Origin of the sequence: Actinoplanes derwentensis (genome assembly GCF_900104725.1) — a bacterium.
Lineage (GTDB): Bacteria > Actinomycetota > Actinomycetes > Mycobacteriales > Micromonosporaceae > Actinoplanes > Actinoplanes derwentensis.
Window position 1 is genome coordinate 4,350,172 of record NZ_LT629758.1, and the last position, 57,671, is coordinate 4,407,842.

Annotated in this window: 44 protein-coding genes and 1 pseudogene (2 of these 45 only partly in view); 31 read left to right on the forward strand and 14 right to left on the reverse strand. The window is 70.0% G+C overall.

The features are described 5' to 3' along the window. The 3 genes and pseudogenes from BLU81_RS19275 to BLU81_RS51575 form a co-directional block, all read right to left on the reverse strand. On the reverse strand, window positions 1-467 hold the 5' portion of the coding sequence (locus BLU81_RS19275) for a carbonic anhydrase (RefSeq protein ID WP_092545950.1). The gene continues 166 nt to the left of window position 1, outside the view; 467 of the gene's 633 nt are visible here — the first part of the coding sequence; it begins with the start codon at window positions 465-467; its stop codon lies off the left edge, out of view. Between the two features lie 11 nt (window positions 468-478). Then, window positions 479-910, reverse strand: coding sequence for a methyl-accepting chemotaxis protein (locus BLU81_RS52090; protein WP_373873364.1), 432 nt, complete (start codon window positions 908-910; stop codon window positions 479-481). A 75-nt stretch (window positions 911-985) separates the two neighbouring features. Further along, window positions 986-2,044 (reverse strand): annotated as a pseudogene (locus BLU81_RS51575) (GAF domain-containing protein); the annotation flags it as partial. Between the two features lie 211 nt (window positions 2,045-2,255). On the opposite strand from BLU81_RS51575, the gene BLU81_RS19285 reads away from it, so the two are divergent. Then, entirely contained in the window at window positions 2,256-3,473 is a 1,218-nt protein-coding gene (locus BLU81_RS19285) for an oxygenase MpaB family protein (RefSeq protein ID WP_092545952.1), read from the forward strand. On the opposite strand, the gene BLU81_RS19290 is transcribed toward BLU81_RS19285, so the two are convergent. Next, window positions 3,470-4,585 carry a TetR/AcrR family transcriptional regulator gene (locus BLU81_RS19290; RefSeq protein WP_092545953.1) on the reverse strand — a complete coding sequence of 372 codons (1,116 nt, stop codon included), beginning with the start codon at window positions 4,583-4,585 and terminating at the stop codon, window positions 3,470-3,472. The genes BLU81_RS19285 and BLU81_RS19290 overlap by 4 nt on opposite strands. 137 nt (window positions 4,586-4,722) lie before the next feature. Between BLU81_RS19290 and BLU81_RS19295 the strand changes: the two genes are divergently transcribed. Next, window positions 4,723-6,213: a multicopper oxidase family protein gene (locus tag BLU81_RS19295; protein ID WP_197686293.1), complete on the forward strand. Its 1,491-nt coding sequence runs from the start codon at window positions 4,723-4,725 to the stop codon at window positions 6,211-6,213. A 687-nt stretch (window positions 6,214-6,900) separates the two neighbouring features. Here the strand turns inward: BLU81_RS19295 and BLU81_RS19305 are convergent. From BLU81_RS19305 to BLU81_RS19315, 3 genes are all read right to left on the reverse strand, one after another. Next, window positions 6,901-8,028: an aromatic ring-hydroxylating oxygenase subunit alpha gene (locus tag BLU81_RS19305; protein ID WP_092545955.1), complete on the reverse strand. Its 1,128-nt coding sequence runs from the start codon at window positions 8,026-8,028 to the stop codon at window positions 6,901-6,903. A 10-nt stretch (window positions 8,029-8,038) separates the two neighbouring features. After that, a complete protein-coding gene (locus BLU81_RS19310) occupies window positions 8,039-10,528 on the reverse strand; it encodes a GcvT family protein (RefSeq protein ID WP_092545956.1) in 2,490 nt (829 codons plus the stop codon). Between the two features lie 119 nt (window positions 10,529-10,647). Then, window positions 10,648-11,424: an IclR family transcriptional regulator gene (locus tag BLU81_RS19315; RefSeq protein WP_092545957.1), complete on the reverse strand. Its 777-nt coding sequence runs from the start codon at window positions 11,422-11,424 to the stop codon at window positions 10,648-10,650. Window positions 11,425-11,571: 147 nt separating this feature from the next. On the opposite strand from BLU81_RS19315, the gene BLU81_RS19320 reads away from it, so the two are divergent. The 17 genes from BLU81_RS19320 to BLU81_RS19400 all read left to right on the forward strand — a co-directional run bounded on the left by BLU81_RS19320 (window position 11,572) and on the right by BLU81_RS19400 (window position 30,886). Beyond that, the gene (locus BLU81_RS19320) at window positions 11,572-12,714 is read left to right on the forward strand and encodes an NAD(P)/FAD-dependent oxidoreductase (RefSeq protein ID WP_092545958.1); all 1,143 of its coding nucleotides are present in this window, start codon (window positions 11,572-11,574) and stop codon (window positions 12,712-12,714) included. Further along, window positions 12,714-13,055, forward strand: coding sequence for a bifunctional 3-phenylpropionate/cinnamic acid dioxygenase ferredoxin subunit (locus BLU81_RS19325; protein ID WP_092545959.1), 342 nt, complete (start codon window positions 12,714-12,716; stop codon window positions 13,053-13,055). Before BLU81_RS19320 ends, BLU81_RS19325 begins: the two co-directional genes overlap by 1 nt. Beyond that, a complete protein-coding gene (gene betA / locus BLU81_RS19330; protein ID WP_092545960.1) occupies window positions 13,052-14,710 on the forward strand; it encodes a choline dehydrogenase in 1,659 nt (552 codons plus the stop codon). The genes BLU81_RS19325 and betA overlap by 4 nt, the downstream gene beginning before the upstream one ends. Then, complete coding sequence (locus BLU81_RS19335; protein ID WP_092545961.1) at window positions 14,707-16,113, forward strand: aldehyde dehydrogenase family protein; 1,407 nt, start codon at window positions 14,707-14,709, stop codon at window positions 16,111-16,113. The genes betA and BLU81_RS19335 overlap by 4 nt, the downstream gene beginning before the upstream one ends. A gap of 24 nt (window positions 16,114-16,137) precedes the next feature. Further along, the gene (locus BLU81_RS19340; RefSeq protein ID WP_231954648.1) at window positions 16,138-17,157 is read left to right on the forward strand and encodes a quaternary amine ABC transporter ATP-binding protein; all 1,020 of its coding nucleotides are present in this window, start codon (window positions 16,138-16,140) and stop codon (window positions 17,155-17,157) included. Beyond that, window positions 17,154-19,064 (forward strand): ABC transporter permease subunit, encoded by a 1,911-nt coding sequence (locus BLU81_RS19345; RefSeq protein ID WP_092545963.1) that lies wholly within the window; start codon window positions 17,154-17,156, stop codon window positions 19,062-19,064. Before BLU81_RS19340 ends, BLU81_RS19345 begins: the two co-directional genes overlap by 4 nt. After that, the gene (locus BLU81_RS19350) at window positions 19,064-20,026 is read left to right on the forward strand and encodes an ABC transporter substrate-binding protein (protein ID WP_092545964.1); all 963 of its coding nucleotides are present in this window, start codon (window positions 19,064-19,066) and stop codon (window positions 20,024-20,026) included. The genes BLU81_RS19345 and BLU81_RS19350 overlap by 1 nt, the downstream gene beginning before the upstream one ends. Then, window positions 20,014-21,258 (forward strand): sarcosine oxidase subunit beta family protein, encoded by a 1,245-nt coding sequence (locus BLU81_RS19355; RefSeq protein WP_231954649.1) that lies wholly within the window; start codon window positions 20,014-20,016, stop codon window positions 21,256-21,258. Before BLU81_RS19350 ends, BLU81_RS19355 begins: the two co-directional genes overlap by 13 nt. Before the next feature lie 21 nt (window positions 21,259-21,279). Continuing rightward, window positions 21,280-21,522: a sarcosine oxidase subunit delta gene (locus tag BLU81_RS19360; RefSeq protein WP_092545966.1), complete on the forward strand. Its 243-nt coding sequence runs from the start codon at window positions 21,280-21,282 to the stop codon at window positions 21,520-21,522. Then, complete coding sequence (locus tag BLU81_RS19365; RefSeq protein WP_092545967.1) at window positions 21,519-24,254, forward strand: 2Fe-2S iron-sulfur cluster-binding protein; 2,736 nt, start codon at window positions 21,519-21,521, stop codon at window positions 24,252-24,254. The genes BLU81_RS19360 and BLU81_RS19365 overlap by 4 nt, the downstream gene beginning before the upstream one ends. Next, window positions 24,247-24,804, forward strand: a complete 558-nt coding sequence (locus BLU81_RS19370; RefSeq protein WP_092545968.1) for a sarcosine oxidase subunit gamma — start codon at window positions 24,247-24,249, stop codon at window positions 24,802-24,804. Before BLU81_RS19365 ends, BLU81_RS19370 begins: the two co-directional genes overlap by 8 nt. Window positions 24,805-25,070: 266 nt before the next feature. Beyond that, complete coding sequence (locus tag BLU81_RS19375; RefSeq protein ID WP_231954650.1) at window positions 25,071-27,500, forward strand: sensor histidine kinase; 2,430 nt, start codon at window positions 25,071-25,073, stop codon at window positions 27,498-27,500. 47 nt (window positions 27,501-27,547) lie between these two features. Continuing rightward, a complete protein-coding gene (locus BLU81_RS19380; RefSeq protein ID WP_092557322.1) occupies window positions 27,548-27,973 on the forward strand; it encodes a roadblock/LC7 domain-containing protein in 426 nt (141 codons plus the stop codon). A gap of 86 nt (window positions 27,974-28,059) precedes the next feature. Further along, the gene (locus BLU81_RS19385) at window positions 28,060-28,389 is read left to right on the forward strand and encodes a DUF742 domain-containing protein (protein WP_307833826.1); all 330 of its coding nucleotides are present in this window, start codon (window positions 28,060-28,062) and stop codon (window positions 28,387-28,389) included. Continuing rightward, window positions 28,373-28,972, forward strand: coding sequence for a GTP-binding protein (locus BLU81_RS19390; protein ID WP_092545971.1), 600 nt, complete (start codon window positions 28,373-28,375; stop codon window positions 28,970-28,972). The genes BLU81_RS19385 and BLU81_RS19390 overlap by 17 nt, the downstream gene beginning before the upstream one ends. Next, the gene (locus tag BLU81_RS19395) at window positions 28,966-29,925 is read left to right on the forward strand and encodes a glycine betaine ABC transporter substrate-binding protein (RefSeq protein WP_092545972.1); all 960 of its coding nucleotides are present in this window, start codon (window positions 28,966-28,968) and stop codon (window positions 29,923-29,925) included. The genes BLU81_RS19390 and BLU81_RS19395 overlap by 7 nt, the downstream gene beginning before the upstream one ends. Before the next feature lie 133 nt (window positions 29,926-30,058). After that, complete coding sequence (locus BLU81_RS19400) at window positions 30,059-30,886, forward strand: glycosyltransferase family 2 protein (RefSeq protein WP_092545973.1); 828 nt, start codon at window positions 30,059-30,061, stop codon at window positions 30,884-30,886. Here BLU81_RS19400 and BLU81_RS19405 read toward each other — a convergent pair. Beyond that, entirely contained in the window at window positions 30,795-32,882 is a 2,088-nt protein-coding gene (locus BLU81_RS19405; RefSeq protein WP_231954651.1) for a hypothetical protein, read from the reverse strand. The genes BLU81_RS19400 and BLU81_RS19405 overlap by 92 nt on opposite strands. A 229-nt stretch (window positions 32,883-33,111) precedes the next feature. Here BLU81_RS19405 and BLU81_RS19410 point away from each other — a divergent pair, with 229 nt between their 5' ends. Continuing rightward, window positions 33,112-34,212, forward strand: a complete 1,101-nt coding sequence (locus BLU81_RS19410) for a glycosyltransferase family 4 protein (RefSeq protein WP_092545975.1) — start codon at window positions 33,112-33,114, stop codon at window positions 34,210-34,212. Window positions 34,213-34,218: 6 nt separating this feature from the next. Here BLU81_RS19410 and BLU81_RS19415 read toward each other — a convergent pair whose 3' ends face one another. Continuing rightward, on the reverse strand, window positions 34,219-35,226 hold the full coding sequence (locus tag BLU81_RS19415; RefSeq protein WP_092557324.1) for a metallophosphoesterase family protein: 1,008 nt from the start codon (window positions 35,224-35,226) through the stop codon (window positions 34,219-34,221). Next, on the reverse strand, window positions 35,223-39,107 hold the full coding sequence (locus BLU81_RS19420) for a hypothetical protein (protein ID WP_231954652.1): 3,885 nt from the start codon (window positions 39,105-39,107) through the stop codon (window positions 35,223-35,225). Before BLU81_RS19420 ends, BLU81_RS19415 begins: the two co-directional genes overlap by 4 nt. A 167-nt stretch (window positions 39,108-39,274) precedes the next feature. On the opposite strand from BLU81_RS19420, the gene BLU81_RS19430 reads away from it, so the two are divergent. The 8 genes from BLU81_RS19430 to BLU81_RS19465 all read left to right on the forward strand — a co-directional run bounded on the left by BLU81_RS19430 (window position 39,275) and on the right by BLU81_RS19465 (window position 48,850). Continuing rightward, window positions 39,275-39,793, forward strand: a complete 519-nt coding sequence (locus BLU81_RS19430) for a hypothetical protein (RefSeq protein ID WP_092545976.1) — start codon at window positions 39,275-39,277, stop codon at window positions 39,791-39,793. Window positions 39,794-39,898: 105 nt separating this feature from the next. After that, a complete protein-coding gene (locus BLU81_RS19435; RefSeq protein WP_092545977.1) occupies window positions 39,899-41,725 on the forward strand; it encodes a hybrid sensor histidine kinase/response regulator in 1,827 nt (608 codons plus the stop codon). Beyond that, the gene (locus tag BLU81_RS19440) at window positions 41,722-42,600 is read left to right on the forward strand and encodes a sensor histidine kinase (RefSeq protein ID WP_092545978.1); all 879 of its coding nucleotides are present in this window, start codon (window positions 41,722-41,724) and stop codon (window positions 42,598-42,600) included. The genes BLU81_RS19435 and BLU81_RS19440 overlap by 4 nt, the downstream gene beginning before the upstream one ends. Window positions 42,601-42,718: 118 nt before the next feature. Then, the gene (locus BLU81_RS19445) at window positions 42,719-45,460 is read left to right on the forward strand and encodes a fibronectin type III domain-containing protein (protein ID WP_231954653.1); all 2,742 of its coding nucleotides are present in this window, start codon (window positions 42,719-42,721) and stop codon (window positions 45,458-45,460) included. A gap of 133 nt (window positions 45,461-45,593) precedes the next feature. Beyond that, window positions 45,594-46,451 carry a glycosyltransferase family 2 protein gene (locus BLU81_RS19450; protein ID WP_092545980.1) on the forward strand — a complete coding sequence of 286 codons (858 nt, stop codon included), beginning with the start codon at window positions 45,594-45,596 and terminating at the stop codon, window positions 46,449-46,451. Further along, on the forward strand, window positions 46,448-47,608 hold the full coding sequence (locus BLU81_RS19455) for a glycosyltransferase family 4 protein (RefSeq protein WP_092545981.1): 1,161 nt from the start codon (window positions 46,448-46,450) through the stop codon (window positions 47,606-47,608). Before BLU81_RS19450 ends, BLU81_RS19455 begins: the two co-directional genes overlap by 4 nt. 45 nt (window positions 47,609-47,653) lie before the next feature. Further along, a complete protein-coding gene (locus BLU81_RS19460) occupies window positions 47,654-48,067 on the forward strand; it encodes a glycosyltransferase (RefSeq protein WP_092545982.1) in 414 nt (137 codons plus the stop codon). 99 nt (window positions 48,068-48,166) lie between these two features. Next, the gene (locus BLU81_RS19465) at window positions 48,167-48,850 is read left to right on the forward strand and encodes a response regulator transcription factor (protein ID WP_092545983.1); all 684 of its coding nucleotides are present in this window, start codon (window positions 48,167-48,169) and stop codon (window positions 48,848-48,850) included. A gap of 32 nt (window positions 48,851-48,882) precedes the next feature. On the opposite strand, the gene BLU81_RS19470 is transcribed toward BLU81_RS19465, so the two are convergent. Continuing rightward, window positions 48,883-50,457 carry a dTMP kinase gene (locus BLU81_RS19470; RefSeq protein WP_092545984.1) on the reverse strand — a complete coding sequence of 525 codons (1,575 nt, stop codon included), beginning with the start codon at window positions 50,455-50,457 and terminating at the stop codon, window positions 48,883-48,885. A gap of 103 nt (window positions 50,458-50,560) precedes the next feature. Here BLU81_RS19470 and BLU81_RS19475 point away from each other — a divergent pair, with 103 nt between their 5' ends. Further along, window positions 50,561-51,826: a lipopolysaccharide biosynthesis protein gene (locus tag BLU81_RS19475; RefSeq protein WP_197686295.1), complete on the forward strand. Its 1,266-nt coding sequence runs from the start codon at window positions 50,561-50,563 to the stop codon at window positions 51,824-51,826. Continuing rightward, entirely contained in the window at window positions 51,823-53,133 is a 1,311-nt protein-coding gene (locus BLU81_RS19480; protein WP_092545985.1) for a response regulator, read from the forward strand. Before BLU81_RS19475 ends, BLU81_RS19480 begins: the two co-directional genes overlap by 4 nt. Window positions 53,134-53,137: 4 nt before the next feature. Here BLU81_RS19480 and BLU81_RS19485 read toward each other — a convergent pair whose 3' ends face one another. The 3 genes from BLU81_RS19485 to BLU81_RS19495 form a co-directional block, all read right to left on the reverse strand. Continuing rightward, window positions 53,138-53,680, reverse strand: coding sequence for a hypothetical protein (locus BLU81_RS19485; RefSeq protein ID WP_157751681.1), 543 nt, complete (start codon window positions 53,678-53,680; stop codon window positions 53,138-53,140). A 119-nt stretch (window positions 53,681-53,799) separates the two neighbouring features. Next, a complete protein-coding gene (locus tag BLU81_RS19490) occupies window positions 53,800-56,064 on the reverse strand; it encodes a putative bifunctional diguanylate cyclase/phosphodiesterase (RefSeq protein ID WP_231954654.1) in 2,265 nt (754 codons plus the stop codon). A 74-nt stretch (window positions 56,065-56,138) separates the two neighbouring features. Beyond that, window positions 56,139-56,936, reverse strand: a complete 798-nt coding sequence (locus tag BLU81_RS19495; protein ID WP_331717483.1) for an IclR family transcriptional regulator domain-containing protein — start codon at window positions 56,934-56,936, stop codon at window positions 56,139-56,141. 83 nt (window positions 56,937-57,019) lie between these two features. Between BLU81_RS19495 and BLU81_RS19500 the strand changes: the two genes are divergently transcribed. Further along, window positions 57,020-57,671, forward strand: the 5' portion of a protein-coding gene (locus tag BLU81_RS19500; RefSeq protein WP_092545988.1) for an ABC transporter substrate-binding protein. The gene runs 308 nt beyond the window's last position; the window shows 652 of its 960 coding nt (coding positions 1-652); its start codon is at window positions 57,020-57,022; its stop codon lies beyond the right edge, outside the window.

Consider the following 57,671-nt stretch of genomic DNA (forward strand, 5'->3'; position numbering starts at 1 on the left):
GTCTCGGCCAGGGTTTCGGCGCCGGCGATGCGGGCCCGGACGACGTCGGGGGCGATGTGCTCGACGATCTCCCGGATGGAGCCGGGCGGCACCTTACCCTCGTCGACCATGGCGATGGAGGCGGCTACCGCGCCGCAGCTGTCGTGGCCGAGGACCACGATGAGCGGCACGCCGAGGACTTCGACCGCGTATTCGATCGAACCGAGCACCGAGCCGTCGACCACGTGACCGGCGGTCCGGACCACGAACAGGTCACCCAGGCCCTGGTCGAAGAGGATCTCCGCCGGGACCCGGGAGTCAGCGCAGCCGAACACGATCGCGGAGGGGGCCTGCGAACCGATCAGTTCGGCCCGGCGGTGCGGGCCCCGGCGCAGGTCTGCGGAGGTCATGCCGGCGATGAACCGCGCGTTGCCTTCGCGGAGGACGGCCCAGGACGTGCTGGCGGCGGAACCGTTGATGTTCGACATATCTCTCCCGATCAGCTGATGATCGCGCCGGTGACTGCGACCTGCTCTTTGAGGACCACGTTGATGAGGCCCTGGGTTTCGTTGATCTTCTCGACGGCATGGTGGATCTGGGCCAGGGAGGCGACGACCGCGTCGACCCGCGACTGGATGGTGCTGACCCGCTCGCTGACTTCGGCGGTGGCGCGTTCGGTTTCGCCGGACAGTTCCTTGACCTCGCCGGCGACCACGGCGAAGCCCTTTCCGGCCTCGCCCGCGCGGGCCGCCTCGATGGTGGCGTTGAGGGCGAGCAGGTTGGTCTGGGCGGCGATCGACTGGATCGCCTTGACCACCTGGTTGATCTCCGCGCTCGCCTGGCCGAGCGCGGCCACCTGTTCGTTGGCCTCGACGGTCAGACGTTCGCCGGTCTGCGCGACGGCCGACGCGTCGGCGACGTTGCGCTCCACCTCACCGATGGATTCGAGGAGGGTGCGTCCTGCGGTGTTGAGTTGAGCCGCTGCGGTGAAGCGTTCGAGTGCCTGGCCGACAAGGAACGCGGTGTTGCGTAGTGCCGCCTCCCGGCCGGGGTACATGATCAGGGTCCGGGTGGCGAAGAAGTCCATCGTGCCGACGATCTGTCCAGCGACACGTATCGGCAGGCAGACGCCGGACTTAACCCCGGCGGCCTGTGCGGCTGGTCTCCGTACACAGTCGGTCAGTTCGCCGAGGTCTTCGACGAAGACCAGGTCGCCGCGCGCCCAGGCACGACCGGACAGACCGACGCCTTTGGCGAACGAGGCGGACATGGTGACGCGGCGGAACTCGGCGCCGGCGTCGCCGGATTCGAGGGCGAACCGGAGCACGTTGTCCTGTTCGTCCAGGGACCAGAACGATCCGTACTGCCAGTCGAAGTCGGCACGGATCGTCTCCAGCGCGGACCGCAGCGCGGCGTCGCGGCTCTTGGCCTCGGTCATCTGCCGGATCACGGTGGAGACGGCTTCGACGTCCTGTTCGGCCTTCTCCTGCTGGACGGCCTCGTGCAGGCGCACCAGGGCGGCCGACACCAGGACACCGACGGCGCGCAGGACGCCGAGCCGGCTCTCGGTCGGTTCCAGCTCCTCGAGGGAGAAGAAGTCCATCGTGCCGACGACCTGGTTCTTCTCGACGACCGGGAAACAGACGCCGCTCTTGACTCCGGCCTGCGTGGCCGAGGGTGCCCGTACACAATCGGTCAGGTCCGCAAGGTTCTTGACGAAGACCAGGTCCCGGCTGCGCCAGGCGCGACCGGACAGACCGACTCCTTCAGCGAACGAGGCCTCCAGGGTGACCCGGCGGAACTGGTCGGTGACGGTGCCGCTCTCCTGGGCGAACCGGAGCACTTTCGCGCCGGCGTCGAGCTGCCAGTAGGAGCCGTAGGCCCAGTGGAAACGGTCCCGGACCTGGGCGAGCGCGGTGCCGATGGCCTCCTCGGGCGACTTGCACGTCTCCATGGCGCGCACGATCGCGGTGACCGCTTCGACGTCCTCCCGAGCCTCGATCAACTGAGCGTTGAGCTGCTCTGACTCTCGCTTCCTACTGCCGAACACGCTGCTCCTTCTCATCGAGCAGCGGGGGGGTTGCCGCTCGTCTTGACCGCAGAAGTCGGCACGGCGCCCGTCGAGTTGAGGAAACCGGCGTGATGAAAACGCGCACCTTGCCGACCGCGACGACGGCCGCTATGTTAATGGAAAATCACACATCGATGAACGTGGAAATCTCCTCGCAACGCCGGAAAGAGCACTGGAAAGAGCCGACCGGGAAGCAGGTAAGCGAATGCCGAATCTCAGTAGGAGAAGCGTTCTGACCCTCGGTGCCGCGCTGGGGCTGGCGGGCGTGGCCGCCGACCCGGGGCGGGCGTGGGCGTGGTCGTCGGCCGGTTCGATAGCCGGCACCGACACGATCACCGACCCGTGGCAGGTCTGGGACGACGCCACCGACCCGCTGCTCGTCGCGATGCTGCGCGACGGGCAGATCCCGGCCGTCAACACCGCCTTCGACGGGTGGGTCGACAACGGTGATCCGCTGCCGTCCGGGGTGCCGGCCGCGCTCACCTCCTGGCTCCAGCAGCACAATCGGCTTCCGTCGTGGGCCGACCAGACCAAACTGAACCGGGCCGCCCAGTTCAACAAGCGCATGAGTCTCTACCTCTTCCTTCTGTACGGGCTGGGCAGCGGCATCATGAGCACCGTGATCCCGCGGGAGGCCCGCAACGTCTACTGGTCCGAGGGCGGCGCCGTGATGAAGTCACGCGCGGCCAAGACCTTCACCTATGGTTACGACCTGAGCGCCCTGGACGCCTTCCAGCCGACCGGGCACTTCGTGGTCACGTCCAACAAGACCCGCCTGACCCACGCGGCCGTGCGGCATCTGCTGCCCCAGTCGGCGCACTGGCGGGCGGTCACCGACGACCAGGACTTCATCCCGATCAGCAACGGCGACATCCTGATCACGTTCCACAGCCTGGGGACGTTCGTGCACGGCAAGCTGAAGTCCTGGGGCATCCGGATGTCGGCCGCCGAGGAGGAGGCGTTCCTGCACATGTGGCAGGTCGCGCTGCACCTGCTCGGGGTGCGCGACGACTTCATCCCGGCGACGTGGTCGGCCGCGCGGGAACAGTCCGCGTACGCGCTGACGCCGCTGCTCGCGCCCACCCCCGAGGGCATCGACCTGGCCGGTGTCCTGCTGAACCTGACGTCCGCGGTCGATCTGGGCGTGACCCGGGGGTTCCAGCGCGAGTTCGCCCGCTACCTGCTCGGCGACCAGGTCGGCGACTGGCTGCGACTGCCGCGCGACCTGGCGTCCCGGACGGTGATCGAGGTGGGCTGGCCGGCCTACGTCGCCTTCCGGGAGGGGCTGTCCCCGATCATCCCGACCACGTTCTCGCTGTTCGACCGGTTCATCCGCGGCCTGGCGATGCTGTTCCTGAACAACGGGACCTCGGCGACGTACACCCCGATCACCATCCCCACCGGTAACCGCGCCGGGACCTAGAAGTTCAAGGCGCCGACCGCCAAGGCGGTCACGGTGTCGCGGTGGCCAGGGGTGTCCTGCCAGCGCAGGGCTCGCCCGGCTTCCACCACCACCCCGAAATTCGCGTGTACGAGCAACCGCGCCTGGCGGGGGTCAAGTTCTGGGCGGGCCGCCCGGAGCTGCTGTTCCCAGACCGCGATGTACTCCCGCTGGGCCAGGATCAGCGGGCGCCGCAGACCGGCCGGCAGGCCACGGATCTCCGCTTCGGCGACACTGTTCAGCGCGTTGTGCTCGAAGCTGTAGGCGACGTACGCCGCGGTCAGCGTGGTGAGGGACGGATGCCGGTCGACGGCCTGGGACAACAGGCCCGCCGCCTGCAGACACGCGGCCACCAGGATGTCGATCTTGCCAGGGTAGTGCCGGTAGAGCGCCGACGGGGCCAGCCCCACCGCCTGCGCGATCTGGCCGTTGGTGACGGTGGCGAACCCGTCCCGGGCGAACAGCGGGATCGCCGCCGCCAGGATCTCAGCCCGCCGGGTCCGCGGCACCGGCGGGGCGGGCAACTCCACCAGGGCGGCACTGCCGTCCGCCGACGACGGATCGGTGGCCGCCACCCGCAGCGCCGACGCCAGCAGCATCTCCTCCAGACGGCGCTGGGCGATCGAGGTGTGGTGCATGGTGACCGAGCCGATCACGCCGAGCGCCGCCACCGCGCGCAGTCGCTCGCCGGGCGGCTGCAGCGTCGCGGCGACCCGGGACACCACCTGGTCGAACTTGGCCCGCAGCCGGCGCCGGTCGTCGCGTTCCAGGTAACGGGCCTCCCAGCGGTAGAGTCCACCGGACGCGCGATGGGCGACGGTGACCCGGGTCAGGGCGGCGAGCACACCGGCGGGCCCAGGGTCGGCGGTCGCCGCGACGAGACGGTCCACCATGACGTCGGCACAGCCGGCGAACAGCGCGTACTTGTTCGGGAAGTGCCGGTACAGCGCGGCGGCGCTGATGCCCACCGCGGCGGCGATCTCCTCCATCGAGGCCGCGTGGTAACCACGCTCGCTGAACACCTGGCCGGCCGCCTCGACGATGAGCTGCTTACGGTTGTGTGGTCGGGTGGCCGCGGTCGGCCCGGCAGTCATGCCGCCCAGTCAATCACAAGGTTTCCGGCGACCCGCCGACCGTGATCGACATCGCTCTCAGCGAATATTCAGATACATAAGCTTTAGATAGCTTTCCCTCAGCGAACTGCCATGGTCCACATTGAATCTCATCGACCATGACAGCTACCCGCAACAAACGGCTGAGCCGACGGCACGTGCTCGCCGGAGTGTTCGGTGCCGGCGCCATCGCGGCGCTGGCCCGGATCGGCAGCGGCACCTCCTTCGCCGAGGAGACCGCGACACCCCTGGTCGCCGCCACCGGCACCCTGCCGATCCCCGAGCAGTTGGTCGCCACCGAACAGGACGGTGTCTCGGTCTTCACCCTGGCCGCCGGCACCGGCACCAACACCACCCTGATCAGCGGTAAGGAGATCGAGATCGCCGGCTACAACGGCACCTTCCTCGGCCCCACCATGATCGTCAGCGACGGCGAGAAGGTCCGCTGGGACATCACCAACAACCTCGGCGACGAGACCACCGTGCACTGGCACGGCCTGCACATCGCCCCGTCGGCTGACGGCGGCCCGCAGAACATCATCGAGGACGGCGCCACCTGGTCCCCGGAGACCACCATCAACCAGGGTGAGGCCTGCACCCTCTGGTACCACCCGCACGGCCTCGGCACCACCGCCGAGCAGGTCACCCTCGGCCTCGCCGGGATGCTGATCGTCGACGACGGCTCCGCCGAGAACGCCGCCCTGCCGAACGACTACGGCGCCGACGACATCCCGATCATCATGCAGTCGGCCGCGATCACCAGCGCCGGGGCGTTCGCCACCACCAACAACAACTTCACCGCCGCAACGTCCACACTGAAGTTCCTGGTCAACGGGCACAGTGCGACAGACTCAACCCCCACCCTCACCATTTCGTACGGCCGGGCAAGGCTCCGTCTGCTCAACGCGTCGCTCACCGACAGCATCACACTGGCCCGCTCCGACGGCGGCACCCTCACGCAGGTGGCAAGCGACGCCGGCCTGCTATCCGTACCCCTCTCGGTGTCGACCTTGCGGTTGAGCCCCGGCGAACGAGCCGAGATCGTCGTCGACCTGACCGCCGCCGACACCGCCGTCACCTTGCGGGCCACGGTCCGCAACACCACCAACGGCACCCGCTACACCGTGTCGATGCTGGAGGTGACCAGCACCGCGACGACCGTGGCCGACACCCTGCCGACCGTCCTGAACACGATCCCCGCCCTCGACACGACGGGCGCGACCACCCGAACCTTCACCCTCAGCAACAGCGGCGCGTCCATGCTGATCAACGGCATCGCCGGCACCACGATGGACATCATGGACGCCAATGCGGTGATGACCACCCTTGGCGCCGTCGAACAGTGGACGATCACCAACAGCAGCACGAACATCTACCACAACTTCCACCTGCACGACGTGCCGTTCCAGGTGGTCTCGGTAGCCGGAGCGGCCCCCACCGGCGCCAACCTGGGCTGGCGCGACACCATCGAGATCGTCCCCGGAACCACGGTGGTGATCAGGATGCAGTTCACCGACTACGCCGACAACGAGTACATGTACATGCTGCACTGCCACAACATCATCCACGAGGACGACGGCATGATGCTGGGCCTGATGGTCATGTCCTGACCCCGGACAGACCGGCGGGGCGGTGCGGCGATCTTCCTGCCCCGCCCCGCCGCACTCCTCGTCGAGGCCGGCCCGCCGCCCCGAGACGTCGACGTCCTCGTCGTCGGGGACGCGGACGACGACGAACTGGCGGAGATAGCGACGAAGGCCGAGCGGCTGCTGGGCCGCGAAGTCAACATGCACCGTCTCTCCGCGGCGGCGTGGAACTCCACCACCACCGAGGATCCGTTCGTCATCTCAGTCCGAAGCCGCCCCCGCTTCCCGCTCGGAAATCCGGCGATCCGGTCATGAGGTGGCAACAGGGCCGCGCGACCATCGACGCGATGATCGCGCGGCGAGCTGGAACGTATCCCCTCCTCGACCAGTTGAGCCCTCTTCAACGGCGCCCGCCCCGCCAGCGCGCGGTCTCCCCTGCGGGTCCGCCAACCGGGGCAGCCTGTCGACGAGCCGGGTCAGGAAGTGGGGTTCTCGTACCCCCGCGGCGGCGTCGGTGCTGATCAGTTTCGGCCACTGAACCTGCTGGGCCTCGGCCACGACCGACTCCCCCGGTGGCGGGCTCCCGGCCCGCCGGAGGTAGCGCGTGAGCCACTCGGCGGGCAGCAGTGACTCGATCTTGTCGAGGGCCTCAGTGGCTGACTGTTCGGTCCCGTCGATCAGGCAGCACCCGCGCACCATGGTTGTGGAAGGTCAGGGCGGGGTGATGCCGAGGCGGGTGAGGACCCAGTCGTGGAAGGCGCCGATGTGGTGTTCGGAGGGGACCAGGACTCCGCCTCGGGCGTAGGCGCGGGAGTTCATCGCGGGCTGGCAGCGTTCGCACGCGTCGAAGTCCTGCACGTTGACGCGGTGGAACAGTTCGACCGAGCGGGACACGTCGCGGCCCGAGGTGACCACCTCGTTGGTGTAGAGCCAGTCGCATTCGACGATGGTGCGGTCGGCGGCGACCGGGTACATCCGGTGCAGGATGATGTGGTCGGGCACCAGGTTGACGAAGACCTGCGGTTTGATGGTGATCGCGTAATAGCGCCGGTCCTGGTCCTCGCTGAGGCCGGGGAGGGTGTCGAAACCAACGGATCCGTCGACGGTGAAGCCCTGGATCTCGGTGCCGAACTCGGCGCCGTGGCCGACGTAGTACTGGGCGGCATAACCGTCGGCGAACTCCGGCAGCACCTCGGTCAGCTCGGGATGGATCGTCGCGCAGTGGTAGCACTCCATGAAGTTCTCGACGATCAACTTCCAGTTCGCCTTCACGTCGTACGTGATCCGCCGGCCCACCTGGAGCGTGTCGATCTCGTACGAGTCGATCGCCGCGAGGGTGCCGAGTCGTTCGGTGACCGCGCCCATCACGTCGTCCTCGAACGATGGCGGCTCGTCGGCCAGGCACACCCACACGTAGCCGATCCATTCACGCAGATGCACATTGACGAGCCCGTACTCAACACGATCAACATCAGGCATCTTGGTCAAGTTTGGCGCCGCGATGAGCTTGCCGTCCAGACCATAGGTCCAGGCGTGGTACGGACATTGGAAAGCCCGTTTGGTCTCGCCGCTCTCCTCGGTGCACAGTTTCGCGCCCCGATGCCGGCAGATGTTCAGGAACGCCCGGAGCGAGCCGCCCTTGCCGCGGACGATGAGGACGCTCTCCCGGCCGACCTCGACCGACTTGAAGCTTCCGGGGTTCGGCAGCTCTGACGCGCGCACCGCGCAGAACCACATGTTCTCGAAGATCCGCGACTGTTCGAGGGCGAAGACCGCGGGATCGGTGTAGTAGTGGCCGGGCAGAGTGGGGATGAGGCTCGCGGGGAGGCTGGTGGTCACGACAGCACCTCTATCGGCGGATTCGTTCCATCTTGGGGTCGAACAGCGGCTCCGCCGCGACGGTGGCCGGCAGCCGGGTACCGAAGTACTCGACGGCGACCGGGGTACCGGGCACGGCGAGCGAGGCGGGCAGCCAGGCGTAGGCGACGGTGCGCCCGATGGTGTAGCCGTAAGCGGCACTGGTCACGTAGCCGACCGGTTTCCCGTCGGCGAACACCGGCTCCTTGCCCAGCACCACGTGGGCGGGATCGTCCAGGGTGAGGCAGGTGAGCATCCGCGCGGCCGGCGAGGAAGCGGACGGCAAGGAAGCGGACGGCAAGGACGACAGCGCGCTACGACCGATGAAGTCGCCCTTGTCCATCCGCACGGCGAACCCCAGACCAGCTGAGTACGGGTCGTGTTCGGTCGTCATGTCAGTGCCCCAGGCGCGGTAGCCCTTCTCCAGCCGCAGACTGTTGAAGGCGCTGCGCCCGGCCGCGATGATCCCGTGTTCCTGGCCGGCTTCCCAGAGCGTGTCCCACAGTTTCAATCCCAGGTCGGCTGAGGTGTAGAGCTCCCACCCCAGTTCTCCGACGTAGGACAGCCGCATCGCGGTGACCGGTACCTGGCCGATGAAGGCCCGTTGGGCGCGGAAGTACTTGAGGCCCTCGTGTGAGAAGTCGGAGCTGGTCAGCGGCTGGAGCACGTCGCGGGCGAGCGGTCCCCACAGGCCGATGCAGCAGGTCCCGCCGGTGATGTCGCGGATCTGCACCGTGTCGGGGGCGTGCTGCCGCATCCAGTCCTCGTCGAGCGGCCCGTTGGCGCCGACCTGGAAGAGCTGCGGCCCCAGACGTGCGACGGTGAGGTCGCTGCGGATACCGCCGTCAAAACCGAGCATCAATGTGTACGTCACCGAGCCGACCGACTTGTCGACATTGTTGGTCGTCAAGTATTGAAGAAACTCCAGTACACCCGGTCCACTCAACTCAAGTCGTTTGAGCGGAGTCATGTCATACATGGCGACACGTTGCCGGGTGATCGCGGCTTCCACGGCGACGATCGGCGACCAGTACCGCGCCGACCACTCGTCCCGAACAGGAGGCGCGAGCAGGCCGGATTCAAGCAGGGACGGGTCGGCGGGGGTGGCTGCGGACTGGTTCGCGGAGTACCAGTGCGGCCGTTCCCAGCCTGCCCCTTCCAGGAACTCCGCGCCCAGCGCGAGCTGCCGGGGGTGGAAGGGGCTGGTTCGTAGCGGGCGGGGCCAGTCCATCGGCTGCAGCGGGTGGATGATGTCGTACACCTCGACGAAGTTCTGTTTTCCCCGCTCCTCGATGTAGGAAGGGGCCAGCTGCACCTCCTCGAAGCGGTGCAGGTCGGCCTCGTGCAGGTCGATGCGGGGCTGGCCCTCGATCAGCCACTCGGCCACGGCTCGGGCCACGCCTGCCGAATGGGTCACCCAGACCGCTTCGGCTACCCAGAAGCCGGCCAGTTCGCGGTGCTCGCCGAGTAGTGGGGCACCGTCGGGGGTGAACGAGAAGATGCCGTTCATCCCCTCCTCGACCTCGGTGGAAGACAGGTCGGGAAGCAGGGCGACGCTCTCCTGCCAGGCGGGGGCGAAATCCTCCTCGGTGAACGGAAGGACGCTCGGCATGACCGGGGCTTCAGCCGGGGACAGGAAGGAGGAGACCGGCATCGGGCGGTGGCCGTAGTAGCCGATGCCCAAGCGGTCGCCGTGTTCCCGGTAGTACAGGTCCTGGTCCTGGTGCCGCAGGATGGGCCGGCTCGCCTCCAGGACCGGATCGTTGAGTCCGGCCATGGCGGGGACGGGACCGGTTTTCGCGTACTGATGGGCCAGGGGTTGAAGTGGCAGTGCCAAGCCGACCATCCGGCCGATCTCGGGTCCCCAGAAACCGGCGGCGCAGACCACCACGTCGGCCGCGATGAATCCACGGTCGGTCTCGACGCCGGTGACCCGGCCGTCGGCCTGACCAATTCCGGTCACGGTGTGCTCGCCCAGGAAGCGGGCGCCGCGCTCGATCGCCCGGCGGGCCTGGGCCTCCACCGCCCGGGTCGCCTTGGCCAGGCCGTCGGTGGGCACGTGGAACCCGCCGATGATCTTGTCTGAAGCGAGCATCGGGTGCAGGGCCACGCACTGTTCGGCGCTGAGCAGCGAACCCTGGACGCCCCATGAGGTGGCCAGGCCGTGTTTGCGTTTCAGGTCGTGCCAGCGGGCCTCGGTGGTGGCCACTTCGAGGCCGCCGACCTGCTGGAAACACCACTGGCCGTCGAGGGTGAGGCCGCTGAGTTTCCGGACCGTGTACGTGGCCAGCTCGGTCATGGTCTTCGACGTGTTCGTCTGGAAGACCAGGCCGGGGGCGTGGGAGCTGGAGCCGCCGGGGGTGAACAGCGGCCCCTGGTCGACCACGGTGACGTCGGTCCAGCCGCGTTCGGTCAGTTCGTCGGCCAGAGCGCTGCCGACTACTCCGGCGCCGATGATTACAACACGTGGGGATGTGGCCATTGAGTGTCCTTGCGTTTCACGAAGCGCAACTCGACCTGGAATACGCAACAGCTTCAACGACTGAAGCGACCCCCGTCAAGACACTCAGATTTCGGGGAGGTGAAGCTTCCTCCGGGTTTCTAACCGACCCAGCCCATCCGGTTGCTCACCTCGTCGGCGGCGGCCAGAACCTGCTTGGCAACCTCTGGGAAAGCGGCTCTGATCAGGCGATACGCCGGGCCGGAGACACTGAGGGCGGCTACCACCGAGCCGTCAGCGCCGCGGATCGGCGCGGCGATCGCGTTGAGGCCCACCTCGTACTCCTCGGCGGTGAACGCCCAGCCCGTGGACCGGGCCCGGTCCAGTTCGGCGGCCAGTTCGGCCGCGCCGGTGACGGTGGCGACGGTGAAGCGTTCCAGCGGCTGGCCGAGCACCGACTCGCGGACCGCGGCCGGGGCGAACGCGAGCAGGACCTTGCCGCTGGACGTGGCGTGCAGCGGGGTCTGTTTGCCGATCCAGTCGTGGCTGGCCACCGAGGCGGCGCCCCGGCTCTGCGAGACGTTGACGGCGCGGTCGCTGTCCAGGATCGCGATGTTGACGGTCTCGCCGAGTTCGGCGGCGAGTTGTTCGCACGCGGCGTGGCCCTGCCGGCTGACGTCGAGCTGGGCGGCGACCGAGCCGGCGAGCCGGACGATCCCGAGGCCGAGACGGTACGTGCCGCGGTCCTGCGCCTGTTCGACGAAACCACGGTTCTCCAGGGCTGCGAGCAGGCGAAACGCGGTGGATTTGTGCACACCGAGCTCCTTGCCGATCTCGGTCACTCCGGCGGCGCGCCGGTGGGCCAGGATCTCCAGGATGCTCAGGGCACGGTCGACGGACTGCACGAGGGCCGGACCGGGCTCGCGTTCGTTGCTCATGGCGCAACGATAGGGCAGGAAATTTCCGGGAGGTTGCAAGACGTGACCGCTCGTTGACGGAGTCTTGACTATCGATCAAATCCCCGGGCAGTCTGTTGCGGATCTCGGGAGCTGTTTCGTTTTGCACAACGAATGGCGGTTTGCTGCGTGCGGAAAGTCGTGATTGTCGGGGCCGCCCTGGCGGGGCTGAGCGCCGCGCGCGCTCTGCGCCGGCAGTCCTTCCCCGGCGAGATCGTGGTCGTCGGATCCGAACGGCACCAACCGTACGATCGCCCGCCGCTCTCCAAGGATTTTCTGACCGGCGCCGTCACGGCCGCCGACATCGCTCTCGGTGGTGACGACGACTTCGGTGCACAGTGGCGGCTCGGCGTCACAGCCGTCCGCCTCGATCCGGCCGACCGCAGTGTCCACCTCGACGACGGCGACCGGATCCGGGCCGACGCGGTGGTCATCGCCACCGGCGCACGGGCCCGGGAGCTGGGCAATCCCGGCGGCCTGGCGGGAGTCCACACACTGCGCACACTGGACGACGCGGTCGCCCTGCGCGACGAACTGATGCCCGGCGCCCGGCTGGTAGTGATCGGTGCCGGTTTCATCGGCGCGGAGGTCGCCTCCAGCGCCCGGTCGCTGGGCCTGGACGTCACCGTCGTCGAGACCCTGCCGACGCCGCTGGCCGGACCGCTCGGCCCGGAGATGGGCGGCATCTGCGCACAGCTGCACGGCGACCACGGGGTGCGGCTGCTGACCGGGGTGCCGGTGAGCGCGCTGTCCGGAACGGATCGGGTCGAGGCGGTCGAGTTGGCCGACGGGACCCGGTTGCCGGCCGACGTGGTGGTGGCCGGGATCGGCGCGCTGCCCAACGTGGAGTGGCTGGCGGGTTCCGGCCTGACCATCGCCGGTGGCGTCGTGACCGATTCCGCCGGGGCGACGAACCTGCCCGGTGTATTCGCGACCGGCGACTGCGCGGTGGCCGCCGGCGGGCGCCGCTCCGAGCACTGGACCCACGCCGTGGAGCATCCCGCCATCGCGGTGGCCACGCTGCTCGGCGGCACCGCGCCGGCTCTGAAGGCGCCGTATTTCTGGTCCGATCAGTACGGCGTACGCCTCCAGTTCGCCGGGCACCACGAGCCGGGCGACAGTGTCCGGGTCGTCGAGGGTGACCCGGCGGACCGCAGCTTCCTGGCCCTGTACGAGCGGGACGGCCACCCGGTCGCCGTGCTCGGCATGAACCAGCCGAAACAGTTCACCCGGTGGCGGCGCCAGTTGCGCGCCGCGCCTCAGGAGGCTTGATGTCGCAGCCCGTCTGCCCACTCAGTTCGATACCGCCCGGTGAGGCGTACCGGTGGGAGGTGGATCCGCCGGTGGCGATCTTCCACACCGAGGACGGTGAGGTCTTCGCGATCGACGACACCTGCACCCACCAGGACGCGTCACTGGCCGACGGCTGGCTGGAGGGCTGCGAGGTGGAGTGCCCGTTGCACGCGTCCAAATTCGATCTGCGCACCGGGCGGGTGGACGCGCCCCCGGCGAAGAGACCGGTCCGGGTCCACCGGGTCGAGGTGACCGGCGGCATGGTGCACGTCGAACTCTCCCGGGAAGCGCCCAATCTGCCACCGGGGGTGAAGCCATGACTCGGTACGACTTCGTGATCGTCGGTGGCGGATCGGCCGGATCGGCGCTGGCCAACCGGCTGTCGGCCGACCCCTCGAACAAGGTCCTCGTCCTGGAGGCGGGCCGCCCGGACTATCCGTGGGACGTGTTCGTGCACATGCCGGCGGCGCTGCCGTTCCCGATCGGCAGCCGGTTCTACGACTGGAAGTACGAGTCGGAACCCGAGCCGCACATGAACGATCGCCGCATCTATCACGCTCGCGGCAAGGTTCTCGGTGGCTCCAGCAGCATCAACGGGATGATCTTCCAGCGGGGCAATCCCCTGGACTACGAGCGCTGGGCCGCCGACCCGGGCATGGAGTCGTGGGACTACGCGCACTGCCTGCCGTACTTCAACAAGATGGAGAACTGCCTGGCCGCCGACCCGGACGACCCGTTCCGCGGGCATGACGGGCCGCTGGTGCTGGAACGCGGGCCGGGCACGAATCCGCTGTTCGGGGCGATGCTGGAAGCCAGCCGGCAGGCCGGTTACCCGGCCACCGGCGACGTCAACGGGGAACGGCAGGAAGGCTTCGCCCTCTTCGATCGCAACATCAGCCGGGGTCGCCGTCTCTCCGCGGCGGGCGCTTACCTGCACCCGGCGATGAGCAGGCCCAACGTGACGGTACGGACCAGGGCGCTGGTGTCCCGCGTGCTGTTCCAGGGCGATCGCGCGGTCGGGGTCGAATACTTCAAAGGCAACAGCAGGACCCCACTCCGGGCGTACGCCGACGAAGTGATCCTTTGCGGTGGGGCCGTCAACACGCCGCAACTGTTGCAGTTGTCCGGGGTGGGCAACACCGCCGAACTGGCGGCCCTCGGCATCGACCCGGTGCACCACCTGCCGGGGGTCGGCGAGAACATGCAGGACCATCTCGAGGTCTACATCCAGTACAAATGCACCCAGCCGGTGTCGGTGCAGCCGTACCTGAAGTGGCGGTACCGGCCGTGGATCGGCGCGCAGTGGCTGTTCCTGCGCAGTGGGCCGGGCGCGACCAACCACTTCGAAGCAGGTGGTTTCGTCCGCAGCAACGACACCGTCGCCTACCCGAACCTGATGTTCCACTTCCTGCCGATCGCGGTCCGCTACGACGGTTCGGCACCGGCCGGCGGCCACGGTTATCAGGTGCACGTCGGGCCGATGTACTCCGACGCCCGTGGCTCGGTGAAGATCGTCAGCCGGGATCCGCGCGAACATCCGGCGCTGCGTTTCAACTATCTCTCCACCGACCAGGACCGCCGCGAGTGGGTGGAGGCGGTGCGGGTGGCCCGGAACATCCTCAACCAGCAGGCCCTGGAGCCGTTCAACGGTGGGGAGACGTCGCCGGGGGCGGCGGTGCAGTCCGACGAGGAGATCCTCGACTGGGTGAGGCGCGAGGGGGAGACCGCCCTGCACCCGTCGTGTACGGCCAGGATGGGGATCGACGAGATGTCGGTGGTCGAGCCGGAGAGCATGCGGGTGCACGGGCTACGTGGGCTGCGGGCCGTCGACGCGTCGGTGATGCCGTACGTCACCAACGGCAACATCTACGCCCCGGTGATGATGGTCGCCGAGAAGGCCGCCGACCTGATCCTCGGCAACACTCCCCTGGATCCGATCAAGATCCCGTTCTTCCGGCAGGACAGTGACGCATGAGGAAAATCCACTGCCCGGCCGACGGAAGCCTGGTCGCCACGGTTCCCGAACACACTCGCGCGGACACGATCGCCGCGATCGGCGTCGCCCGTCAGGCCTTCGACGACGGCCCGTGGCCGCGCACTCCGGCGGTCGAACGAGGTGCGCTGTTGCAGCGGGTCGCCGAGTTGATCACACGGGACAAGGATGAGCTGGCCCGCGCCGAGTCGCTGGACACCGGAAAACGACTCGTCGAAGCTGAATACGACATCGCGGATGTCTCGGCTTGCTTTCGTTACTACGGCGGGCTCGCGGCCACCGACGCCGGGCGGGTGATCGACACCGGGCGCACCGACGCGATCAGCCGGGTCGAACACGAGCCGATCGGCGTCTGCGGCCTGATCACCCCATGGAACTATCCGCTGCTCCAGACGTCCTGGAAGGTCGCTCCGGCCCTGGCCGCCGGCAACACCTTCGTGCTGAAGCCCAGCGAACTGACCCCGTCCACCGCGATCCGGCTGATGGCGCTGCTGGCCGAGGCCGGACTGCCGGACGGGGTGGCGAACCTGGTGCTGGGCGCCGGCGCCGAGGTCGGCGCGCCGCTGGCCGAGCACCCGGACGTGGACATGGTGTCGTTCACCGGCAGCCTGCGCACCGGGCGGCTGCTGATGGCCGCCGCCGCGGCCACGATCAAACGGGTCGCGCTGGAACTCGGTGGCAAGAACCCGAACGTGGTGTTCGCCGACGCCGACTTCGACACTGCCGTCGACATGGCACTGACCGCGGTGTTCCTGCACTCCGGCCAGGTCTGTTCGGCCGGAGCGCGGCTGATCGTCGAGGAGTCGATCCACGACCGGTTCGTGGACGCGGTCGTCGAGCGGGCGCAACGGATCCGCCTCGGTGGGCCGTTCGACGAGCAGGCCGAGACCGGGCCGCTGATCTCCGCGGAGCATCTGGCCAAGGTCGAGGACTACGTGGCCGCCGGGATCGCCGAGGGGGCGGTGCTGCGCTGCGGGGGGAAGCGACTCGACGGGCCGGGGTTCTTCTACCCGCCGACGATCCTGGACGGCTGCCGCTCCGGGATGACGGTGGTGCGGGACGAGTCGTTCGGGCCGGTGCTGACCGTGGAGACGTTCAGCGGCGAGGACGAGGCGGTCCGGATCGCCAACGACACCGAGTACGGGCTGGCCGGGGCGGTGTGGACACGTGACGCCGGGAAGGCCCAGCGGGTCGCGCGGCGACTGCGGCACGGCACCGTGTGGATCAACGACTTCCACCCGTACGTCCCGCAGGCCGAATGGGGCGGTTTCAAGCAGTCCGGCAACGGTCGCGAACTGGGTCCCACCGGCCTGAACGAGTACCGCGAGAGCAAGCACGTCTGGCAGAACATCGACCCCCGCCCCCAGAACTGGTTCCGGTCTTAAGAAGTCCCTGACAAAGGAGTCATCGTGACCACCGAGGCAGTCATCTCGGTCCGGGACCTGTGGAAGGTGTTCGGGCACAAAGCGGAGCAGGTTCCACGATCGGCCGAACTGTCCGCGCTGTCCCGGCGCGAACTGATGGACCGGACCGGCTGCACCGCCGCGGTACGCGACGTGTCGTTCGACGTCGCCCCCGGCGAGGTCTTCGTGGTGATGGGGCTGTCCGGGTCCGGCAAGTCGACACTGGTCCGCTGCCTGACCCGGCTGATCGAACCGACGTCGGGCCAGGTGGTGTTCGAGGGTGAGGACATCCTCGGCGCCGACAAGAAGCGGCTGCGGGAGCTGCGGCGGCACAAGTTCTCGATGGTGTTCCAGAACTTCGGGCTGCTGCCGTACCGGCAGGTCCTCGACAACGTCTCCTACGGTCTGGAGATCCGCGGTGCCGGGCGGGCCGAACGCAACCGGCGGGCCATGGAGGTCATCTCCCTGGTCGGCCTGGACGGCTACGAGCGCAGCTACCCCGATCAGCTGTCCGGCGGCATGCAGCAGCGGGTCGGCCTGGCGCGGGCGCTGGCCGGCGATCCGGACGTGCTCTACTTCGACGAGCCGTTCTCGGCGCTGGACCCGCTGATCCGCCGGGACATGCAGAACGAGGTCATCCGGCTGCACCGCGAGGTCGGCAAGACGATGGTCTTCATCACCCACGACCTGTCCGAGGCGCTGAAACTCGGCGACCGGATCCTGATCATGCGGGACGGAAGACAGGTCCAGTGCGGCACCGGCGCCGAACTGGTCGGCGCCCCGGCCGACGACTACGTGCGGGACTTCGTCAGTGACGTACCGAAGGCGAATGTCCTGACCCTGCGCTGGATCATGCGGGACCGGCGCGACGGCGACACCCTGGACGGACCCGAACTGAGCCCCGACGTCGTCGTCCGGGACGCGGTCCGGCCGGTGCTGGCCGCCGGGAAACCGGTGAAGGTGGTCGAGAACGGCACGCTCGTCGGTGTCGTGACCACGGAGGAGATCCTCGGGGTCACCGCGTGATCGCCAGAAGACCACTGCTGGTCGCCGCGCTGCTGGCGGTCTGGGTGGTCGCCTGGATCCCGCTGCACGGCCTGCACACGCTCAGCCTCTCCCCCGCTGACCTGACCCCGCTGCACCGGTGGCTCAACGACGTCAACGACACGGTCGGCGCCAACCGGAACAGCAGCCCGGTCTTCCTCTACTTCTTCAACGAGATCCGCGCCGCGATCGACACGTTCGTCACGTTCCTGCAGGCGCTGATCGCCCAGCCGGCGTTCGGCCGGCCGGTTCCGGTACTGGGCTGGCTCGGTGTGGTGGCGATCGTCGCCTTCGTCTCCTGGGTGGTCGCGAACTGGCGGGTGGCGCTGCTGGCCGCCGGTGGTTTCGTCTTCTTCGGACTGCAGGGCCTGTGGACCGAGGCCATGGACACCCTCGCACTGACCCTGGCGGCGGTGCTGATCGCGCTGGCCGTCGGCATCCCGCTGGGCATCTGGGCGGGCGTCTCGGACCGCTTTCACCGGCTGATCACTCCGGTACTGGACTTCATGCAGACGATGCCGACCTTCGTCTACCTGGCCCCGCTGACGCTGCTGTTCCTGATCGGCCCGGCATCGGCGACGATCGCCACGCTGATCTACGCGATGCCACCGGCGATCCGGATCACCGCGCACGGCATCCGCTCGGTGCCCCGCTCGGCGATCGAGTCGACCGAATCGCTCGGCGCCACGCCACGCCAGGTACTCACCGGTGTGCTGCTGCCGCTGTCGAAACGCACCATCGTGCTGGGTGTCAACCAGACCATCATGGCCGCGCTCTCGATGGTCACCATCGCGGCGCTGATCGACGCCCCGGGACTCGGCAAGACCGTCATCAAAGCCTTGCAGACCCTTGACGTCGGTACGGCGTTCAACGCCGGTCTCGCGATCGTGGTGCTGGCCATCGTGCTGGACCGGGTCACCACCGCGGCCAGCGAACGCGACAGCCGCTCAGCCCTCAACAAGCCGCTGCTGGCCGGGTTCGCGATCGTGACCGCCGTCTGCGTCTACCTGTCGCACACCTACTACTGGGCCGCCGAGTTCCCGGATGAGTCCAACATCGGGCGGGCCCTGTCCAAAGGTGCCGACGAGGTGACGTTCTGGGCGCAGACCGAGCTGTCCACCGCCACCGAATGGGTCAAGGACCTGGTGACGTACGCCCTACTCAATCCCTTGCAGTCGCTGCTCGTCGAATCGCCGTGGTGGCTGGTCGGCGCGGTCGTGGTCACGCTGGCCGCCCTGCTCGGCACCGTGCGGACCGCGGTCACCACGGCCGTCTGCGTGGCCGCGCTGATCGGCACCGGACTGTGGCAGGACAGCATGACCACTCTGGCCATGACTCTCGTCGCGACGCTGCTGGTGATGGTGCTCGGTGTCCTGGTCGGGGTGTGGATGGGCCGTAACCGGCTGGCCGACCGGATCATCCGCCCGATCCTGGACGCCGGGCAGACGATGCCGTCGTTCGTCTACCTGGTGCCGTTCCTGGCACTCTTCTCCGCCACCCGGTTCACCGCGATCGTCGCGGCGATCGTCTTCGCCGCCCCGGTCGCGATCAAGCTGGTGGCCGACGGCATCCGGGCCATCCCGGCCGCCACCGTCGAGGCCGCCACCGCCGCCGGGTCCAGTACCTGGCAGTTGATCACCAAGGTCCAGCTGCCGATGGCCCGGCAGTCGCTGACCCTGGCCGCCAACCAGGGTCTCATCTACGTGCTGGCCATGGTCGTGGTCGGTGGCCTGGTCGGAGCCGGTGCCCTCGGTTACGACGTGGTCGCCGGGTTCTCCCAGGGCCAGCTCTACGGCAAGGGCCTCGCGGCCGGCGCCGCCATCGTGTTGCTCGGCATCATGCTCGACCGGATCGCCCGAGCGTCGTCCCCCTCGAAAGGTGAACTCTGATGAGAATGCTGCGCCTAGCGGCGACCGCTACGATCACGGCTCTGGCCCTGACCGCGTGCGGTGGAGAGAAGATCGGCGATACCGGGGCCGCGGGCGGGTCCTCGTCCGCCGCGACCGACTGCGGCACGTTCAACCTGGCGATCAACCCCTGGGTCGGGTACGAGGCGACCGCCGCCGTCATCGCGTACGTCGCCGAGAAGGACCTCGGCTGCAAGGTGACCAAGAAGGATCTCAAGGAGGAGATCGCCTGGCAGGGCTTCGGCACCGGCGAGGTGAACGCGGTCGTGGAGAACTGGGGTCACGACGACCTCAAGAAGAAGTACATCGACGAGCAGAAGACCGCGGTGTCCGCCGGATCCACCGGGAACAAGGGGATCATCGGCTGGTACGTACCGCCGTGGATGGCCGAGAAGTACCCGGACATCACCGACTGGAACAACCTCAACAAGTACGCGGCCGAGTTCAAGACCTCCGAGTCCGGTGACAAGGGCCAGCTGCTCGACGGCGACCCGTCGTTCGTCACCAACGACGAGGCCCTGGTCAAGAATCTGAAGCTGAACTACAAGGTGGTGTACGCCGGTAGCGAGACCGCGCTGATCACCGCGTTCCGGCAGGCCGAGGCGAAGAAGACGCCGCTGATCGGCTACTTCTACGAGCCGCAGTGGTTCCTGGCCGAGGTGCCGCTGAAGAAGATCAGCCTGCCCGCGTACACCGAGGGTTGTGACGCCGACGCCGCGAAGATCGCCTGCGACTACCCGGAGTACGACCTCGACAAGATCGTCAGCAAGAAGTTCGCCGACGCCAACGGCCCGGCGTACAAGCTGGTGAAGAACTTCAACTGGACCAACGACGACCAGAACGTGGTCGCCAAGTACATCTCCGAGGACAAGATGTCCGCCGCCGACGCGGCCAAGAAGTGGGTCGAGGCGAACCCCGACAAGGTCAAGGCGTGGCTGGCGTAATGAACCACCCCGCGCCCGGCGGTGATCTGCCCGAGCACCCGGATCGCCTGTGGCGCAACCCCGAGCCCAAAGCCGCCTACGACGTGATCGTCGTAGGCGGCGGCGGGCACGGGCTCGCCACCGCCTACTACCTGGCCAAGAACCACGGCATCACCAACGTGGCGGTGCTGGAGAAGGGCTGGCTCGCGGGCGGCAACATGGCCCGCAACACCACGATCATCCGGTCCAACTACCTGTGGGACGAGAGCGCCGGAATCTACGAGCACTCCCTGAAACTGTGGGAGAACCTCGAACAGGAGCTGGAGTACCCGCTGTTGTTCAGCCAGCGCGGCGTGCTCAACCTGGCGCACAGTTCTCAGGACGTCCGCGAGGGTGTCCGCCGGGTGCACGCCAACCGGCTCAACGGGGTCGATGCCGAATGGCTCGACCCGGCGCAGGTGCGAGAGGTCTGCCCGATCGTGAACATCTCACCGGACGTGCGCTATCCGGTGATGGGCGCGACCTACCAGCCGCGCGCAGGGATCGCCAAACACGACTACGTCGCCTGGGGGTACGCGCGGGCCGCGGACGCCCTCGGTGTCGACCTGATCCAGCACTGCGAGGTGACCGGGCTGCAGGTCGTCGGCGGCCGGGTGACCGGGGTGCACACCACCCGCGGCACCATCGGGGCCGGGCGGGTCGCGCTCAGCGCCGCCGGGCACACGTCGGTGGTCGCCGCGATGGCCGGGATCCGGCTGCCGTTGCAGAGCCACCCGTTGCAGGCGCTCGTCTCCGAGCTGCTGGAACCGGTCCACCCGACGGTCGTCATGTCGAACGCCGTGCACGTCTACGTCAGCCAGGCGCACAAGGGTGAGCTGGTGATGGGGGCCGGTATCGACACGTGGAACGGGTACGGGCAGCGCGGCGCGTTCCACATCATCGAACGTCAGATGTCCGCGGCCCTGGAGCTGTTCCCGGTGTTCGCCCGTGCGCACGTGCTGCGTACCTGGGGCGGCATCGTGGACACCACTCCGGACGCGTCCCCGATCGTCGGGGTGTCCGGCGTCGAGAACCTCTACCTCAACTGCGGGTGGGGCACCGGCGGGTTCAAGGCCACCCCCGGGGTGGGCTGGTGTTACGCCCACACGGTGGCGACCGGCGAGCCGCATCCGCTGAACGCCCCGTTCAGCCTGGACCGGTTCGTCACCGGCGCGCTGGTCGACGAACACGGCGCCGCCGCCGTAGCCCACTGAGTTCTTCGGTAAGGAAACGCCATGATGCTCATCCCCTGCCCCTGGTGCGGGCCCCGCGACGAGTCCGAGTTCCACTACGGCGGGCAGGCGGGGGTGGCCTATCCGGCCGACCCTGACGCGCTGTCCGATGAACAGTGGGCGCATTACCTGTTCTTCCGGGACAACCCGAAGGGGCCGTTCCGGGAGCGGTGGAGTCACAGTGCGGGCTGCCGCCGCTGGTTCAACCTGACCCGGGACACCGTGACGAACGAGGTGACCGCATGACGCTGCGGTTCACTTTCGACGGGCGGGAATACCAGGGGAACGAGGGTGACACCCTCGCGTCGGCACTGCTGGCCAACGGGGTGCACGTGGTGTCGTCCGGGATCCGGACCGGCCGGCCGCGGGGGATCTTCGCGGCCGGTGTCGAGGAGCCGAACGCGATCGTGCAGATCGAGGAGCCGTTCCCGGAGCCGATGCTGACGGCCACCACCGTGGAACTGTTCGACGGCCTGGTGGTGCGCGGGTTGCGGGGGCAGGGGCGGCTCGCCGACCGGCCCGACCCGGCCCGGTACGGGGCGATCCACGCGCACTGCGACGTGCTGGTGATCGGGGCCGGCCCGGCCGGGCTGGCCGCCGCCGCGACGGCCGCCACGTCGGGGGCCCGGGTGATCCTGGTGGACGATCAGCCGCAGCCGGGTGGGAGCCTGCTCGGCACCGGTGAGCTGCTGGACTGGGTGGCGGCCACGGCCGAGAGCCTGCGGGCGGCGACCGAGGTGCGGGTGTTGTCGCGGACCACCGCGTTCGGCTACTACGACGACAATCACGTGATCGCGGTCGAGCGGTGCACCGCTCATCTCGGGGCGGCGGCACCGGCGGACGAGATCCGGGAGCGGATCTGGCGGATCCGGGCCGGGCGGGTGGTGCTGGCGACCGGTGCGCACGAGCGGTCGATCGCGTTCGCCGACAACGACCGGCCCGGGGTGATGCTGGCCGGGGCGGCGCGCACGTACGTCAACCGGTACGGGGTGTCGCCCGGCCGCCGGGCCGTGGTGCTGACCACCAACGACAGCGCGTACGCGGCGGCTCTCGATCTGCACGCAGCCGGGGTGGAGATCGCCGCGATCGCCGATCTGCGCGGCGGGACCGGATCGGAGTGGGCGCGGCGCTGCGCCGAGCGCGGTATCGAGGTGCTGGCCGGCTGGGCGGTGGCCGGGGTGACCGGTGCGGACCGGGTCTCGGCGGTCACGTTGCGTGCTCTCGACGGCGACCAGCCGGCCCGTGAGGAAGACGCGGATCTGCTGCTCGTGTCGGGTGGCTGGAATCCGGTCGGGGCACTGTTCTCCCAGGCCGGGGGCCGTCTCGCCTACGATGCGACGCTTGCTGCCTTCCGTCCGGACGGCGGCTGCCGGCAGGCGGTGGACCTTGCGGGCGCGATAGTCGGAACGTACACGATCAGTGGTTGTCTGCTTGAAGGTGCGCAAGCCGGTGGCGGTGCCGGGCTGATCCCGCTGCCCGTGGTCGAGGAACCCGAAGCGGCTCCGCCGGTCGCGGTCTGGACTCTGCCGGGGGATGCCGCCGTCAGTTTCGTGGATCTGCAACGGGACGTCACCGTCGCTGACATCGCCCGCGCCACCGGGACCGGGATGCGGTCCGCCGAGCATGTGAAGCGCTACACCACCGCGGGCACCGCGCACGATCAGGGCAAGACGTCCGGGACCCTGACCAGCGGTGTCGTCGCCGGGCTGCTCGGGGTGGAGGTCGGCGCGCTGGGTACCACTACGTTCCGTCCGCCGTACGCCCCGGTGTCGTTCGCGGCTCTGGCCGGCCGGGATCGGGGCATGCGGTTCGATCCGGTGCGGGTGACCGCCCTGCACGGCTGGCACGAGAGCAACGGTGCGCTGTTCGAGAACGTCGGCCAGTGGAAACGCCCCTGGTACTACCCGCTCGGCGGCGAGGACATGGGCACCGCGGTGCTGCGCGAGTGCCGGGCCGCTCGCGAGGGCGTGGCGATGATGGACGCCTCCACGCTCGGCAAGATCGACGTCCGGGGGCCGGACGCCGGCGTGTTCCTGGACCGGCTCTACACCAACATGATCAGTACGTTGAAACCCGGCGCGATCCGGTACGGGGTGATGTGCCGGCCGGACGGCATGGTCCTCGACGACGGGACCGTCATCCGGCTGACCGACGAGAGGTTCCTGGTCACCACGACCACCGGCAACGCCGCGCTGATCCTGGACTGGATGGAGGAGTGGCTGCAGACCGAGTGGCCCTCGTTGCGGGTGCGCTGCACGTCGGTGACCGAGCAGTGGGCGACGGTCGCGCTGGTCGGGCCGAGGTCGCGGGAGATCCTGGCAGGGCTCGCCCCGGAACTGGACGTCACCAGGGACGGATTTCCGTTCATGACGTGGCGCGACACCACGGTCGCCGGGATCGAGGCGCGGGTGTGCCGGATCAGCTTCTCCGGCGAGCTGGCTTACGAGATCAACGTGAGCTGGTGGGACGCACTCGCGCTCTGGACACGACTGGCCGGGCTCGGGGTCACGCCGTACGGCACCGAGACGATGCACGTGCTGCGTGCCGAGAAGGGTTATCCGATCATCGGTCAGGACACCGACGGCACGGTCACCCCGCACGACCTGGGACTGGGCTGGGCGGTCTCGAAGAAGAAAGCCGATTTCATCGGCCGCAGATCCTTCGCGCGTACGGATAACAACCGCCCGGACCGGAAACAGCTCGTGGGTCTTCTGCCGGACGACGGGGTGCTGCTTCCGGAGGGTTCGCATCTGCTGCCGGACCCGGAACTTCCGGAACCGCCGGTCACCGCGCTCGGACACGTGACGTCGTCTTACCACAGCGCAGCGTTGGGCCGGACGTTCGCTCTCGCCCTGATCAGTAACGGTCGTGAGCTGCACGGACAGACGTTGTGGGCCACGCTCGACGACCGTCTGGTGCCGGTGACGGTCACCGGCTCCGTACTCTACGACCCGGAAGGCGCACGGCGAGATGGCTGATCAGACCCCCCGCTCCTCCCCTCTGGCCGGCTTCGCGCTCCCGTCGGCCGATGCCGGCGTCACCCTGGCCGAGGTTCCGTTCCTGACCCAGCTCAGCCTGCGGGCCGACCAGGCCGGCGGCCTTCCGCTACCCACCGCGGCCGGTACCAGCACGGTCGACGGTGAGGCGACGTTCGTGTGGCTCGGGCCGGACGAATGGCTGGTCATCGGCCCGCCCGGCGCTCAGCGGCGGCTGACCGAACGGCTGGAAACGGTCAGCGGTTGTTCGGTGGTGGACGTCTCGGCGCAGCGCACCACTCTGGAACTGAGCGGGCCCGGCGCTCGCGAGTTGCTGGCGCTCGGCTGCTCGCTGGATCTGCATCCCCGGGTCTTCGAGGTGGGCCGGTGCGCGCAGACGACACTCGCGCACGCGCCGGTGATCCTGCTCCGGCGGGAACCCTCCGTGATCGATACGGATCCGGTGTTCTGGGTTCTGGTGCGGGCGTCGTTCGCGGCGCACCTTGCATCGTGGGTACTCGATGCTCGAGGCGATCTCACAGGCGGTTACTGAGAACGCTCCCAAATAACCGCCCGTAATCGGGCCAATGCATAAAGAGGTTGCACTGCCGTAAATTTCGGCCCCCGGTGTTGACCATCAAGGGCTGAGCGAAGAAGCTGTTGCGGCGATCCCGGAAGATCAGTTCATTTCCCGGGATCGCCGCATCGCTTTGCGCCATTCTCCACCTTGTTAATAAGAAACTTGCCGGTTCACCCGTTGTGAATCGACCCACCGGCCGTGACCATGCCTGGCCGATGGTCGACAGAGGAGCTGATCGCTTGTCCGTCCAGGTTCAGGGCGCCGAGCATTCCGAGCAGTCCACGCCGGTCGGCGGGGCTTTGCCGGTCCCCGGCGCCCCCGGGGGCGGAATGTCGGCACGGACCCGCCGGTCGTCCGGCGGCACGATCCGCCGGCGGGTGGTCCGGACACTCGCCCTCCCGGTCGCCACCACTCTGGTTCTACTCGCCATCGTCGCGGTCGGCGAGGTGGACAACTACCGGACCGCCTCGGCCACCGCCCGCGCCGTCACCATCGACCTCGCGGTCGCCGAACTGGTGCAGGACCTGCAGACCGAGCGTGGTCTGACCGCCGGTCTGCTCGGCGGCAACGAGGCCTACCGCACCGAGGTACTGCCCGCCCGCGACGCCGTCGACCTGCGCCGCGACCAGTTGGAGAACCTGATCACCGACGGCGAGGAGGTCGATGACCGGGTCTCCGCCGCGGTGCAGCAGCTGGACGGCCTGGCCGGCGTCCGGGCCGGCACCGACACCGGTTCCGGCCAGCGGGCCGCCACCTTCGCCTTCTACAGCGCCCGCATCGCCGACCTGGGCAACCTCGACTTCGAGTTGGACAGTAACGGCGACGAGGAACTGCGCCGTGGCGCGGCCACGCTGGAAGCGCTCGGCGACATGAAGGAGGCCGCCTCCCAGGAGCGGGCCTTCCTCAACGGTGTCTTCTCCGCCGGCGGTTTCAAGCAGGGCGAATTCCTGCAATTCGTCACCATGCGATCCACCAAGGACGCGGCTCTCACCGCCTACTACCGCTACGCCAACGACCTCGAGCGCGGCTCGATGCAATACCTCCTGGACACCGGCGCGGCCCGCGAGGCGGCGTTCTTCGAGAATGTCGCGCTTCAATCCGGTGACGGCCGGTCGCTGCAGGTCAACCCGCAGTCCTGGTGGTCCGCGCTGACCACCGTGCTGGACGACACGCTGCAGCTCGAACACCACGTCGGTTCGGTCATCTCGGCGCGCGCCACGTACCTGGAGGACGAGGCCTCGGTCCGGATGACCGTGCTGCTCGGTGCGGTGCTGATCTGTCTGGTCGGCTCGATCTATCTGGCCACCGTCGCGTCGCAGTCGGTGGCCCGGCCGCTGACCGTGCTGGCCAACGAGGCCAACCGGCTGGCCAGCACCCAGCTGCCGGACGCGGTCCAGAAGGCCAGCACCGGTGACGGCACCACACCGCCGCCCCCGGTGCTCGTGCCCCGCGGCGCGAGTGTCGAGGTCCGTCTGGTGGCCGACGCCTTCGACCGGGTGCAGGCCACCGCGTACGCCCTGGCCACCGAGCAGGCCACGCTGCGGCGGACCACCGCCGAGTCGATGGCCAACCTCGGCCGCCGCAACCAGAACCTGCTCCGCCGCCAGCTCGGCTTCATCACCAAGCTGGAGCGCGAGGAGTCCAACCCGACCGGTCTGGCGAACCTCTTCGAACTCGACCACCTGGCCACCCGCATGCGGCGGAACGCGGAGAGCCTCCTGGTCCTGGTCGGCGCGGCCAGCCCGCGGCAGCTCTCCGAACCGCTGATGGTCTCCGACGTGATCCGCGCGGCCGTCTCCGAGGTCGAGGAGTACCGCCGGGTCACCCTGCGCCGGGTGGACGAGGCGCTGGTCAACGGCTCCACGGTCAGCGGTATCGCGCACATGCTGGCCGAGCTGATCGAGAACGGCCTGTCCTTCTCCCCGCCTGATCAGGACGTGGAGATCCACGGGCGGCGGATCGGCGGCACCTACCTGATCGCCATCACCGACCAGGGTGTCGGCATGACGGCCGCCGACATGCAGCGGGCCAACGAGCGGCTGCGCGGCGAGGGTGACTTCATCACCGCTCCGGCCCGGTTCCTCGGCCACTACGTGGTCGGCCGCCTGGCCCAGCAGATGGGCATCGAGGTGCAGCTCACGCCGTCGCCGGTGACCGGTGTGACGGCCCGGATCACGCTGCCCGCGGAGATTTTGACCGACCAGCAGAGTGTCGGCTCGCGGCCACAGCCCCCGGCGGCCCGCCCGGCTGCGCGGGCGGTCGAACCGGCCGCGCAGGCCGCACCCGCCGCCCCGGCCGCGCCGTTGCGGATCCCGCCGGCCGAAGTCGGTCAGGCCCAGCCGGTGACCGCCGGTGTCGTCACCGCGGACCGGCCACTACACTCCACCGCCATCGAGTACGTGGTGGTCAAGGACGACAACGCGGCGGCCATGACCGCGGTGCTGGACTTCGGGCCGCCCGGTGACGACGCGCCCCGGACCGCGAACGGCCTGAAGAAGCGGACACCCCGCGCTCAGCGGGCCACGACCCGACCACCGACGGTGTCGAACAACGCGCCGGCCGAGCGGCCGGCGCCGGTCAGTGGCTCGGCGGAGTCGGTGCGGGACCGGCTCAACGCGCTGCGTGGCGGTATTCAGCGCGGTAGTTCTGAAACAGCGGGGTCCCAGTGACAGCCATCCCGAAGTGGCCCCTTGGCAGCAACCTGGAAAGAAGAATGATGAGCGTTGACACGTCGTCGGATCGGCACCAATTCAATTGGCTGCTCGGTAACTTCGTCCACCAGACGGACGGCGTGCGTGACGCCGTGGCGGTGTCCTCCGACGGGTTGCTGATCGCCAGCTCGGACGGGCTGAACCGGGCCGAGGCGGACCAGTTGGCCGCCATCGTCTCCAGCCTGGCCAGCCTGGCCCGCAGCGCCTCCCGGCGGTACGACTTCGACGGCCTCAAGCTCATCATGATCGAGATGCACCGGGGGTTCCTGCTGGTCTCGGTGATAGCCGGCGGCAGCTGCCTCGGCGTGGTGGCCGGCAGCGACTGCGATCTGGGCCTGGTCGGCTACGAGATCTCGCTACTCACCGAGCGCTTCGGTGATCTGCTCACTCCGGCCCTGATCGCAGAGTCCCGGCAACACCTCCCGCGATGAGCAGCCCGTCGTGGGGCGCCGAACCCGGCTCTGTTCCGTACGCCGGGTCACACCGGCCGTCGGGTGGAGGATTGCACTCCGGTGACATGGACGAGGATCCGGTGATCCGGCCGTTCATGCTCACCAACGGGCGCACGCAGCCACTGCACGACAACCTGCGGATCGAGACCCTGCTGCACGCGGCTCCGGCCGCGTTGTCGGCACCACTACGCTTCGAGTCCCGGCGCATCGTCGAGCTCGCGCAGTCGCCGATGTCGGTCGCGGACCTGTCGGTGGCGCTGCGCGCGCCGCTCGGTGTGGTCCGCGTCATCGTGGCCGACCTGATCACCCAGGGCTACCTCAGCGTGCAAGACCAGCCCGAGGAGCTCTCCACCAGTTTGATCGAAAGGATCAGGGACCGTGTCCGGGCGCTCTAGGGAGCCGTCGGCAGCGCACCCCATCGCTGTCAAGATCGTCATCAGCGGCGGTTTCGGCGTCGGCAAGACCACCTTCGTGGGTGCCATCTCCGAGATCGAGCCGCTCGTCACCGAGGCCGAGATGACCGAGAGGTCGATCGGTATCGACGACACCTCCGCGGTGTCCGGCAAGACCACCACGACCGTGGCCCTCGACTTCGGCCGCATCACCCTCGACGAATCGCTGCTGCTGTACCTGTTCGGCACGCCCGGGCAGGACCGGTTCGCGTTCCTCTGGGACGACCTGGTCACCGGCGCCCTCGGAGCGATCGTGCTGGTCGACACGCGGCGGATCGAGGATTCCTTCCCCGCGATCGACTACTTCGAGGAGCACGAGATCCCGTTCATCATCGGCGTCAACCGGTTCAACGGCGCTCAGCGGTTCATCCTCGAGGAGGTCCGCGACGCGCTCGGGGTCAGCCCCGCGGTGCCGTTGATGGAGTGCGACGCCCGCGACCGCGAGTCGGTCAAGAGTGTCCTGGTGGCGCTCACCGAGGAGGTCCTCGCCAAGCGGGCGAACCGGGAGCGGGCGGCGGCATGGTGATCCGCCGGTTCGCCCAGGCCCTGACCGCGTTCGGTCTGGCCGTGGTGGCCGGCTGCGCCACCACCCAGGCCGCCGTCACCCCACCGCCGGGGGTGCCCAGCCCGCCCTCCTGCGGGACGGTGAACCTCGCGGTCAACCCGTGGTCCGGGTCGGCCGCGAACGCCGCCGTCGTCAGCTACCTCCTCAAGGAGGAGCTGCGGTGCAAGGTGAACAGCTACGAGCTGAGCGAGACCGCCTCGTGGGCCGGCTTCGTCGACGGCAGCATCGACGTGATCCTGGAGAACTGGGGTCACGACGATCTGAAGAAGAAGTACATCGACGGGCAGAAGGTGGCCGTCGAGCTGGGCCTCACCGGCAACAAGGGCGTCATCGGCTGGTACGTGCCGCAGTGGATGGCCGACGAGAACCCGGACATCCTCGACTGGCGCAACCTGAACGAGTACGCCGACACGTTCAAGACCACGGCGACCGGCGGGAAGGGGCAGTTCCTGGCCGCCGACCCGTCGTTCGTCACCAAGGACGCCCAGCTGATCGAGAACCTCAAGCTCGACTACACCCTGGTGTACGCGGGCAGCGAGGACAAGCTGATCGCCGCGTTCCGGCGGGCGCAACGGCAGAAGACCCCGCTGCTCGGCTACTTCTACGAGCCGCAGTGGCTGCTGTCGGACATCAAGCTGGCGCACATCCCGTTGCCCCGGTACAAGCCCGGCTGCGACGCCGACGCGGACGCCGTGACCTGCGACTACCAGCCGTACGACCTCGACAAGATCGCCCGTAAGGCGTTCGTCGACTCGGGCAGCCCGGGGGCCGTCTTCCTCAAGAACTGGACCTGGACCAACAACGACCAGAACCAGGTCGCCCGGGACATGACCCAGGGCAAGATGACCGCCGACGAGGCGGCCAAGAAATGGGCCGACGCCAACCGCGACGTCTGGGAGAAATGGCTGCCCTGACGCCCCGCACCGCACGATGAGCAGACCTGGTCAACGGGTCTGCTCATCTGCTTTTCCGGGTGTCCCGGCAGGCTTGTCGTAAGCCTGAATCGCGCCAGAGCCTGGCTTGAGGTAGCGGCCCGAATGTTTGGGCATGACCGCAGCCCCCGCCCTCCGCCCCCTCGCCGCCGTCGCCCCCACGGCGCCCGCCCGCACCGCCCCGGCCGCTACGCCGAACCTGTGGGCGCCGGCCACCCCGAGCATCGAGCTCACCGTCGTCATCCCGTTCTACAACTGCGGCCCGGTCATCGCCCGGACCATCCGCGAGGTCTCCGGAGTGCTGACCGCCGCCGGGATCGGGCACGAGATCATCGCGGTCAACGACGGCAGCACCGACGAGTCCGCGGCCTTCGTGGCGGAACTGCCCGGCGTCCGGCTGATCGACAACCGCACCAACTCCGGCAAGGGCAACGCCCTGCACCAGGGTTTCGCCGCCGCGCAGGGCGCCTGGGTCGGGTTCATCGACTCGGACGGCGACATCGCCGCCCACCACCTCATCACCTACCTGGAGCTGGCCCGCACCGGCGACCACAGCGCCGTCTACGCCGACAAGCGCCACGCCCGGTCGAGCAGCACCGCCTCGAAGTCCCGCAAGTTCATCTCCATCACCTACTCGTCCCTGGTCACCGGAATGTTCCTGCTCCCGGTCAAGGACACCCAGACCGGCTGCAAGATCTTCCGCCGGGACGTCATCGCCCAGCTCCTGCCGCACCTGCGCGAGCAGCGTTTCGCCTTCGACCTGGAGTTCTTCGTCGCCGCGAAGGCCGCCGGCTACCGGGACATGCGGTCCGCGCCGGTGGACGTCGACACCGCCGCCAACGGCAGCACCGTCACCACCAACTCGATCGTCCGGACCCTGCGCGACACCTTCGGGATCCTGCGCCGGCACCGCTCCGGCCACTACCGGCAAGCCGCCGCCTGAGACCCGGATAGAACTCGCGCCGATGCTCCACCAGGCCCGAGATCGTCAGCACCGCCAGCGACAGCACCGACACCAGCAGCCCCACACGTAACCACCGCCACGGCGTGTACTGCACCGTGAAGGACCGAGAACCGGCCCGGACCGCGACAGTCCCGGCGACGGTCGGCCGGGTGACCTGATCCCCCGCCATCCAGTTCGCCGACCACTCCTCCGGCACCACCACCCAACCCGGTGCCCCCGCTTCCACCCGCCAGCGCGTCGAACTCATCCGCCGCAGGCCACCCGACCCGGCTGAGGGAACCACACCGTCACCCACGCCGGACAGCACCGCCTCCGACCCCAGCCGCCCGTCGGCGGCCCAGCCCAGCGCGGCGGTGAGATCCCCGGCGCGAGCGCTCACCACCCGGCCGGTCCCCTCCGCGACCACCTGGTAGACGTCGAGTTCCCCGGTCGTCAGCACCGGGCGCAGATCCCGCTGACGGCTGAGCCAGGCGTACGCGTCGGTCTCCCGCTCCTTGGACAGCGCCACGTACCGCACCCCCAGCGGCGCGATCAGCTGACCGAAACTGCCTGCGGCGCCGGTCGCGATCACCCGGTCCAGGTAGGCCATCCGCTGCGACACCGAGTTGCTCCGCACCGGGCCCAGCTCCGCGGCGTCGCTGCTGAGCACCGGGCGGCGGAAGAACGCGCGGGCCGGGGTGGCCACACTCCGGGTCGCGGTGAACGCGAACGGCTGGTACTGATGCCACGGCAGGAACAGCACCGACTCGTCGCCGGTACCCATGATCTGGTCGGCGGCGTACCAGGCCCGCGGGTAGTGACTCACCTGGACCGATCCGCCCAGACCCCAGAGCAGGGAGGCACCGACGGTGACGTACATGCCGATCAGCGCCGGTGCCGACAGCCGGGCCCCGGCCCGCAGCACCGGATGGTGGCTGTCGCGCAGCGCCCCGGCCAGCGCCTCCGCCGAGACGCCCACCCCCACCGCGTACCCGATCATCGCCAGGGCGACCCATTTCTGCTGTTCCCGCATCGCCTCGAAGAGCGGGAGATGGTCGAAGGCGGCCCGGTACGCGCTGCCGAGCGGGCCGTGCACACCCATCCCGAGCAGCAGGCCGGACACCGTGACCGCGGTCAGCGGCACACCGGCCGCCGGCTCGCGGCGGCACAACCGGCCCAGGCCCCCGAGCACGGCCACCACCAGGATCAGGCCGGGCACCAGGCCCAGGGCCACCGCGGGACTGCTGTCGGAGGCGCCCCGCCAGAAGCCCCGCAGGGTGGCCACCGAGGTCAGGAGCCCGGCCGATCCGGGATAGGTGGCGTACACCTCCAGGTCCTCCCGGCTGACGTCGATGGTCAGGATCGCGCTGGACACGACGACCGCGGCGTACGTGTAGACGCCGCCGGTCGCCACGATCACGATGGCGGTGCGTACCAGGTCCCGGAGCCGGGGCCGGGGCAGCAGCATGATCAGGACCAGGATCGTCGCGCCGAGCCAGGCCGCGTGCGCGGCGGACGAGACGGCCAGCGCGTACCAGCCGGCCGGTCGTGCGGCGAACCAGTGGCCCCGGGTCCGGGCGTGCCGGGCCGAGGCCGCCATCGCGCAGAGCAGGGCCACCGACAGCAGGAACGGCACATGCCCCGCCTGGATCCGCTCGACGACGAACGGGTTGAGGCAGACGAACAGGGCTGCCGGATGACGCCGCCACCGGCCACCGCCGGCGAGCGCCGACACGCCGCCGGCCGCGATCGGGAAGAACGCCAGGATCATCAGCCAACTGGTGGCACCGGCCCCGGCGAGCTGCCGGATCGCGTGGGTGAACAGCCGGTACGGCAGGGCGTCCAGGGCTGCCGGGTCGAGTCCGTACAGGCCGGGGCTGAGCGCCTGATGTGGCCCGGCCACCCAGTCCAGCAGCAGCAGATAGCCGGGGCTGGTCCACGGGGCGACCACCAGGATCCCGGTGAGCAGACCGAGGAGCACGGACTCCGCCGTCAACCGCGCCGGGCGGACGGTTCCGGCTGGGCGGCGCCGTCGGCCGGTGCGTGGCCGCCGGTGGTTCGGCTCGTTCCTCCGCTCTTTTGCCATTTGCCCCATCATCGCCAACTAATGCCGTCCGGGGAGCGACCTTCACGAACCCGGCCCTCACCGCTGCCTCAACCCGGGCCGGGCGCGGCCGATCATCCCGGTCACCGCTGCGTACGACGGCGGCGAACCCGGAGGTCCGATGCGGATTCTGATCTTGAACTGGCGGGACCTGAGCCACCCCGCGGCCGGCGGAGCCGAGGTCTACACCGAGCAGGTTCTGCGCCGCTGGGCCGCGGCCGGCCACCGGGTGGTGCTGTTCGCCGCGGCCGTCAACGGAAAGCCAGCGACCGAGATCCGTGACGGTTACCGCGTCATCCGGGCCGGCAGCCGGTTCACCGTCTACCGGGAGGCGCGGCGCTGGTGGCAGCGCCACGGCCGGGGCAACTTCGACGTCGTCATCGACGAGACCAACACGGTGCCGTTCCAAGCCCACGAGTGGGTGGACGACGGCACCCGGACCATCGCCCTGGTCCATCAGACGTGTGAGGAGATCTGGCACGTCAACGCCCCGCCGCTGCTGGCCCACCTAGGCCGGCACCGGCTCGAACCGAACTGGCTGCGACGACTGGGCCGCAGCCCGATCCTCGCGGTCTCCGAGTCGACCCGGGAGTCCCTGGCCCGGTTCGGGGCACACGACGTGACGGTGGTGCCGGAGGGCTACGCTCCGCCGGATCCGCTGCCCCGGCCGGCCAAAGAGACGCGGCCGACCGCGGTGTTCTGCGGCCGGATGGTGCCGTACAAGCGGCCGGACGACGTGATCCGGGCGGTCGGGCTGGCCCGTCGGCGGATTCCCGGCCTCCGGCTCTGGATGATCGGTGGCGGGCCACTGCTGGACCGCCTGGCCACCCGGGCGCCCGGCTACACCGATTTCCTCGGCCGGGTTCCAGAGGCCGAGAAACACGAGCTGATGGCGCGGGCGCACGTGCACCTGGCCGCCAGCGTCCGCGAGGGCTGGGGTCTGGTGGTCACCGAGGCCGCCGCACTCGGCACCCCGACCATCGCGTACGACGTACCGGGCCTGCGCGATTCCACCCGGGCCGCCGCCGGGGCCGTCGTCGCGCCCCGGCCGGAGGCGATGGCCGGGCTGCTGACCGAGCTGCTGCCCGGCTGGTTGCGGCAACCGCCGGAGCCGCTGCCGTACGGTGGTGCGCTGTCCTGGGACGAGGTCGCGGCCACGCTGCTGACGGCCGTCGACCGGCATGCCCGGGCGCCTCGTCATCCGGTGCCGGTCGCGGCCTGACCGCGCTCAGGTGCAACGGGCCGTGCCTTCGTCCAGCACGGCCCGGTTCGATTCCAGGGCGTCGAACTTCCAGCTGTACGAGTCGGTGCGCAACGTCAGCACGAGCACACCGTGGTAGTCGTACTCGGTGAACTCGGCGGTCGGCTCGCCCTCGGGGACGGGGTCCTCCGGCCGGTAGTGCGCCTGTCCCCCGGTGCCCACCACGAACTGCCGCACCCCGCGCTCGTCGGCGCGCCCGGCGTCGTTCAGCGGGCCGAACCGTTCGTACTGCGCGTCGTGCCCGGACAGCACCAGGTCCACCCGGTTCGTGTACAGGGTCCGGTACAGGGCCGCGGTCCGGTCGTCCGCCCCGGCGATCCCGGACGACCAGCGCGGATGGTGCCAGGCCGCGATGACGCACCGGCGGCTGTTGGCGGCCAGGTCGGCGGCCAGCCAGGTCTGCTGCGGCGACCCGGTCCCGCAGCCGCCGGTCACGATCGAACAGTTGGAGTTCAGCACCACCAGATGCCACTGCCCGATCTGCTCGGACCAGTAGCCGCGGGGGTCCCGGACCCGCTCACCGAAGTAGGTGAGGAACGACGACGCCTCCGGCGCCTTGTACTCCTGGTTGCCGAAGACCGGGACGGTACGGTCGCGCAGCCGTCCGTAGGAGGGCCCGTAGACCGTCCGGTACGCCTCGACGGTCGGCACCTCGTGCTGCAGGTCACCCAGGGCCAGCAGGATATCCGGGTCGGCGGCGACGGCGAGATCGGACACCGCCTGCTGGCGGCACCGGTCGCCGGTCTCCCGGGTGGACCGTTTCATGTCCGGATCGGTGGGATCGCAGGCCATGTCGCCGACGGCCACCACGGTCACCTCGTCGGCACCGGCGAACCGGCGGCTCAGCGGCCACAGCAGAAGCACCGCCAGTGCCACGACCAGTGCGAACGCGACCCAGGCGTACCGGTGCCGGCGGGCCCACCGCATCCGCTGCCGGGACGGCGCGCCGAGCAGCAGCCGCAATGCCTTGATCATCGGCGCCACCGCCACCGGCGTCGGCGCCGGGCCCTCACCGCGGCCGGCCGGCCCGGCGGGAGTCTCCGCAGGTACATGAACCCGATCGAGATCCCCACGGTGGCCGGCAGCAGGTAGAACGCGTAGCGCGACAGCTGGGACGGGCCGTAGCGGATCTCGAAGGAGCCACCGGCCGGCACCGTCCAGCCGCTCATCCACCCTTGCAGGGTCACCTTGGTCCCGCCCTCGACCCCGGTCATCTGCCAGCCCGGAGCGGCGCTCTCGGTCAGGGCCAGGACGGTGGAGCCGGGCGCGGTGATCAGGCCGGAGTACCAGGCCGGGTTGCGCCGTTCCCAGTCCACCGTGGAGGTGGCGGTCCCGGTGCCCTGGTCCCGGACCAGCACGACGGCCGAGGACGACGCCACCGGGCGGATCCGGACGCCCCGGTACTCCACCTGGGACTGCTGTTTACCGGCGAGATCACGCAGCCCGTACAGGTAGAGGCGGGCCTCGACGGTGTCCGGGTCGGGCGGTATCAGCGCCTCGTACGGCGTCCAGCCCTGGTAGACGGCCACCGCCGGCAGTTTGCGGCACAGGTCGGGGCCCCGCAGGTAGAGACAGAACTTCGGGTTCCGGAGCGCGACACTGCGGGCCTCCATCGACAACTCGTACAGCGACGCCGATCCGAAGTCCTCGACCCCGGCGCCGATGCAGGCGAGGTGACTCACCGCCTTGAGCGTGTACGTGGTCTCACCGTCCACCCCGATCTGCGACTCCGCCTCCAGCCCGGCCTGTTCGGCACTCTGGTCGTCGTACCGGTAGCAGTCCTCCAGGGGTTCGAAGGGGGTCAGCACCGAGCCGGACGGCCCACCGGCGACGCTGAGTTCGTGCTGTCCGGCGGTCAGGTCGACGCTGGTCTCCGGTACCGCCGGGGGCCACACCTCGTGGTTGCCGACCTCCTCCAGCGCCTGCACCTGGACCGTGCGGTACTCCACCACGGTCTTGGGCGCCAGCCGCCGGCCCACGTCGGCGTGCAGGATGATCTCCAGCGATCCGTCGGATTCGATGGTCGTCGCCCCTTCGAACGGGGTCCAGTCGTTGTTGAGCGTCGCCCGGGCCGCGAGTTCACAGCCCGCGGTCCCGGACTGCCACAGGCAGATCTGCGGGCGGGCCCCGGACACCCGCCGGTACTCCAGGCGGACCCGGAAGGTCTGGCCCGCCTTCGCGCCGTCGACCACGACCCGGCTGCAGGCGGCGTGATCGGCGGCGCTCAGCCGGATCGTGGAGCCGGTCACCTCGCCGATGAGGCCCAGTTCCTTCCAGGGCCGGGGTTCGTACTCGTTGCAGTCGAAGACCGGGCTGAACCCGCTCACCTTCGCCGGTTTCGCGGCCGCGGCCAGCAGCGAGACAGTGGTGGCCGCACCGACCGGCACCGGCGCCGGGTTCGGCACGTCGAGGGACACCATCCGGCGGCTGCCGGTCCGGAGCGCGAGGACCTCCCGCCCGGCCGGCAACGGCACCTCCAGGTCCGGGCGGCGGGAGACGATACGGCCGTCCACCCGTACCGACGTCGGATCCTCCAGCAGCAGACGGTTCCCGGCGATCCGCGGCATCAGGACCGGCGCGGCCCGGGCCCGCTGGGCCACCGTGTAGCGCCCGCCCGGCACGTCGATCGTCGTCATCGGCGACCCGGTGTCCACCGCCGGGACCGGCCAGTGCACGACATCGCCGGTCACCGTCGCGGTGTCGTCCACCCGTGGGCTGGTGGTGGCCTCGCTGGTGTCCACGCGTGCGGCTATCGCGGTCCGCGACCCGACCGTGCCGAGGACCGCCGCGCCTGCCTCCGGCCGGGCCGGGGCGTCGAGCACCCGGTCGTACGTCCGGACGGTCGGGCTGGTGCCGGAACCGACCCGCCACACCTGGAGCAGGCCGTCGACCTCCAGTTCCGCGCCCGCCACCCGGGCCATCGCCGCCGACAGCACCCGGCCGTCGGCGAAGTTCCGGTTGGGCAGGCCACGCACCAGGTCGTGCCGGACGATCACCCGGCTCGCCCCGATCGCGTCCAGCAGCCGCGGGACCGGGGCCAGGTCACCGGCCAGCAGCGCGCTCTCGATCAGCCGCAGGTTGGCGGCGAACCCCGGCACGTCACCGAAGTAGCCATCCGGTTTCGGTTGCACCACCGGATGCTTGATCAGCAGGTTGGCGATGGTGTCCGCGCCGAAGAACCCCCAGGTCGTGGGCATCTGGTAGTAGTCGTCCAGAGGCAGCACGAAGACCTTGCCCGGCCGGGGGTCGGCGTCGATGTGCTCGGCCACGTCCCACCACTCCTGCGCCACCCGCACGTGCATCGAGGGCTGGGTCGGCCGTTCGTCGGGCATCACCCCGCCGGTGTACAGCGGGTACGGGTAGGCCAGCACCAGCAGCACCGGCAGCGCCGCGGCGGCCTTCTGGACCGGCAGCCGGCGAAACCGCAGCAGCAGCCCCTCGACCGACACCGCGAGCATCACGCCGAAGAACGAGATCAGCAGCTGGCCCAGCTTGCTCATCGGCTCGCGGAACAGCCAGAACCCCGGCGCGTGCAGGTAGAGCAGCAGATTGAGGTCGCCGAAGGGTGGGCGCAGGCCCTTGGCCAGGAACACGAACAGCAGGATCACCAGCAGCAGCCCCAGGGTGGCCCGCCGCAGCCGTCGGGCCGCCACCAGCGGTGCCAGGAAGACCAGCGCCGGCAGCAGGTAACGGATCCAGATCCACCACGGCTCGTCCAGATCGGTGGCGAACGGCAGGTACTGCGGCAGGAACCAGGCCCAGTTCGCGACCATGGTGAGGATGTTCGGCGGCAGGTTGTTCACCTGTGACCAGGACCAGTTCGTCGGATCGGTGAAGGTGGCGTTCGCGGTGGCCCCGCCCCCGCCGGTGAAACTCTGCGCCAGCGGCAGCAGCCACCACAGGTTCAGGCAGAGCGCCCAGGGGATGGCCGCGACGAACCATTTGAGCAGGCGCCAGGCGGCGTGCCGGCCCATCAGCAGGGCGGCCAGCAGCGGAGTGCCGGCCACCGCCCACGCGTAGGCGACGACGAGCATCGGCGGGTTGAAACTGAGGAACGACGTCGGCATCAGGGCGAACCCGGCGATCGGGGTGGGTACCCGCCGGCCCAGGGCCACCCGCATGGCGACTCCGGTGATCAGCGCGACCGACCCCACCGAGATGACGTTGAGCGGGTTCGGCAGGCGGGTCAGGAAGAAGCCGTTGAGCATCCCGAACGCCCCGGCGACCACGATCCCGGCCGGGCTGCGGACGAACGCCCCGGCTAGGTACGCCACCCCGAACCCGACCAGTCCGTAGATGCACGTGTAGTAGAGCCACTGGGCGGAGTACTCGGTGAGCCCGGCGTACCGGCACAGCCGGATCAGCAGGAACTCGAAGGCCCGGGCCATGGTGTACGCGGCCGAACCGGCACCGGTCGCCTGATGGTTCCACGACCAGGCCATCTCCGGTTCCCACCCCCGGCGGATGAACGCGCCCATGTCACCACCGGCGATGAACGTCCCGGTCCGGAACCAGCGGCTGACGATGAACACGTCCAGCGCCAGCACCAGCAGGTAGGGCCGCGCCGCCAGCAGCGCCGGGCGCACCGGCAGGTCACGTGCCGGCAGCCGCCGGTGAGCGCGCAGCCCCAGCAGGCCGAGCGGCACCGCCAGCGCGGTGAGCGCCAGCCCGGCCAGGACCGTGTAGAAGACCAGATCGGTGTAACCGAACGAGTGTGCCGGGCCGCAGGCCGCGAAGAGGACGACGGCCAGCCCGATCACCGGACGCCACAGCCGGTCCATCGCCGCGATCGGGAACCGGCGCCGGTGGCGGGACACCGGCCGGCTGGGCTGGTCCCCGGCGACTGGGAGCGGCACGGCATACCTCCGACATCTACCTCGAAACCTCCCATCGGCGGCTCGCCCGATCCGCTGAGCGGCCGAACCCCGAAGGCGAGTTCAAGCAGTTCAAGACCGGCTCAGGACGGGTGCAAGGTTGTCCGGCAGCCGTTCCCTTCCCCGGCGGGGTACCGCAGTCTCATCTCATGCCGATCGCCACCGTCACCCGCCGCTTCGCCGCCGTTCTTCTGCTGGCCCTGGGCCTGAGCTGCGCGCTGCTGCTTCCCGCGACGCCCGCCGGCGCGGTGGCCGGGTCCGACCGGCTGGTCCTCAACTGGGAGGCCGACGGTGCCCGGCTCAACGTCGTCGGCGCCGGTTACCGCGCCCGGGACCTGGTCGAGGTCCGGCTCGGCAGCAGCCCGATCCAGCAGGCCCGGGGTGACGAGAACGGCCGCATCGAGGTGACCGTTCCGGAGACCCTTCTCGCCGCCGGTACCTCGGGCAGCAGCATCGTGATCTCCGGCCGCTCGGTCTCCGGCACCTCCCGCATCCTGATCTCGGCGGTCCCGCCGAAGGCCGCGGCGCACGGCCCGTCCGACGTGCTGCCCTGGACGGTCGGCGCCGGCACCCTCGTCATCCTGCTGGCCGGGTTCTGGCTGCGCCGCCGCGCCGGGTCGCCGGCCGCCACGGCGCCCCGCGGTTACCGCCGCCGGCACGCCGCCTGAAACCGGACCGCACCCGAGAACCACACCGTCGCGCTCTCCGGCCTCGGCACGATCAACATCCGGGCTCCGGCCCGCGGCGTTGTTCCAGCCCGAAAGGTCTCGTATATGGGTTATGAAGCGCGAACACTCGTCGAGGCGATCACCGGTCCCGCGGCGATCACCGACCCCGACGGACGTGTACTGATCGCCAACCAGCGGTGGACGGCACCGGGCGGCGATCGTGAGCTGTACCCGCCCGAAGGCGGATTCCTCGGGGCCTCGCCGGGCCAGTGCGGCGCCCACCGCGGCGTCCTGGAAGCGGTCTGGCACGGCACCCCGGCGACCCCACCGGTCCGGCTGACCTGCCGGTGCGGCCCGAACGAGCGGGACCTGCAGGTGACCACGCTGACCGACGGCGACGGCACCGAGCACCGGCTGGTCACGGTGACCGCCGACGACGCCGGCAACCGGTTCCTGACCCTGCTCAGCCATGAGGCGCGGACCCCGGTGACCACCGTGGTGGCGGCGGTCGAACTGCTCCGGGCACAGCCGATGGAACAGGGCCTGCGGGAGATCGTGGACGCGGTCCACCTTTCCGCCCAGGCGATGGAGACGCTCATCGACCGGATGCTCGACCTCGGCAAGCTGGAGGCCGGCCGGCTTCGGCTGGCCGACGAGCCGGTCGAGGTGGAGAAGCTGCTGGCGGACGTGGTGCAGCGGCTCCAGCGGGACGCCCGCGGTAAGGGAATCCTGTTGCTGGCGGCTTCCGCGCCGGCGATGTCGCCGTTGATCCAAGGCGATTTCCAGCGGCTGCACCAGGTTCTCGACGCGGTCGTCGGGAACGCCGTCAAGTTCACCGCCGACGGCGAGGTGGTGGTGCTGGCCGAGACCACCGGCGACGAGATGTACGCGGTGACCGTGTCGGACACCGGCCCGGGGATCACCGAGTCGCAGCGGGCCCGGATCTTCGAGCCGTTCACGCAGGCCGACTCTTCACGCAACCGCAGTCACGAGGGCGCCGGGCTGGGTCTGGCCCTGGCTTCCCGGTTGGTCGCCGAGATGGGCGGCACCATCGGGGTGCAGGAGTCGCCGGGTGGCGGCGCACTGTTCCGGATCCACCTGCCGTTGCGGCCGGTGGCGCACACCGGGCGCGCCGCCCGGCCGCTGGACCGTCGGCGGATCGCCGTGGTCGCGCCGTCGGACCGGTCCACCCGGGCACTGTCCTGGCTGCTGGCCGGCGCCGGAGCCGACGTCGTCCCGGCCGACTTCGCCACCGTGACCGCTCCCCTGCCGGGCGTCGACACCGTCGTCTGGTGCGACGACGCGCACGATCCGGAGGCGATACGGCGCACCGACCTGGTCGTCAAGGCTGTCGGCCCGCAGGGCCGATCCCTGATGATCAGCGCCACCGACCCGCGGACCGGGGTGGTCCGCAAGCCCGGGGTGCTGACCGCGCCACTGGTGAGTACCCGGCTGATCGCCGCGCTGAACCAGGAACGGACCGGGGTACGCGGCGCTCCGGTCACGGTTCCGCCGTTGTCCGGTGGCCGGGTGCTGCTCGCCGAGGACAACGACGTCAACCGGACCGTGTTCCGCCGCATGATCGAGCTGATGGGTGTCACCTGCGACGCCGTCCCGGACGGGACCGCAGCGGTCGAGGCGGTGCTCAGCGGCACCTGCTACGACGTGGTCCTGATGGACGTCCAGATGCCCCGCACCGACGGGCTGGAGGCGACCCGGCGGATCCGGGCGGCCGGGTCTCGTACCCCGATCCTGGCTCTGACCGCGACGGTGTCGGCGGACCGGGACGAATGCCTGGCAGCCGGCATGGACGGGCGCCTGAGCAAACCGATCACCCTGCCCGAGTTGCGGGCGGCACTAGCCCGTTACCTGGAGCACGCCGACCCCGACCTTTTGATCTCTCCAGTCCCCGCAGGGGTGATGGTCCGATGACCCGCCACCAGGAAGGCTCCGCGTTGAAACAGGACGTCGTCACCGTCGGAACGGAACTCGCTGCGCTCCGCATCGAACTGGAGCGGGAACGCCAGCACAACGCGGACCTCCAGCGAACCGTCGAGCGGCTGTATCAGTCGGTGGCCGAGCTGCGCACCTTCGCCCGCGACGTCAGTCACGACCTTAAGGCCCCGCTGGCCGGCGTCTACGGGTACGCCCAGCTCCTGGAACATCTGGACGTCGGCTACCCCCATCCGCCCGGATACGACGAGTACGTCTCGGAGATCAACCGGAGTGCCGGACGTATGCGGCAGCTCATCGACGACGTGCTGACCTACGCCAGCACCGAGGACGCCCGGCTGCGGACCGGCCCGATCGACCTGGGAGCCCTCGTCGACGATCTGGCCACCGACGCGCTCAGCTTGACCACCCCCGTACCCCGGATCACCCGCGACGCGCTGCCCGTCATCCGGGGGGACCACGGCATGGTCCGGCGGCTGATGGAGAACCTGCTCGGCAACGCGATCAAGTACGTGCCGCTCGGGGAGGCCGCGCAGGTGCACGTAGCCGCGCGGGCCGTCGGGGACGGCACGGTCCGGATCGAGATCAGCGATCAGGGCATCGGCATCCAGGCCGGCCAGCACGAACTGATCTTCGAGGAGCTGCACCGGTCGCTGCCGGAGGCCTATCCGGGCAACGGGCTCGGCCTGGCCATCTGCCGCCGGATCGTCCGGCGGCTCGGTGGTGTCATCGCCGCGGACCCGCACTACCAGGACGGGGCACGGATCTGGCTGACGCTGCCGCTCGAACCGGCGCCGGAGGACGGATTCGCCGTCGCCGGGCCCGAACTTGACCGTACGCATACCCACGTTTGAGCTGTTCTTGAGGTTGCCGCCGATAGTCAACCCGGCAAGTGGACGACAGAAGATGAGGGCACCAATGGACATGCGGCGACTACTCGCCTCGGTCGGCACCGGAACGGTCGCGCTAACGATGACGACAGTCGCCATCCCCACGGCCGCGTACGCCGTACCCGCTGTACCGAAGAACCTGACCGTAGCCAGAACCACCGAGGACGTGCACAAGATCCGCGTCGGCTGGAAGGCCGTCGAGGGCGCGCAGAGTTACACGCTCGACGTCATCGCCGGTGACGTGGAGAGTGTGCTGGAACTCCCGGCGACGACGACCGAGTACACGATCGACAACCCCGACCCGTGCACCGCTTACAAGGTGCGGGTCGGTGCGGTCGACGCGACCGGAGCCGGAGCCAGCACCGGCTACTTCTCGTTGCGGGCGCTGACGCCGAGCGCCGTGATGGGCATGACCCCCGGCCGGACCGACGAGGGCACCACGGCCACCGCCGTCTGGCGCGCCCCGGCCTGGACCGGGTACACGCCGCTGACCGGCTACCGGGCCGTCTTCGTCCGGCTGTCCGACGGCGCGGTCCTGGCCGATCAGACCAGCACCGACACGTCGTTCAAGTACTCGGGCATCGACGCGTCACGGGCCTACACCCTGGCCGTGACCACGGTCAACGAGTTCGGGGCCTGCACGACGGCCAAGTCGCTGCTGGACCGGTACCGGCCGGCCGACCCGACCGATCTGGTGGTGAAGCGGCAGGCCAACGCGCCGGAGACGGTGCAGATGTCCTGGAAGGCACCGGCCACCGGGCCGCCGCCGACGTACTACCAGGTCGGTTACGGCACCGAGAAGGTCACCAAGACGGTGCGCGTCGAGGCGACGGCCACCTCCACGACGGTGGCTCTGGCGACCGACAAGAAGTGGGTCGTCGAGGTCAAGGCGTACAACGACAACGGTGGCAGCAGTGCGGTGACCGGGTCCGTCCCGGTCTGGGAGGCCCCGGCCGTGACGCCGACACCGGAGGTCACCCCGACTCCGACGGCGTCGCCCGTTCCGGGTGAGGACCGGACTCCGCCGACGATCACCACGACGCTGTCGCAGAAGGCCGTGAACGGCTGGTTCCGCACGCCGGTGACGATCAGCTTCGTCTGCGCCGACGACAGCGGGGTGGTCGCGTTCTGCCCCGCTCCGGTGCTCGCCGACACCGACGGCGCGGCCCAGCGCTACTCCGGCACCGCCCGGGACGGCTCCGGGAACACCGCCACCACCACCCTGACCCTGAAGATCGACCAGAAGGCGCCGACGATCACCGGCACCGTGCTGGGCGACCGGAACGCCGCCGGCTGGTTCGCGGCGGCCCCGACGGTCCGGTACACCTGTGCCGACGAGACATCGCTGATCTTCACCTGTCCGCCGGAGACGGTGATCAACTCGGAGGGCTCGGGCCAGCAGATCAGTGGCATCGCCCTGGACAAGGCGGGCAACACCGCCACGTCGACGGCGATCCTGAACGTCGACCGCACGGCCCCGGTCATCACCGCGACCGTCACCGGCACCAAGGACGCCTCCGGCTGGTACCGGACCACGCCGACCGTGCACTTCACCTGCACCGACAAGACGTCCGGGATCGCGGTCTGCCCGGCACCGACCACCCTGACCAACGACGGGACCGCGCAGACGGTCACCGGGACCACCACCGACAACGCCGGCAACACGGCCACCACCAAAGTCACTCTCGACGTCGACCACACCGCACCGGTCGTCACCGCGACCGTCACCGGGGACAAGGGCGAATCCGGCTGGTACCGGACCGCACCGGTGGTGACCTTCACCTGCACCGACGAGGCCTCGGGTATGGCCGTGTGCCCCGCACCCGTCACCCTCACCACCGACGGCGCGGCCCAGACCGTCACCGGGGAAGCCGTCGACAGCGCCGGTAACACGGCGACCGCCAAGGTCGTCCTCGACGTCGACCACACCGGCCCGGCCATCATCGCGACCGTGGCCGGCACCAAGGACGCCTCCGGCTGGTATCGCACCGCACCCGTGGTGACCTTCACCTGCACCGACGAGGCCTCGGGCGTGGCAGTGTGCCCCGCGCCGAGCACCCTGACCGCCGAAGGCGCGGCCCAGGTCGTCACCGGAACCGGCACCGACAACGCCGGTAACACCGCCACCACCAAGGTCACCCTCGACATCGACCACACGGCGCCGGTCGTCACCGCCGCGGTGAACACCACCCCGGACAGCAACGGCTGGTACCGGACCGCACCCACCGTGACCTTCACCTGCACCGACGAGGGCTCCGGCGTGGCAGTGTGCCCCGCACCCACCACCCTGACCGCCGAAGGCGCGGCCCAGGTCGTCACCGGAACCGGCACCGACAACGCCGGTAACACCGCCACCACCAAGGTCACCCTCAACGTCGACCACACGGCGCCGGTCGTCACGATCGCCGGAGCCGTTCCGGGAACCGTTTACGGCCCGGACGCCCCGCCCACCGTCTCCTGCCTCACTGCCGACGCGGGGTCCGGGGTGGCCGTCAGGTCCGCGATCACCCGCACCGAGAAGCGCGGACTGATCACGGTGATCTGCGCCGGGGCGGTGGACAAGGCGGGCAACGCCGCGACCGCCGTTCAGATGAGCTACAGCGTCCGGCCGACGGTCGAGTGGCTCATGACGCTGACCCGCAAGTACGCCCCCGGAGCTTCGGCCACGGTGCTGCGTCAGCTGGAGAGCGACCTGAACAACGGCAACACCCTGGCGTACGTCATCCGGGTGTCGTTGTTGACCCTCGGCAACAAGCCGGCGCTGACCTCGGCGCAGGCGTCGACGCTGGCCAAGTGGGCGACGGAGCTGGCCTCCTACCGCTGACCGAACGGCACGACCGAACCGGTGGACCGGGACTTCACAAGTCCCGGTCCACCGTCGCATTGACGCCTCGGGGTGACCGGACCTCCGCCATACTCGGTGTGATCATGTGGCTACTCGCACCGGAGGCACCGTCATGACCCGAGCACCGGCGATCTCGGTCGTCGTCCCGGCCTACAACAGCGCCCCGCTGCTCCGCGAGTTCCTCGACTCCCTCACCGCCTCGGGCCACCGGGACTTCGAGATCATCGTGAACGACGACGTCCGGTCCTCCGACGGCACTCCCGCGCTGGTCGGCGAGTTCCAGAGGCGCGGGCTGCGGGTGCGGTACCTCAAGGAGAACCGGTCGATGGCCCAGGGCCGCCGGCGGGGCGCGGCCGAGGCGACCGGTGACATCCTGCTGCACCTGGACACCGACATGACGGTGACGCCGGGGCTGCTCGGCGAGTGCGCCGCACTGCTGGCCTCACGGTACGACGCGCTGGTGATCCCGGAGGAGTCGTTCGGCACCACGTTCTGGGCGCGGTGCAAGTGGCTGGAGAAGAAGTGTTACGACGGTGTCACCCAGATCGAGTCGCTGCGCTGCCTCCGGCGCGACGTCTACGAGAAGCTCGGCGGGCACGACGAGCGGATGGTCTTCTCCGAGGACAAGGACCTGGACCTGCGGGTCCGCGCGGCCGGGTTCCGGGTCGGCCGGACCCGCGAATTCCTCCGGCACAACGAGGGCGCGCTCCGGCTCACCCAGACGCTGCGCAAGAAACTCGGTTACACGCATACGGCTGACGTCTTCGCCGAGGTGCACCCCGAGGCGTTCCGCTGGCAGATCAACATCCTGCACCGGTTCGCGCTCTACCTGCGCAACATCCACTACCTGAGGACCCACCCCCTGTTGTACGTGGGGATGTGGGTGATGAAGGCCGGGGAGTTCGGGTTCGCGGCGATCGGACGGCTGCTGCGGTACCTCCCGGCCGCCCCGCGCGTGGTGCACCCGTGACCCGGATCGCCCACGTCATCGCCGAGTTCTCGGCCCGGGAGGCGATGGGGCGGACCGTCGCCGAGATCACCCGGCGGGTGCCCGGCGACCATCATCTGATCACCACCGGTGTCGTCGACGGCGGTCAGGCCTTCACCACCACGCACGAGCTGGGCGGTTCCCTGGAGTCGTTCCCCCTGGGCCGGTCGGCACCGCTGGCCGCCGCGCTGGCCGGGATCCGCCCCGATCTGATCCACGTGCACGCCGGGGCGCTCGGTCCTTTCATGGCCCTGCATCCGGCGCTGCGGCCCTACCCCAAACTACTGACTGTGTACGCCTGGCCGACGCTGCCCGGACCGGGGGCCTGGCGTCGCGGCACCCCGGCCGAGATGTGGTCCTCCAACGTCCTGCGCCCGCGAGTCGTGGCCACTACGGCGCTGCCGTCCCGGGCGGCGGTCTCGGCACTGCGCCGGGCCGGTGTCACCACGGTCCTCACGCCGGATCCGCGGGTGTCCACCCGGCTGACCGGGCCGGGCGGGCCGCACGTGATCCGATACGCGTGCGGCGCCACCGACGACGACCGGCGCGCCCGTTTCGACCGGGAGTCCCCGGTCATCGTCTTCGCCGGCCGCGCCGAGTCGGTCCGCGGCCTGGACACGCTGCTCGACGCGTTCCGCACGGTCCGCGGGCGGGTGCCCGGCGCCCGGCTGCGGCTGCTGCTCATCCCCCGGCCCGAGCTGCCGGCCATCCTCGCCCGAGCCGGAGCGGCCGGGGACGCGATCGAGGTGGTCACCGAGCCGGTCGCGGATCTGCTCGGCGAGTTCGCCGCGGCGCAGGTGGGCACATGGCCGTTCAAGTTCGACTACACCACCTCACCGCCGGCGATGGCACTGGTGGAGGCGATGTCGATCGGCCTTCCGGTGGTCGGCACCGACGTGGCCTGCGTCCGCTCGGTGCTGGAACCCGGGGTGAACGGCCTGTCGGTCCGGCCGGCCGACCCACCGGCACTGGCCCGCGCCCTGAGCACGCTGCTGACCGACGAGAGCGCCTGGCACCGCTACGCGCAGGCCGGCCGCGAATCCGCCCGCGACCGGATGAGCTGGGCGCGGGCGGCGGAACTGACCGAGGCCGCCTACCGGGCGACGATCGGGGCCCGGACGTCCTTGCCCATGCCTTGACGCCGGCCAGACCTTCCGTTGAGGTTCGGCCCGCATGCTTCTCCCATGACGATCTCACCGTTCACCGCCACCGCCACCGCCGCCACCACCGCCACCTTCGTCCCCGGCCCGGGCCGCACCGGAGTCGACCTGACCCTCGTCCTGCCGATGCACGGTTCGGCCACCGCCCTGCGCTACGTCGTCGGCCGGCTGATCGAGGCGCTCTACTCGCAGTGCATCAGCTTCGAGATGGTGGCGATCGCCGACATCGACGGAGTTCCGGCCGCCGAGCTGAGCGACCTGCCGCTGACCCGCTACATCCGCGCCGACCGGCAGGACCCGGACTCGTCGATCACGACCGGTCTCGCGATGGCGTCCGGCCAGTGGATCGGTGTCCTGGACTTCGACGACGAGATCGACCCGTACGACTTCATCGAGCTGCTGCACCAGGCGCGCGAGCGCTCCGTTTCCCAGGTGTGACCGTGCACGGTCAATGTTCCGGGCCCAGGAACCTACGATCTCCGACGGGCCCGCCGATGAGTCCGCTGCCTTGATCCCCCGACCGGAGGTACCGGGTCCATGCCGCGAGCGCTCGTTGTCGAAGACTCCCCCGAATTCATGATGATCTGCCGTCATCTGCTGGAGAAGGAGGGCTTCGAGGTGGTCGCCGCCAGTGACGGGCAGGAGGCCATGGAACAGGCCCAGTCCCAGCGACCGGACCTGGCCATTCTCGACCTGGGATTGCCGGACGTCGACGGTATCGAGGTGTGCCGGCAGATCCGGCGGTTCACCGACGCGTACATCATCATGGTGACCGGCCGCAGCGACGAGGTCGACAAGGTGGTCGGCCTGTCGGTCGGCGCCGACGACTACGTCACCAAGCCGTTCTCGCCCCGCGAACTCTCCGCCCGGATCCAGGCGATGCGCCGGCGTCCCCGTTCCTCGGGCCTGGACCGTCGCCAGGCGACCCGCGAACACGGGAAGCTGCACATCGATCTCGACGTCCGTGAGGTCTCGGTGACCGGCATGGTGGTCGACCTCACCAAGATCGAATTCGACATCCTGGACCTGCTGTCCTCCGCGCCCCGGCGCACGTTCACCCGGCACCAGATGCTGGAACACGTCTGGGGCGACAACTTCTTCGGCGACGACCACATCATCGACGTGCACGTCGGCAACCTGCGCCGCAAGCTGGGCGAGTCAGCGTCGGCCCCCCGCCACATCCGAACCCTGCGCGGCGTCGGCTACCGTTTCGAACCCTGACCCACGGGGCCCCGGCCCCCGCGCGGCATCGGCTACCGGCTCGAGCCCCGGCCCGGTGCGGTGTGCGCTGCCCGGATCACCGCGGCCACCAGCGCCGCGACTTGGTCGTTCGCCGGCCCGTCCGACGGACTGCTCGCTGACCCACTCGGCGTCTCCGAGGTGTCGACCACCAGTTCCGCGCAGCGGGCCGGCCGCTCAGCGAGCAACCGGTGGAAGCCCTCCTGCTGCGCACGCTGCTCGGCCTCGCTCCGTTCCGGTTTCCGGCGATGGATCACGTCGGCCGGGGCATCCGGCAGGACCAGCAGGTCCGGTGCGGGCACGAGCCACTCGGCCAGGCGCGCCGCCGGGGAACCGGGCCACGGCGAGTCCCGCAGGTCATAGACCCATCGGTCAGCGATCACCACCCGCCCTCGAGCTAGCGCCGGAAGCACCGTACTGAGATACCGCCAGCCGTACTCGCCCGCGTAGTACCAGGCCGCCAGCCGCCGCACCCCGGCGTGCTCCAGCGTCGTCTCACGGCCCACCTCGCGGTCACTGCCCACCTCTCGGTCGCCGTCGCGGTCTGAATTGTGTGGTGACTTGGGGTGCGAATCGAACCCTAAGTCACCACGCTGATGGGCGCTCCCTGCTTGAGCGGGCCGCTGACCGTTGGTGCGGTCCGGGCCCGGCTCGTCCCGGGGGCCGACGCCGAGCAGCCGGCGGGCCAGCGCCACGCCCGGCAGGTTGCCGCGGGCCATGCCGAAATACGCTGAGGCGGTCGCCAGCCCCGCACGTCTCAGCCGGTCGTCCAGGGCGGCGGCCAGCGTGGACTTGCCTGATCCGTCGGTTCCCACGAACGCGACCACCACGCCACGCGCGAGGGGGCCCAGCGGGCGCCGGGCCGGTCCGGCCGGCATGATCACCCGCCGTTGCGCCCAGGTGCCGCCGATCGCCGCGGGCGCGAGACTTCGGGCGGCCAGCCGTAGCCGGGCCCGGCGAGGCAGAGCCGGATCCGGGCTCGCCCCCTCCGCGATCGCGATCAGGTCCGCGGTGACCGGGCCACCGAGTTGCCTGGTCAGCCGCCAGGCCAGCCCGGAACGATGCTCCGGAACGGCTGTCACCCAGGCGTCCCGTGCTTCCGCGATCCGTTCCGGCGGCGGGATCCGTCCCCGCAGTACCGGCCGTATCAGCAGGTCAGCGACCGCGGCCACGCCGGTCAGCCGATGCCGCGCCGGGTCGACGGTCACCTCCGCGACCGGGACCATCAGGATAGGGCCGACGCACAGATCGCCGTGGGTGACGTCCACGACCGCGACACTCTCGCCGGTCAGTACCGCGATACCGGTGTGCCGCAACCGGCCCGGATCGGTGGTCTCGGCGATCACCGCACAGGTGTGACGCGCGGCCAGCCCGGCCACGACCCCGGACTCCGCCGGGCCGGCGGCGCACCAGACGTCCAAGTCGGCCGGGCCCGAGCCGGCCGTCCAGCGGTCGAGCGCGCCGGTGGCCCCCTGCCACGCCCACGACGATCCCGCGGCGGCCAGTACGGCGACCAGCGAGTCCCGCACCTCGCCGCGGCTGCGAGCCGGGTGGGACAGGACCGGGCCGATGACATCGTGTTCAGACATGACGCACTGATTATCGGCGGCCGGCCCGGGTCGCGCCCGGCCTTCGCCCGAATCCCGGCGCCGGCGTGATCAGAGTCGGCGGCAACCGGCCGATACGGATCATGTGCGGTTTGATCACCGGCGCGCGGCCGGAGCGCTAATCCGGGCCGGCGGGCCGATCACGGTGGCGGTGGCCGTGCAGAGCGCCGGCAACCTGATCTTCCATGCGGTGATCGGCCGGTTCCTGCCCGCCGGGGCGTACGGGGCGCTGGGCACCCTGCTCGCCGCGATGGTGATGCTCGGCATCCCGCTGGGCGCGCTGCAGACCGCCGCGTCGGCCCATGCGGCAGCTCACGGAGCGAATCGCCCGGCGTCGTTCCGATCACTGCGCGCGGTCGCCCTCTGGAGTCTGCCGCCCGCTCTCGCCACCCTGCTCTGCGCCCCGCTGATCAGCGCCTACTTCCATCTCGACGGGTCCGGTGAGGCGGCTCAGCTGGCGCCGTACCTGATCGTCACGGCACTCGTGGCCACCGCGCGCGGGCTGCTGCTCGGTTCCCGGCGAGTGTCGGTGGTGGCTGTCTCCTACGTGGTGGCCACCGCCGTACGACTGGTCGCCGGTCTTGGTCTGGTCCTGCTCTTCGGGGTCGGCGGAGCGCTGGCCGCCACCCTGTTGAGTGAGGTCGCCGCCCTGCTGGTGGCGGTTCGGGCCCTGGCTCGGGATCCGGCGGGCGAGTCCGGCGGCACGCTGCGGCCCCGGGCGGTCGGTGGTGCCGCGGTCGCGGTGACCGGCCTGTTCGTGTTCTCCACCGTCGACCTGTTGCTGGCACGGCACCATCTGCCCACGAACGAGTCCGGTTCCTATGTCGCCGCGGCGACGGTGGCCAAGACCGTGCTGGCCCTGCCCGCCGGGATCATGGCCGCGGTGTTCCCCCGGCTGGTCGCGGCGCACGGGCGGGCCGGCCGGGGCCGGGTGCTCGGGCAGTCGCTGCTGGCGGTCACCGGGCCGGCCCTGCTCGGCGCGGCGGTAGTGGTGGCCGTCCCGGCTCTGGTGTTGCGCCTGCTCTACGGCGACCAGTACGCCGGTGCCACCGCGCTGGTCCAGATCCTCGCCGCGGTCGCCGGGCTCACCTCGGTGGTGACCGTCCTGACGAACGCCGCCCTGGCCCGCCGCTCCTGGGTGACACTGGTCCCGTGGGCCGGGGCCGCCCTGGAGATCGCCCTGATCGAGTTCCGGCACGGTTCGGCCGATCAGATCGCGGTCTGCTCGGCCGCCGCGCTGCTGCCCACTCTGCTGGTGATCGCGCTGGCCGAGGGGCGGGCCTGGATCGGCCGGGCCGCTCCACCGCACGCCGGAACGCCGGACCTCACCACTCGAAAGGGCACGACATGAGTTTCGCGGCGCGGAGCCTTGTCGAGGCACTCCCCCATCCGGCCGCCATCACCGACGCGGCCGGGCTGGTGCTGGTGGCCAACGACCGGTGGCGGCCGGCCGGCACCGCCGAAGGCGACGTGGTGACCGGAACCGGGCAGGACTGCCCGGCACACCACGCGCTGCCGAATCTGATCCGCGATGCCAGGGCCGGGTCGAGCGTCACGCGGGAGTGCCGGTGCGCGGCCGGGCCGGGTTCCGCCACGGTCCGCGTCGCGGGACTGGAGAGCACTTGCGGGGCGCAGCGGCGGCTGATCACCGTCGAAAGCACCGTGGCGGCCCTGGCCATACCCGAACCCGCGCCGGCCCTGACCGCGCCCGGAACCGGGCCGGCCCTGGCGGCGGCTGGGACCGGACCTGCCCTGGCGGCGGCCGGCACTGTGCCAGCACTGGCCGCGGCCGGGACCGGGCCAGCCCTGGCCGGGACCGGAACAGCGCTGCTCGGCAACCCGGCCGGGGCCGGAAGCCCGACCGGTGCGGCGTCCGCCGGACCCGGACCGGCGTTGCGGCCGCTTCCGCCGGGCCGGGTGCTGCTGGCCGAGGACGACGACGTGAACCGCACCGTGCTGCAACGGATGATCGCCGTCCTCGGGGTGGACTGTGACGTCGTCCGCGACGGGGCCGCCGCGATCGCGGCGATGCTCGGCCCAGACCGCTACGACCTCGTGCTGATGGACATGCAGATGCCCGGAGTCGACGGCCCGGAGGCGGCCCGCCGGGTGCGGGCGGCCGGGTACCGCAATCCGATCCTCGCCCTGACCGCGACCACCCTGCCGGAGGACCGGGAGGAGTGCCTGGCCGCGGGCATGGACGGCTACCTCGGCAAACCGGTCACATTGCCGGAGCTGCGCCAGGCGCTGGAGCCGTACCTGAGTGCGGCGCCGCAACAACCACCGGCGCCGACGCCCTCGCCCGGCGCCGCTGACGTGCTCTCCCTCCAGCAGTTGTATGACCTGGAGGACCAGTTGGAGGGCCGCGAGCTGGTGGCGATGACCGTCGGCACCTTCCTGGCCGAACTCGACGGGCGACGCAAGGCCATGGCGGACGCGCTGGCCACCGGGGACAACCACCGGCTGGGCGCGATCGCGCACACCCTCAAGTCGTCCAGCGCCCTGCTCGGCGGTCAGCCGCTGGCCGACGCGTGCGCGCGGGTGGAGCGGATGGCCGCGGCCTCGGCCGATCCCGGCATCCTGGACGTCGCGGTGTCCGAGGTCGACCGGGCGGCCACCGCGACAGCGAGCGCCATGGCCGAATACCTGAACGCTTGAATCGTCAGGCTCGGTGGCGGGCGAAGTGCCGGTGCCGGCCCATCTCCAGCCGGGTCTTGCGGCGCAGCCACAGTCCGGCCAGCAGCGATCCGGCCAGGGCGACGGTCCAGGGCACGAGTTCGGTGACGCCGGTGCCGGTCACCTGCGGCGGGACGGCGCCGACCAGCGTCCGGGTCACACCGGCCGGGGACCGCCCGGTGACCAGCACACTCGTACCGGTCACCGCGTTGCTCGGTGCGGCGGTGGTGGCGGCCGAGGCGAGCACCAGGTCGACCGATCCGTAGGAGTCCGCGGTGACGACCTTCTCGTTCTCCGACCCGACCAGGACCCGGACGGCGGAGCCGCTGCGGAACCCGACGGCGTACATCGACAGCGTGCGGTCCTGAACGCCGGACTGCCACATCACGGTGAGCGCGTCGGCGGTCCCGCCGTAGCCCGGCCCGTCGGCCCCGGCCGGCAGCGGCGCGACACCGGCGCCGATCACCACGGCGGCCAGCATCGCACCTGTTCGCCGCAGGTACGGCAGGTGGGCACGGGAACCGGTCATGGTCGTGATCGTGACACGTCCCGGTTGCCGTGGACCGGGCCGGAAGCCGGTCCGGGGCTGTTCCACCCGCCCGGCCGGGGTGGTCCGGACCCATCAGCCGGACAGCCGTGCCCGTTGGGTCACCGGACCGGCGACTCCCGGACCGGTGGTGCGGCCGGGACGGTGGCGACCAGGATAGGGTCGGGGGACGGCCTGCCGAAGTGGTACCCCTGGGCGTAGTGGTACCCGAGGTCACGCAGGTAGACGGCCTGTTCCTCGGTCTCCACCCCTTCGGCGACCGCGCGCAGGCCGAGGCCGTTGGAAACGTGGATCAGGGCGTCGACGATGACCGGGTTGCCGCCGGGTTCGGCGATCTCGTCAACGAAGCTCTTGTCGACTTTCAGGACGTCGACCGGGACGGTCCGCAGCAGGCCCAGGGACGAGTGGCCGGTGCCGAAGTCGTCGAGGGCGATCCGGATGCCGGAGCGGTGCAGGGACTCCACCGCCTCGATCGCGGTGCCGCCGCCGAAGATGGCCGTCTCGGTCACCTCGACCAGCAGGGCCGCCGGTTCCAGGCCGGTCTCGGTGAGGATCGTGGTCACCACGGCGGGGAAGCCGGGTTCGCTGAGCTGGCGGGCCGACACGTTGACGCTGATGTAGAGGGGTGCCGCGGCGCCCAGGACACGACGCCACTCGGAGAGTTTCCGGCAGGCGGTTCGCATGATCCATTCGCCGAGTTCGACGATCAGGCCGTTGTCCTCGGCGACCGGGATGAAGGCGACCGGGCTGACGAAGCCGCGGACCGGGTGCACCCAGCGGACCAGTGCCTCGACGGCGACCGTGCTGCTGTCGCCGAGGTCGACGATGGGCTGGTAGACGACGTGGAAGTCGCCGTCGTCGAGGCTGTGCCGCAGGTCGGCGCCGAGGCGTTCGGCGGCTTCGGCCCGCTCGTCCAGGGCGGGCGTGTACTCGACGAGCTGGCCGCCGGTGGACTTGGCGGCGTAGCGGGCGGTGTCGGCGCGGCGTACCAGTTCGGCGGCGCCGAGGCACGGGTCGTCGGGGGAAGCGGTGGACGGGACGGAGCTGGAGGCGACACCGAGGCGGGCGTTGAGCAGCAGTTCGTGTTCACCGGCGTGAACCGGGTGACGCAGCAGCTCCTGGAGCCGGCCGGCCACCACCAGGCCGTCGGCGGGCAGGGTGTCGTGGACGAGGACGGCGAACTCGTCGGCGCCCATCCGGGCGACAACGTCGCCGTCGCGGACGCAGAGGCGCAACAGTTCGGCGACCGCGATCAGGGCCTGGTCGCCGGCGGCCCGGCCGAGCCGGTCGTTGACGTGTTTGAACCCGGCCAGGTCGATCATGATCATGTGGCAGGGGGCGGCGGCGACCGCGGTGGCGGCCCGCTGTTCGAAGGCGCGGCGGTTCGGCAGGCCGGTGAGGTCGTCCCGCATGACCAGGTCACGCAGCTGCCGGGCCTGCGAGTCGACTCGGGAGATGTAACCGCTCATCCGGGTGGCGACCAGGATGAACAGGGCCATCGAGCCGACCGCGACGGCCGCCCAGCTCATCCCGCTGGCACCGCGTTCGCCCTGGACCAGCAGCACGGCCGGGACCAGCAGGGTGGAGGCGGTGAGCACGAGCAGGCGGCTGCGGCCGAGACTGTCCCGGTCGCCGGTGATCGGCTGCGCCATCGACGGGTGGCCGGCGGCCCCGGCCCAGAGGGCGTAGGCGACCAGGAAGCTGCCGAACAGGACGGTCGCCGGGATCCTCTCGAAGAACAGGCTGTAGCCGATGTTCCCGGCGAGGGCGGTCACGCTCCCCGCGGTGATCAGCCACAGACTGGGGGTGCGCGGTCCGCGGCGGAACAGGATCGGGGTGATGACCGCGCAGAGCAGCACTCCGGCCGTCGGATAACCGGCGGTGACCAGGCGGGTCAGCAGCGGCATGGCGGTGTCGGCCAGGATCGGCTCGATCAGGAACGTCCAGTAGACGATGCCCAGCCCGACCGCGATGATCGCCGAGTCGATGATCGTGCTGGAGCGCAGCGGGCCGGGTTCCCGGGTGAGGCGGAAGAGCGCGACCGACAGCATCGGGTAAGCGCCCAGGTAGAACGCGTCGGCCCAGGACGGGTAGATCATCCCGCCGCCGAGCAGCACCTGCTGGGCGAAGACGGCGTCGCCGACGATCCAGGTACCGACCCCGGCGGCGAAGAGGTACCAGGAGCCGATGCCGGCCGGCCGGTACCGGCGGGCCCCGGTGACCATCATCGCGCACATGCCGATCCCGATGACCGAGGCGAGGGTGACCGACGGCAGGCTGTACGGCAGCACCATGTACAGCACCGATCCGGCCAGCCCGCACCCCGACCAGGCCAGCCACCAGGGCGTACGCGGAACTCTCGGCACGTCTCCCCAGTTCGGCCGGAATCACCGATTCATGAGTGCGCACACCCCTCTCAGCGCCGGTCAGCCCCGGAGTGTCACACCGGGCGGCGGGTGGCGGCGATCCGCAGGTCGGCTTCGATGGCGGCGGTGGCCACGAGCAGGGGTGGTAGCAGGCGCGCGCGGATCTCGGCGACGGTGGCCTGGGCGGCGTGCACGGAGATGTTGACGGCCCCGGCGACGGTGCCGGTGCGGTCCCGGATGGGCGCGGCGATGGCCCGCAGGCCCTCTTCCAGTTCCTGGTCGACGACGGCGTGCCCGTACAGCCGGACGCGGGCCAGTTCGGCGCGCAGTTCTCCCGGGGTCCGGAGGGTGCGGCCGGTGAGGGGTTCGAGCTTCACCCGGCTGAGGTACGTCTCCAGAAGCTCGTCCGGGAGTGCCGCGAGCATGACCCGGCCCATCGATGTCGCGTATGCCGGGAACCGGGTGCCGACGGTGATCGCGATCCGCATGATCCGACTTGTCGGTACTCGGGCGACATAAACGATGTCGTCACCGTCGAGCACCGACATCGACGACGACTCGTGCACCTCGGCCACCAGCCGTTCCAGGTGCGGTTCGGCCACGTCCGGCAGCGTGCGACTCGACAGGTATGAATACCCGAGTTCGAGGACCCGGGGGGTCAGCGAGAACAGCCGCCCGTCGGTGCGCACATAGCCGAGGTCACTGAGTGTCAACAGAAACCGTCGGGAAGCCGCCCGAGTCAGACCACAGATCCGCGCAACGTCACTGAGAGTGAGTTCAGTGTGCTGTGCATCGAACGCGCGGATCACTGCGAGTCCCCGCTCCAGCGACTGAACGTAGTACGGTTCGCGCGGCATCAGTTGATCGAACATCGTTGACGTGACACAGGGGAAGATCTTAGCGTTCTCGATGAGAACTCATGTTCGTAATGCGCACAGATTTCGAAGGAGTAAATATGCGGCGTCTTCTCGCGGGGCTCGCGGCAGTCGTGCTCGCGGGTTCCCTGGCGGCCTGCGGTACCGACAGCGACAAGAGCCCGACCGCTGAGGGCGGTGTCGACAAGGTCAAGGTCGGTGTCATCCCGATCATCGATGTGGCCCCGATCTACCTGGGTCAGAAGAAGGGCTTCTTCGCCAGCCGGAACCTCGAGCTGTCCCTGGAGGCCGGCCAGGGTGGCGCGGCGATCGTGCCGGGTGTGGTCAGCGATCAGTTCCAGTTCGGGTTCAGCAACATGACCTCGCTGATGATCGCCCAGACGAAGAACGTACCGATCAAGGCGATCGCAGCGGGTGTCGCATCCACCGGTGAGGCCGGCAAGGACTTCGGCGCCGTGGTGGTCAAGGGCGACAGCCCGATCAAGACCGCCAAGGACCTGGCCGGCAAGAAGGTCTCGGTGAACACCCTGAAGAACATCGGTGACACCGTGACCCGCGAGTCGGTGCGCAAGGCCGGCGCCGACCCGGCGGCGCTGCAGTTCGTCGAGATGCCGTTCCCGAACATGCCGGCGGCGCTGGCCGACGGCCAAATCGACGCGGCCTGGGTGGTCGAACCGCAGCTCAGCACGATCAAGGCGGCCGGTGGCCGGGAGGTCGCCTCGACCTTCGTGG

Excerpts from the sequence above, each read along its gene's own strand:
- BLU81_RS19430 (WP_092545976.1), top strand. The coding sequence starts at position 39,275 with ATGCCGATCGCCACCGTCACCCGCCGCTTCGCCGCCGTTCTTCTGCTG.
- BLU81_RS19445 (WP_231954653.1), top strand. The coding sequence starts at position 42,719 with ATGACGACAGTCGCCATCCCCACGGCCGCGTACGCCGTACCCGCTGTA.
- BLU81_RS19440 (WP_092545978.1), top strand. The coding sequence starts at position 41,722 with ATGACCCGCCACCAGGAAGGCTCCGCGTTGAAACAGGACGTCGTCACC.
- BLU81_RS19395 (WP_092545972.1), top strand. The coding sequence starts at position 28,966 with ATGGTGATCCGCCGGTTCGCCCAGGCCCTGACCGCGTTCGGTCTGGCC.
- BLU81_RS19290 (WP_092545953.1), bottom strand. The coding sequence starts at position 4,585 with ATGACTGCCGGGCCGACCGCGGCCACCCGACCACACAACCGTAAGCAG.
- BLU81_RS19360 (WP_092545966.1), top strand. The coding sequence starts at position 21,280 with ATGATGCTCATCCCCTGCCCCTGGTGCGGGCCCCGCGACGAGTCCGAG.
- BLU81_RS19335 (WP_092545961.1), top strand. The coding sequence starts at position 14,707 with ATGAGGAAAATCCACTGCCCGGCCGACGGAAGCCTGGTCGCCACGGTT.
- BLU81_RS19485 (WP_157751681.1), bottom strand. The coding sequence starts at position 53,680 with ATGACCGGTTCCCGTGCCCACCTGCCGTACCTGCGGCGAACAGGTGCG.
- BLU81_RS19415 (WP_092557324.1), bottom strand. The coding sequence starts at position 35,226 with ATGATCAAGGCATTGCGGCTGCTGCTCGGCGCGCCGTCCCGGCAGCGG.
- BLU81_RS19325 (WP_092545959.1), top strand. The coding sequence starts at position 12,714 with ATGTCGCAGCCCGTCTGCCCACTCAGTTCGATACCGCCCGGTGAGGCG.
- BLU81_RS19370 (WP_092545968.1), top strand. The coding sequence starts at position 24,247 with ATGGCTGATCAGACCCCCCGCTCCTCCCCTCTGGCCGGCTTCGCGCTC.
- BLU81_RS19385 (WP_307833826.1), top strand. The coding sequence starts at position 28,060 with ATGGACGAGGATCCGGTGATCCGGCCGTTCATGCTCACCAACGGGCGC.
- BLU81_RS19465 (WP_092545983.1), top strand. The coding sequence starts at position 48,167 with ATGCCGCGAGCGCTCGTTGTCGAAGACTCCCCCGAATTCATGATGATC.
- BLU81_RS19295 (WP_197686293.1), top strand. The coding sequence starts at position 4,723 with ATGACAGCTACCCGCAACAAACGGCTGAGCCGACGGCACGTGCTCGCC.
- BLU81_RS19350 (WP_092545964.1), top strand. The coding sequence starts at position 19,064 with ATGAGAATGCTGCGCCTAGCGGCGACCGCTACGATCACGGCTCTGGCC.
- betA (WP_092545960.1), top strand. The coding sequence starts at position 13,052 with ATGACTCGGTACGACTTCGTGATCGTCGGTGGCGGATCGGCCGGATCG.
- BLU81_RS19460 (WP_092545982.1), top strand. The coding sequence starts at position 47,654 with ATGACGATCTCACCGTTCACCGCCACCGCCACCGCCGCCACCACCGCC.
- BLU81_RS19380 (WP_092557322.1), top strand. The coding sequence starts at position 27,548 with ATGAGCGTTGACACGTCGTCGGATCGGCACCAATTCAATTGGCTGCTC.
- BLU81_RS19450 (WP_092545980.1), top strand. The coding sequence starts at position 45,594 with ATGACCCGAGCACCGGCGATCTCGGTCGTCGTCCCGGCCTACAACAGC.
- BLU81_RS19400 (WP_092545973.1), top strand. The coding sequence starts at position 30,059 with ATGACCGCAGCCCCCGCCCTCCGCCCCCTCGCCGCCGTCGCCCCCACG.
- BLU81_RS19315 (WP_092545957.1), bottom strand. The coding sequence starts at position 11,424 with ATGAGCAACGAACGCGAGCCCGGTCCGGCCCTCGTGCAGTCCGTCGAC.
- BLU81_RS19435 (WP_092545977.1), top strand. The coding sequence starts at position 39,899 with ATGGGTTATGAAGCGCGAACACTCGTCGAGGCGATCACCGGTCCCGCG.
- BLU81_RS19495 (WP_331717483.1), bottom strand. The coding sequence starts at position 56,936 with ATGTTCGATCAACTGATGCCGCGCGAACCGTACTACGTTCAGTCGCTG.
- BLU81_RS19480 (WP_092545985.1), top strand. The coding sequence starts at position 51,823 with ATGAGTTTCGCGGCGCGGAGCCTTGTCGAGGCACTCCCCCATCCGGCC.
- BLU81_RS19410 (WP_092545975.1), top strand. The coding sequence starts at position 33,112 with ATGCGGATTCTGATCTTGAACTGGCGGGACCTGAGCCACCCCGCGGCC.
- BLU81_RS19470 (WP_092545984.1), bottom strand. The coding sequence starts at position 50,457 with ATGTCTGAACACGATGTCATCGGCCCGGTCCTGTCCCACCCGGCTCGC.
- BLU81_RS19285 (WP_092545952.1), top strand. The coding sequence starts at position 2,256 with ATGCCGAATCTCAGTAGGAGAAGCGTTCTGACCCTCGGTGCCGCGCTG.
- BLU81_RS19365 (WP_092545967.1), top strand. The coding sequence starts at position 21,519 with ATGACGCTGCGGTTCACTTTCGACGGGCGGGAATACCAGGGGAACGAG.
- BLU81_RS19310 (WP_092545956.1), bottom strand. The coding sequence starts at position 10,528 with ATGGCCACATCCCCACGTGTTGTAATCATCGGCGCCGGAGTAGTCGGC.